Source organism: Kitasatospora sp. NPDC058063 (assembly GCF_042885395.1).
Taxonomy (GTDB): domain Bacteria; phylum Actinomycetota; class Actinomycetes; order Streptomycetales; family Streptomycetaceae; genus Kitasatospora; species Kitasatospora lactacystinica.
This window is the reverse complement of sequence record NZ_JBHVSD010000045.1, coordinates 1-47,386: the sequence shown is the minus strand read 5'-3', so window position 1 is coordinate 47,386 and position 47,386 is coordinate 1. Positions and strand designations below refer to the sequence as shown.

41 protein-coding genes and 1 pseudogene are annotated in these 47,386 nt (G+C 73.1%); 23 read left to right on the top strand and 19 right to left on the bottom strand.

Annotation, left to right across the window (positions count from 1 at the left end; translation table 11 throughout):
- Positions 1-326: 326 nt before the first annotated feature.
- Complete coding sequence (locus tag ACFVUY_RS41550; RefSeq protein ID WP_387737144.1) at positions 327-986, top strand: hypothetical protein; 660 nt, start codon at positions 327-329, stop codon at positions 984-986.
- Here ACFVUY_RS41550 and ACFVUY_RS41545 read toward each other — a convergent pair.
- The gene (locus tag ACFVUY_RS41545) at positions 957-1,631 is read right to left on the bottom strand and encodes a hemolysin III family protein (RefSeq protein ID WP_387694190.1); all 675 of its coding nucleotides are present in this window, start codon (positions 1,629-1,631) and stop codon (positions 957-959) included. The genes ACFVUY_RS41550 and ACFVUY_RS41545 overlap by 30 nt on opposite strands.
- 284 nt (positions 1,632-1,915) lie before the next feature.
- On the opposite strand from ACFVUY_RS41545, the gene ACFVUY_RS41540 reads away from it, so the two are divergent.
- Positions 1,916-3,742, top strand: coding sequence for a phosphoenolpyruvate carboxykinase (GTP) (locus ACFVUY_RS41540; RefSeq protein ID WP_359899489.1), 1,827 nt, complete (start codon positions 1,916-1,918; stop codon positions 3,740-3,742).
- A gap of 160 nt (positions 3,743-3,902) precedes the next feature.
- On the opposite strand, the gene ACFVUY_RS41535 is transcribed toward ACFVUY_RS41540, so the two are convergent.
- Positions 3,903-5,117, bottom strand: coding sequence for a pyridoxal phosphate-dependent aminotransferase (locus tag ACFVUY_RS41535; protein WP_380553471.1), 1,215 nt, complete (start codon positions 5,115-5,117; stop codon positions 3,903-3,905).
- Between the two features lie 295 nt (positions 5,118-5,412).
- Here ACFVUY_RS41535 and ACFVUY_RS41530 point away from each other — a divergent pair, with 295 nt between their 5' ends.
- Entirely contained in the window at positions 5,413-6,129 is a 717-nt protein-coding gene (locus ACFVUY_RS41530) for a prepilin peptidase (RefSeq protein ID WP_387737143.1), read from the top strand.
- A gap of 176 nt (positions 6,130-6,305) precedes the next feature.
- Here the strand turns inward: ACFVUY_RS41530 and ACFVUY_RS41525 are convergent, their stop codons facing one another.
- A complete protein-coding gene (locus ACFVUY_RS41525; protein WP_387737142.1) occupies positions 6,306-7,907 on the bottom strand; it encodes a chitinase in 1,602 nt (533 codons plus the stop codon).
- A 399-nt stretch (positions 7,908-8,306) separates the two neighbouring features.
- Between ACFVUY_RS41525 and ACFVUY_RS41520 the strand changes: the two genes are divergently transcribed.
- The 4 genes from ACFVUY_RS41520 (at position 8,307) to ACFVUY_RS41505 (ending at position 13,913) form a co-directional block, all read left to right on the top strand.
- Complete coding sequence (locus tag ACFVUY_RS41520) at positions 8,307-9,101, top strand: isoprenyl transferase (RefSeq protein ID WP_181970663.1); 795 nt, start codon at positions 8,307-8,309, stop codon at positions 9,099-9,101.
- Positions 9,102-9,339: 238 nt separating this feature from the next.
- On the top strand, positions 9,340-10,671 hold the full coding sequence (locus tag ACFVUY_RS41515; RefSeq protein WP_359899497.1) for a PhoH family protein: 1,332 nt from the start codon (positions 9,340-9,342) through the stop codon (positions 10,669-10,671).
- A gap of 428 nt (positions 10,672-11,099) precedes the next feature.
- Positions 11,100-11,858 carry a transglycosylase SLT domain-containing protein gene (locus ACFVUY_RS41510; protein ID WP_380359217.1) on the top strand — a complete coding sequence of 253 codons (759 nt, stop codon included), beginning with the start codon at positions 11,100-11,102 and terminating at the stop codon, positions 11,856-11,858.
- Between the two features lie 513 nt (positions 11,859-12,371).
- Positions 12,372-13,913, top strand: a complete 1,542-nt coding sequence (locus ACFVUY_RS41505) for an AI-2E family transporter (protein WP_387737141.1) — start codon at positions 12,372-12,374, stop codon at positions 13,911-13,913.
- A gap of 91 nt (positions 13,914-14,004) precedes the next feature.
- Here the strand turns inward: ACFVUY_RS41505 and ACFVUY_RS41500 are convergent, their stop codons facing one another.
- Together ACFVUY_RS41500 and ACFVUY_RS41495 are read right to left on the bottom strand one after the other, a co-directional pair.
- Entirely contained in the window at positions 14,005-14,547 is a 543-nt protein-coding gene (locus ACFVUY_RS41500; RefSeq protein WP_359899503.1) for an alkyl hydroperoxide reductase, read from the bottom strand.
- Between the two features lie 3 nt (positions 14,548-14,550).
- Positions 14,551-15,102 (bottom strand): peroxiredoxin, encoded by a 552-nt coding sequence (locus tag ACFVUY_RS41495; protein WP_359899505.1) that lies wholly within the window; start codon positions 15,100-15,102, stop codon positions 14,551-14,553.
- A 190-nt stretch (positions 15,103-15,292) separates the two neighbouring features.
- On the opposite strand from ACFVUY_RS41495, the gene ACFVUY_RS41490 reads away from it, so the two are divergent.
- Positions 15,293-16,243, top strand: coding sequence for a LysR substrate-binding domain-containing protein (locus tag ACFVUY_RS41490; RefSeq protein ID WP_387694194.1), 951 nt, complete (start codon positions 15,293-15,295; stop codon positions 16,241-16,243).
- Between the two features lie 223 nt (positions 16,244-16,466).
- On the opposite strand, the gene ACFVUY_RS41485 is transcribed toward ACFVUY_RS41490, so the two are convergent.
- Positions 16,467-17,129, bottom strand: a complete 663-nt coding sequence (locus ACFVUY_RS41485; protein WP_387694195.1) for a TetR/AcrR family transcriptional regulator — start codon at positions 17,127-17,129, stop codon at positions 16,467-16,469.
- Positions 17,130-17,253: 124 nt separating this feature from the next.
- On the opposite strand from ACFVUY_RS41485, the gene ACFVUY_RS41480 reads away from it, so the two are divergent.
- Complete coding sequence (locus tag ACFVUY_RS41480) at positions 17,254-19,473, top strand: MMPL family transporter (RefSeq protein ID WP_387694196.1); 2,220 nt, start codon at positions 17,254-17,256, stop codon at positions 19,471-19,473.
- A gap of 90 nt (positions 19,474-19,563) precedes the next feature.
- Here ACFVUY_RS41480 and ACFVUY_RS41475 read toward each other — a convergent pair whose 3' ends face one another.
- The 3 genes from ACFVUY_RS41475 to ACFVUY_RS41465 all read right to left on the bottom strand — a co-directional run bounded on the left by ACFVUY_RS41475 (position 19,564) and on the right by ACFVUY_RS41465 (position 25,719).
- A complete protein-coding gene (locus tag ACFVUY_RS41475; RefSeq protein ID WP_387737140.1) occupies positions 19,564-21,435 on the bottom strand; it encodes a SpoIIE family protein phosphatase in 1,872 nt (623 codons plus the stop codon).
- Between the two features lie 83 nt (positions 21,436-21,518).
- Entirely contained in the window at positions 21,519-22,190 is a 672-nt protein-coding gene (locus ACFVUY_RS41470) for a class I SAM-dependent methyltransferase (protein WP_387737147.1), read from the bottom strand.
- A gap of 574 nt (positions 22,191-22,764) precedes the next feature.
- Positions 22,765-25,719 carry a BTAD domain-containing putative transcriptional regulator gene (locus tag ACFVUY_RS41465; RefSeq protein WP_387694198.1) on the bottom strand — a complete coding sequence of 985 codons (2,955 nt, stop codon included), beginning with the start codon at positions 25,717-25,719 and terminating at the stop codon, positions 22,765-22,767.
- Between the two features lie 213 nt (positions 25,720-25,932).
- On the opposite strand from ACFVUY_RS41465, the gene ACFVUY_RS41460 reads away from it, so the two are divergent.
- Positions 25,933-26,217 carry a hypothetical protein gene (locus tag ACFVUY_RS41460; RefSeq protein WP_387694199.1) on the top strand — a complete coding sequence of 95 codons (285 nt, stop codon included), beginning with the start codon at positions 25,933-25,935 and terminating at the stop codon, positions 26,215-26,217.
- A 183-nt stretch (positions 26,218-26,400) separates the two neighbouring features.
- Here the strand turns inward: ACFVUY_RS41460 and ACFVUY_RS41455 are convergent, their stop codons facing one another.
- Complete coding sequence (locus ACFVUY_RS41455) at positions 26,401-26,634, bottom strand: hypothetical protein (protein WP_387737139.1); 234 nt, start codon at positions 26,632-26,634, stop codon at positions 26,401-26,403.
- A gap of 179 nt (positions 26,635-26,813) precedes the next feature.
- On the opposite strand from ACFVUY_RS41455, the gene ACFVUY_RS41450 reads away from it, so the two are divergent.
- Entirely contained in the window at positions 26,814-27,572 is a 759-nt protein-coding gene (locus tag ACFVUY_RS41450) for a GntR family transcriptional regulator (RefSeq protein WP_387694200.1), read from the top strand.
- Between the two features lie 104 nt (positions 27,573-27,676).
- Here the strand turns inward: ACFVUY_RS41450 and ACFVUY_RS41445 are convergent, their stop codons facing one another.
- Positions 27,677-29,344 carry a fumarate hydratase gene (locus tag ACFVUY_RS41445; RefSeq protein WP_387694201.1) on the bottom strand — a complete coding sequence of 556 codons (1,668 nt, stop codon included), beginning with the start codon at positions 29,342-29,344 and terminating at the stop codon, positions 27,677-27,679.
- 207 nt (positions 29,345-29,551) lie between these two features.
- Here ACFVUY_RS41445 and ACFVUY_RS41440 point away from each other — a divergent pair, with 207 nt between their 5' ends.
- Together ACFVUY_RS41440 and ACFVUY_RS41435 are read left to right on the top strand one after the other, a co-directional pair.
- Positions 29,552-30,256 (top strand): DUF1707 domain-containing protein, encoded by a 705-nt coding sequence (locus tag ACFVUY_RS41440; RefSeq protein WP_387737146.1) that lies wholly within the window; start codon positions 29,552-29,554, stop codon positions 30,254-30,256.
- 316 nt (positions 30,257-30,572) lie between these two features.
- Positions 30,573-30,950 (top strand): WhiB family transcriptional regulator, encoded by a 378-nt coding sequence (locus tag ACFVUY_RS41435; RefSeq protein ID WP_387737145.1) that lies wholly within the window; start codon positions 30,573-30,575, stop codon positions 30,948-30,950.
- Between the two features lie 87 nt (positions 30,951-31,037).
- On the opposite strand, the gene glpX is transcribed toward ACFVUY_RS41435, so the two are convergent.
- The gene (glpX, locus tag ACFVUY_RS41430) at positions 31,038-32,078 is read right to left on the bottom strand and encodes a class II fructose-bisphosphatase (protein WP_030055344.1); all 1,041 of its coding nucleotides are present in this window, start codon (positions 32,076-32,078) and stop codon (positions 31,038-31,040) included.
- 215 nt (positions 32,079-32,293) lie between these two features.
- Between glpX and ACFVUY_RS41425 the strand changes: the two genes are divergently transcribed.
- On the top strand, positions 32,294-32,830 hold the full coding sequence (locus ACFVUY_RS41425; RefSeq protein ID WP_359899524.1) for a DUF4245 domain-containing protein: 537 nt from the start codon (positions 32,294-32,296) through the stop codon (positions 32,828-32,830).
- A gap of 86 nt (positions 32,831-32,916) precedes the next feature.
- On the opposite strand, the gene ACFVUY_RS41420 is transcribed toward ACFVUY_RS41425, so the two are convergent.
- The 4 genes from ACFVUY_RS41420 to ACFVUY_RS41405 form a co-directional block, all read right to left on the bottom strand.
- Positions 32,917-33,519 carry a malonic semialdehyde reductase gene (locus ACFVUY_RS41420; RefSeq protein ID WP_387694202.1) on the bottom strand — a complete coding sequence of 201 codons (603 nt, stop codon included), beginning with the start codon at positions 33,517-33,519 and terminating at the stop codon, positions 32,917-32,919.
- 111 nt (positions 33,520-33,630) lie between these two features.
- The gene (locus ACFVUY_RS41415; protein WP_387694203.1) at positions 33,631-33,885 is read right to left on the bottom strand and encodes an exodeoxyribonuclease VII small subunit; all 255 of its coding nucleotides are present in this window, start codon (positions 33,883-33,885) and stop codon (positions 33,631-33,633) included.
- Positions 33,886-33,945: 60 nt separating this feature from the next.
- A complete protein-coding gene (gene xseA / locus ACFVUY_RS41410; protein ID WP_387694204.1) occupies positions 33,946-35,157 on the bottom strand; it encodes an exodeoxyribonuclease VII large subunit in 1,212 nt (403 codons plus the stop codon).
- Positions 35,158-35,167: 10 nt separating this feature from the next.
- Positions 35,168-36,550 (bottom strand): APC family permease, encoded by a 1,383-nt coding sequence (locus ACFVUY_RS41405; protein ID WP_387737138.1) that lies wholly within the window; start codon positions 36,548-36,550, stop codon positions 35,168-35,170.
- A gap of 120 nt (positions 36,551-36,670) precedes the next feature.
- Here ACFVUY_RS41405 and ACFVUY_RS41400 point away from each other — a divergent pair, with 120 nt between their 5' ends.
- Positions 36,671-37,645, top strand: coding sequence for a 4-hydroxy-3-methylbut-2-enyl diphosphate reductase (locus tag ACFVUY_RS41400; RefSeq protein WP_359899533.1), 975 nt, complete (start codon positions 36,671-36,673; stop codon positions 37,643-37,645).
- Positions 37,646-37,840: 195 nt separating this feature from the next.
- Positions 37,841-38,587, top strand: a complete 747-nt coding sequence (gene ppgK / locus ACFVUY_RS41395) for a polyphosphate--glucose phosphotransferase (RefSeq protein WP_387737137.1) — start codon at positions 37,841-37,843, stop codon at positions 38,585-38,587.
- A 46-nt stretch (positions 38,588-38,633) separates the two neighbouring features.
- On the opposite strand, the gene ACFVUY_RS41390 is transcribed toward ppgK, so the two are convergent.
- On the bottom strand, positions 38,634-39,272 hold the full coding sequence (locus tag ACFVUY_RS41390; protein WP_387737136.1) for a DUF6542 domain-containing protein: 639 nt from the start codon (positions 39,270-39,272) through the stop codon (positions 38,634-38,636).
- Positions 39,273-39,588: 316 nt separating this feature from the next.
- On the opposite strand from ACFVUY_RS41390, the gene ychF reads away from it, so the two are divergent.
- The 3 genes from ychF (at position 39,589) to ACFVUY_RS41375 (ending at position 41,371) form a co-directional block, all read left to right on the top strand.
- Positions 39,589-40,662 carry a redox-regulated ATPase YchF gene (gene ychF / locus ACFVUY_RS41385; protein WP_387694208.1) on the top strand — a complete coding sequence of 358 codons (1,074 nt, stop codon included), beginning with the start codon at positions 39,589-39,591 and terminating at the stop codon, positions 40,660-40,662.
- A 176-nt stretch (positions 40,663-40,838) separates the two neighbouring features.
- Positions 40,839-41,120 carry a type II toxin-antitoxin system Phd/YefM family antitoxin gene (locus tag ACFVUY_RS41380; RefSeq protein WP_387737135.1) on the top strand — a complete coding sequence of 94 codons (282 nt, stop codon included), beginning with the start codon at positions 40,839-40,841 and terminating at the stop codon, positions 41,118-41,120.
- A complete protein-coding gene (locus ACFVUY_RS41375; RefSeq protein ID WP_387737134.1) occupies positions 41,117-41,371 on the top strand; it encodes a Txe/YoeB family addiction module toxin in 255 nt (84 codons plus the stop codon). The genes ACFVUY_RS41380 and ACFVUY_RS41375 overlap by 4 nt, the downstream gene beginning before the upstream one ends.
- A gap of 172 nt (positions 41,372-41,543) precedes the next feature.
- Here the strand turns inward: ACFVUY_RS41375 and ACFVUY_RS41370 are convergent, their stop codons facing one another.
- Both ACFVUY_RS41370 and ACFVUY_RS41365 read right to left on the bottom strand, forming a co-directional pair.
- Positions 41,544-42,206 (bottom strand): HAD-IA family hydrolase, encoded by a 663-nt coding sequence (locus tag ACFVUY_RS41370; protein ID WP_387737133.1) that lies wholly within the window; start codon positions 42,204-42,206, stop codon positions 41,544-41,546.
- Positions 42,207-42,282: 76 nt separating this feature from the next.
- Positions 42,283-43,424 (bottom strand): annotated as a pseudogene (locus ACFVUY_RS41365) (dihydrofolate reductase family protein).
- A 164-nt stretch (positions 43,425-43,588) separates the two neighbouring features.
- On the opposite strand from ACFVUY_RS41365, the gene ACFVUY_RS41360 reads away from it, so the two are divergent.
- The 4 genes from ACFVUY_RS41360 (at position 43,589) to ACFVUY_RS41345 (ending at position 47,126) form a co-directional block, all read left to right on the top strand.
- Positions 43,589-44,407, top strand: a complete 819-nt coding sequence (locus tag ACFVUY_RS41360) for a methyltransferase domain-containing protein (RefSeq protein WP_387694210.1) — start codon at positions 43,589-43,591, stop codon at positions 44,405-44,407.
- 381 nt (positions 44,408-44,788) lie between these two features.
- The gene (locus ACFVUY_RS41355) at positions 44,789-46,225 is read left to right on the top strand and encodes a DUF4190 domain-containing protein (RefSeq protein WP_387737132.1); all 1,437 of its coding nucleotides are present in this window, start codon (positions 44,789-44,791) and stop codon (positions 46,223-46,225) included.
- 190 nt (positions 46,226-46,415) lie between these two features.
- The gene (locus ACFVUY_RS41350; protein ID WP_387737131.1) at positions 46,416-46,607 is read left to right on the top strand and encodes an SPOR domain-containing protein; all 192 of its coding nucleotides are present in this window, start codon (positions 46,416-46,418) and stop codon (positions 46,605-46,607) included.
- Positions 46,608-46,625: 18 nt separating this feature from the next.
- A complete protein-coding gene (locus ACFVUY_RS41345) occupies positions 46,626-47,126 on the top strand; it encodes an NUDIX domain-containing protein (protein ID WP_387737130.1) in 501 nt (166 codons plus the stop codon).
- Positions 47,127-47,386 lie beyond the last annotated feature (260 nt).

The following is a 47,386-nucleotide window of genomic DNA, read 5'->3' as shown; positions in this document are numbered from 1 at the left end:
GCCGCCGACCGTCCGGTCGGCGGCCGGTTCGGCGCCCTGCGTGCTGCCGTGGGTGCGTCCCGTGCGTCCCGTGCGTCCGGTGTGTCCGGCGCGTCCGACGGAGGCGAACCGCGGCTACGCTCCGTGATGTGTCCTGGAAGTGCTGCTTCCGCACGAGGAATTGACGCAACGTTGATCTGTCGTTCGCCGCCCCGGGGCAGTTGGCCATGACTGTCGGTAGATACCATGTGGCAATCGGTCAGTGCTGGCCGACGCGTGCCGAGAGCGGAGAAGAGGTGGGGCGGCGGGAGCCGACCACGAGCCCGGCACCGGGAAAGGGGACCGAAGTGGCCGACGCGGACGACAAGCAGATGAGCACCCAGGTGTGGGGTTCGGCGGTGGTGGTGGGCTCTGCGCTGGCCGTGGTCGCGGCCTATCTGATCAACGGCGCCCTGCTGGTCCTGGCGGTCGCCGGGGTCGAGACCCTGCTGCTCATGGTGTACGTCGCCCGCCGCTGGCGCGCGATGCACGGGGATCGGGCCCCGGTCCGGCACCGCCCGCGCCGCGGCATCCCGGACGCCGCGCACTGCGAGCGCTGCCGCCGGGCCCGCGAGGCGCTCGACGCCCGGCAGGCGCGGGCCCGCTCGGCCGGTGCGCCGGGGCGGTCCGGGTCCGCGGCGCTCCCGACGGCGGCCGGGTCGCCGCGCGAGCCGTACCGGGAGTCGCGCGAGCCCCGCCGGGAGTCGCACGGGGAGCAGCACCACGCCCGCGGGGAGCAGTACTACGGGCACGGCGAGCACCACCACGCGCACGGGCTGCTGCAGGATCCGGGCCCGCAGTCGGAGTCCGGCGCCGTCGACCACTCGGCCGTCCCGCGCCGCCCGCAGCTCCGGGCCCCGTACGAGCGGCCCTGGACGGCGGAACGGGCGGCCGGCCGGTCCGTGGACCGTTCGACCGCCCGTCGGGGTGCGCCGGGATCAGCCGGCCGTGCTGTACGCCACCAGTGAGACACCGATGTACTGGACGATGAACGCCCCCAGGGTGAAGGCGTGGAACACCTCGTGGAACCCGAACCAGCGCGGTGAGGGGTTGGGCCGCTTGAGCCCGTACACCACGCCGCCGATGCTGTAGAGCACTCCGCCGACGATCATCAGCACCAGGACGGCGACCCCGCCGGTGTGCAGGAAGTCCGGCAGGTAGAAGGCGGCGGCCCAGCCCAGCGCGAGGTACACCGGTGTGTACAGCCAGCGCGGCGCGCCGACCCAGAACACCCGGAACGCGATCCCGGCCAGTGCGCCGCCCCAGACCGCCCAGAGCAGCAGTTGCTGGTCGGCGCCCTTGAGCAGCAGCATCGTGAACGGCGTGTAGGTGCCCGCGATGATCAGGAAGATGTTGGCGTGGTCCAGCCGGCGCAGCACGGCGTCCCCGCGCGGGCCCCAGTCGAAGCGGTGGTACACCGCGCTGACCCCGAACAGCAGCCAGGCGCTGACCGAGTAGATCGCGCAGGCGATCCTGGCGGGCGTGGAGTCGGCCAGGCAGATCAGCACGATCCCGGCGGCCACCGTGGCGGGGAACATCCCGGCGTGCAGCCAGCCGCGCCACTTCGGCTTGCTCTCTATGAGTGCACTCTCCGCGAGCGCAGCAGCAGTCATGCGCAGCATGCTACCCGTTACCTACGGATCCGTAGGTTACTGGCGCGTAGGAAGTGGCGATCGTCACTGTTGGACGTTTTGGAGTAATAGGAGTGTGGCGCCGCACACTCCGTCGCGGGTGAGGCCGCTCTGTTACTGGTCAGTAATCATACTGGCTGGAGTAAAAGGTGCGTCAATTTCGACGCTTCGCCGCGTTCCGGCCTTGAGTCCGGAGCTACGCTGCAAGCACCCTCAGACCCCCGCGACGCCGTCTCCTCGCCGAGATGGCGTGAAACGGAGCGATCGTGTCGTACGAGATCTCTGCTCTCAGCGCATCCGCGCCCACCCGCCACAAGCAGCTGCTCGCTTGGGTGAGCGAGATCGCCGAGCTCACCCAGCCGGACCGCATCGAGTGGTGCGACGGTTCCGACGAGGAGTACCACCGCCTCGCGGACCTGCTGGTGGCGCAGGGCACCTTCAAGAAGCTCAACGAGGAGAAGCGCCCCAACTCCTACTACGCCGCCTCGGACCCCACGGACGTGGCGCGCGTGGAGGACCGCACCTTCATCTGCTCCGAGCAGGAGAAGGACGCCGGACCGACCAACAACTGGAAGGCCCCCGCCGAGATGCGGGAGCTCTTCCAGGGCGAGCAGGGACTCTTCCGCGGCGCGATGAAGGGCCGCACGATGTACGTCGTGCCCTTCTCGATGGGCCCGGTCGGCTCCCCGCTGGCCGCGTACGGCGTCGAGATCACCGACTCCGCCTACGTCGCCGTCTCCATGCGCGTGATGACCCGCATGGGCCAGGCCGTGCTGGACCAGCTCGGCGAGGACGGCGACTTCGTCAAGGCCGTGCACACCGTCGGCGCCCCGCTCGCCGAGGGCCAGGCGGACGTGCCGTGGCCGTGCAACAGCACCAAGTACATCTCGCACTTCCCGGAGACCAAGGAGATCTGGTCCTTCGGTTCGGGCTACGGCGGCAACGCCCTGCTCGGCAAGAAGTGCTACGCGCTGCGCATCGCCTCGACCATGGCCCGCGACGAGGGCTGGCTGGCCGAGCACATGCTCATCCTGAAGCTCACCCCGCCGAACGGCGAGGCCAAGTACGTGGCCGCCGCGTTCCCCTCGGCGTGCGGCAAGACCAACCTGGCCATGCTCCAGCCGACGGTCCCGGGCTGGAAGGTCGAGACGATCGGCGACGACATCGCCTGGATGCGCTTCGGCGCCGACGGCCGCCTCTACGCCATCAACCCCGAGGCCGGCTTCTTCGGCGTCGCCCCCGGCACCGGCGTGGACACCAACGCCAACGCCATCGACACCCTCTGGGGCAACACCGTCTTCACCAACGTCGCCCTCACCGACGACGGCGATGTGTGGTGGGAGGGCCTCACCGAGGAGCCCCCGGCGCACCTGACCGACTGGCGCGGCAACGACTGGACCCCCGAGTCCGGCACCCCGGCCGCCCACCCGAACGCCCGCTTCGCCGTCCCGGCCGCGCAGTGCCCGACCATCGCCCCGGAGTGGGAGGACCAGGCGGGCGTGCCGATCTCGGCGATCCTGTTCGGCGGCCGCCGCGCCACCGCCGTCCCGCTGGTGACCGAGTCCTTCGACTGGCAGCACGGCGTCTTCCTCGGCGCCAACATCGCCTCCGAGAAGACCGCCGCCGCCGAGGGCACCGTCGGCGAGCTGCGCCGCGACCCGTTCGCGATGCTGCCGTTCTGCGGCTACAACATGGGTGACTACTTCGCCCACTGGCTGAAGGTCGGCGCCCGGGCGGACGCCGCCAAGCTGCCGAAGATCTACTACGTCAACTGGTTCCGCAAGGACGCCGGGGGCAAGTTCGTCTGGCCCGGCTACGGCGAGAACAGCCGCGTGCTCAAGTGGATCGTCGAGCGCCTGGAGGGGACCGGCGAGGGCGTCGAGACCCCGATCGGCGTGCTGCCGACCGTCGAGGGCTTCGACCTCGGCGACCTGGACCTGTCCAAGGAGGACCTCGACCTGCTCTTCACCGTGGACGCCGACCTCTGGCGCCAGGAGGCCGCTCTCGTGCCGGCCCACCTGGAGACCTTCGGCGACCACACCCCGAAGGAGCTGTGGGACGAGTACCGGAACCTCGTCGCGCGCCTCGGCTGAGCCTGAGCCTCAGCCGGGAGAGAGGCGGGCGCGCGGCACGAACCGCGCGCCCCGCCGAGCGGCAGGACGGCCGGAGTTCCGCCGGGCGATTTTCCCCCGACCAAGGAGATCGCCCGGACCGGGACTCCGGCCGTAGTGTTTTTCCCGGGTGCTTCGCGGCCTACGGCTGGACGTAACCCCCGAGGAAGTCGCCGATCCGGGTCACCGCGTCGGTGATCTCCTCCGCCCGGGGCAGGGTGACCAGCCGGAAGTGGTCCGGCTCCGGCCAGTTGAAGCCGGTGCCCTGGACCAGCAGGATCCGCTGGGAGCGCAGCAGGTCCAGCACCATCCGGGCGTCGTCCTTGATTTTGTGGACCTTGGGGTCCAGCCGGGGGAAGGCGTACAGCGCGCCCTTGGGCTTGACGCAGCTGACCCCCGGGATCTGGTTCAGCAGTTCGTACGCGGCGTCCCGCGAGGCGTGCAGCCGGCCGCCGGGCAGCACCAGGTCGCGGATCGACTGCCGTCCGCCGAGCGCGGCGGCCACCGCGTGCTGGGCGGGCATGTTGGCGCACAGCCGCATCGAGGCGAGCACGGTGAGGCCCTCGATGTAGCTGCGGGCCCGGCGCCGGTCGCCGGACAGCACCATCCAGCCGGAGCGGAAGCCGGCGACCCGGTACGCCTTGGACAGTCCGTTGAAGGTGACGCAGAAGAGGTCCGGGGCCAGGGTGGCCAGCGGGACGTGCTCGGCGTCGTCGTAGAGGATCTTGTCGTAGATCTCGTCCGCGTAGACCACCAGGTCGTGCCGGCGGGCGATCTCCGCGATGCCCTCCAGCACCTCGCGCGGGTAGACCGCGCCGGTCGGGTTGTTCGGGTTGATCACCACGATGGCCCTGGTCCGGTCGGTGACCCTGGCCTCGATGTCGGCGAGGTCCGGGTACCACTCGGACTGCTCGTCGCAGCGGTAGTGCACCGCGGTGCCGCCGGCCAGTGAGACCGAGGCGGTCCACAGCGGGTAGTCCGGGGCCGGGACGAGCACCTCGTCGCCGTCGTCCAGCAGCGCGGTCATGGCCAGCTGGATCAGCTCGGAGACGCCGTTGCCGAGGAAGACGTCGTCGACGGAGAGGCCGTGCAGCCCGCGGTCCTCGTAGTGCATGACCACCGCGCGGCGGGCGGAGAGCAGGCCCTTGGAGTCGCCGTAGCCGTGCGCGTTGGCGAGGTTGCGCAGGACGTCCTGGAGGATCTCCGGGGGCGCCTCGAAACCGAAGGTGGCCGGGTTGCCGGTGTTGAGCTTGAGGATGCGGTGGCCCTGTTCCTCCAGCCGCATCGCCTCGTCGAGCACCGGGCCGCGGATGTCGTAGCAGACATTGGCGAGCTTGCTGGACTGGATGACCTGCATGTCCGCCTACTTTAGGGGTACGGAGGGGCCGTGCGGCCGGTCTCCGCGGGGGTGCTTTCGGGGGCCCGAACGGCCCCCTTGGATCGGCAGGCGGGGGTGGCGGACGGCCTTCCGAACCAGTAGTCGAATGTCCGGAATGCTCGTGTATGCGAGGAGCGCTGTCGCGCTTTCGTGCGGAACGAGACGGACGGCACACCGCCCGGCGCGGGAGGATGGGGCCGGTCGCGCCGATGGTGTCGGTCGCGCCGATGGTGTCGGTCGTGTCGGTCGCGTCGGTCGAAGAGGGGGTGCGCCGGTGGTCCCGGTCGTGGTGGCGGCGGTGCTGGTCGGTCTCCTGGCGGCTCCACCGCTGCGCGGGCTGATCGCCCGGTTCGCGGTGCCGGAGGGCGAGCCCTGGTGCGAGGACTGCCCGGCCTGCGGGCGCCGGGCGCGCCTGCTGCCGCCGACCGGGCGCTGCCGGGGCTGCCGGGAGCGGCTGGGCGCCGGCCCCTGGACGGTGGAGGCGGTCGCGGTGGCGGTCGCCGTCGCGGTGGCGTACGCGGCGGACCGGCTGGTGGTAGTGACCCTGGCGATGGGCTGGGCGGCGGCGCTCGGCGTGGCGCTCGGTTTCGTCGACGCGCGGGTGCGCCGACTGCCGTACCGGCTGACCCTGCCACTGCTCGGCGGGGTGACGGCGCTGCTGCTGGCGGCGGTGCCGACCGCGGGGCCCGGGGTGGCGCTGCGCTGCCTGCTGGTCGCGCTCGCGGTCGGGGGTGTGCTCGAACTGGCCGTCTGGCTGGGCGCGTTGGGCCCGGGGGACTCCCCGCTCGGGCTCGCCCTGGGCGGGCTGCTCGGTTGGTACGGCTGGTCGGTGGCGCTCGGCGGGCTGTTCGCCGCGATGGTGCTCGCCGGGCTGTGGGGCACCCTGCGGGCCGCCGCCGCGCTGGTCCGCCGCCGCCCGGTGCGCGGACTGGATCTCCCGGTCGGCCCGTTCCTGCTGCTCGGCGCGCTCACCGCGGTCCTGGCGCGGTGAGCACGTGCCGCCGGGGCATTGAAACGCGTTGAAGGGGAGGGGAACGGAAGGGCCCGCCGCACCGGTCGGTGCGACGGGCCCCGCCGCCGACGCGCAGGCCCCACCCTCAAGGAGCGGCGCGCCGGGGGAGTGGAGTTCGGGTGGCCGCGGCCCGTGGCAGCCGCGGCCGGGTGCCGTTACGGCATCTTGTGGACGAACGGGCCGACCGCGTTGGAGAACGCGTTGCCGTTGTTGACGTCCCAGTTGGTCGACCAGGTCATCGCGCCGCGGATGGTCGGCCACTTGGCCGGCGGCACGAAGCTGCCGCAGTTGTTACCGGTGGCCAGGCAGTCCAGCGCGTTGTTCACCACGGCCGGCGCGACGTAGCCGCCGCCCGCGGCCCGGGTGGAGGCCGGGACGCCGATGCCCACCTGGTCCGGCCGCAGGCCGCCCTGGATCTGGGTGCAGACCTGCGAGGTGATGAAGTCGATGGTGCCCTGGTTGTAGACCTTGCCGTCGCAGCCGTTCATGCCGCCCGAGTTGTAGAACTGGGTGTTGACGACGGTGAGGATGTCCTTGGTCTTCAGCGCCAGCTGGAAGTAGGCGCCGGAGGTGTTGTACATCCCGATGGTCTCGGGGGCCATGGTCAGGACGAAGCCGGGGCCGACCTTGGCCTGCAGGGAGTGCAGCGCGTCGCCGAGCGGGCCGGCCTGGACACCGTTCTCCAGGTCGACGTCGATGCCGTCGAAGCCGTAGTCCTTGATGATCGCGTAGGCGCTGTTGACGAAGTTGGCGCCGGCGGTGGCGTCCCCGACGGTGATCGCGCCGTTCTGGCCGCCGATGGAGAGGACGACCTTCTTGCCGGCCGCCTGCTTGGCCTTGATGTCGGCGCGGAACTGGGCGTCGGTGTAGCCGCCGAGCGCCTTGGACAGGCCCGGGTCCAGGGTGAAGCTGATCGCGCCGGTCCTGGTCGGCACGGCGTCGGCGAAGGACACCGCGATGATGTCGTACGCGCTCTGGACGTCGCTCAGCCGCTGCACGGTCGAGTTGTTGTCGAAGTTCTGCCAGTAGCCGGTGACCACGTGGGCGGGCAGGCCGGTGACCGGCGGGGTGGTGCTGGTCGGCGTGGCGGTGGGGGTCGCCGTCGCGGTCTGGGTGGGCGTCGGGGTCGCGGTCCGGGTGGGCGTCGCGGTGGCCGTGGGGGAGGCGGTGGCCGTGGGCGTCGCGGTGGGGGTGGGGGTCGCCGTCGGCGACGGGGTGCCGGTGCCGCCGGGGCCGATCAGCGCGACGTCGTCGGCCAGGTAGGCGCTCTGGCCGTACCAGCCGTGCAGGTAGACGGTGACGCTGGTGGCGTTCGCCCCGGTGGTGAAGGTGCTGGACAGCTGGTTCCAGCTGTTCTGGTTCGACCAGGCGGACGGGTCGGTGCCGCCGGTGCCGCGCGCACCGAGGTAGACGTACGGGCCCTGGACCCACGCGCTCAGGGTGTAGCTGGTGTTGGGCAGCACGCTGATGGTCTGGGTGCACTCGGCGGTGTCACCGGCGCCCGGGGTCGCCTGGAGCGCGCCGGTGCCGGAGTGGACCGGGGAGGAGACCGTGGTCGCGGCGCCGGTGCAGGTCCAGCCCCCGAGCCCGCCGTCGAAGCCGCCGTTGTCGACCAGGTTGCCGACCGCCGCGCTGGCGCCGCCGGCGAAGAGGGCGAGGCCGCCGCCGGCCAGGGCGAGGGCGGTGGCACCGGCCGCGACGGCCGGGAGGGGGCTGCGCCGGCGCTTGTGCGAGGGCTGGTTCAGCGTACGGGCCATGGGGCGACGCTCCTGGGGGAGGAGCGGCCGCCGCGGTGGGGGGCGCGGCGGCCGCGTGTGGGGGAGGGGAGGTCCGAAGTGAGCCTGCGGGGCGGAGCCGGAGGATCGTTCCGTCCCGGATCAAAAGCTGGACTAGACCATTGCTGGTCGTCAAGCATCGGAAGAACGGCTTACGGTTCCGTTAAGGATTCGGAGACCGTTCCGTGTCCGCGCCCCGGGAGCCCCTCAGCGACCCCGCGGCCCGCCCGGACGACCCCCGACACGCCCGTCGGGACAGACTTCGTACAGGACCGTGACCAGACCGCTACCTGCGGCTTTACTGTGCACCTGCGCGCCGGAGTAGGCTGCGCCCGGGGCGGAGACGCACCAGTTGCAACGAGCACGGAGGGGCCGGGAAAGATGGGTCTGCGCGATGTCGCCGAACGGACGCCGGGGCTGCGCACCCTGCTCGGCGGGATGTACGGGCTCTACGGTCGACGGGTCGAGGTCCACCTCGCGAGCACCCCGCGCCACATCGGCGTGATCCTGGACGGCAACCGCCGCTGGGCCAAGGCGGCCGGCGGCTCCACCGCGTACGGCCACCAGCGCGGCGCCGACAAGATCAGCGAGTTCCTCGGCTGGTGCGACGAGACCCACGTCAAGGTCGTCACCCTCTGGATGCTCTCCACCGACAACCTGGACCGCCCGGCCGACGAGCTCGTCCCGCTGCTCGGCATCATCGAGGACGCCGTCACCGGCCTGGCCGCCGCCCGCCGCTGGCGGGTCAACCCGGTCGGCGCGCTGGACCTGCTGCCGCAGCACACCGCCGACGTGCTCAAGCGGGCCGCCGACCAGACCGCCGACATCGACGGCATAACGGTCAACGTCGCGGTCGGCTACGGCGGTCGGCACGAGATCGCCGACGCCGTCCGCTCGCTGCTCCAGGAGCAGGCCGGGCGCGGCACCTCGATCGAGGAACTGGCGGAGGTCCTGACCGTCGAGCACATCGCCGAGCACCTGTACACCCGCAACCAGCCCGACCCGGACCTGATCATCCGCACCTCGGGCGAGCAGCGGCTGTCCGGCTTCCTGCTCTGGCAGAGCGCGCACAGCGAGTTCTACTTCTGCGAGGCGTACTGGCCGGCCTTCCGCAAGGTCGACTTCCTGCGTGCGCTGCGGGCGTACGAGCAGCGCCACCGGCGGCTGGGGCTGTAACCCCGGCACGGTGGCCCCGGCCACCGGCCCGTCCGGAGGAAATGACCGCCGTAGGCCTGGCCTACCCGGTGCCGGCGCGAGGCCAAACGTTCACCGGCAATGATCCGTCAGTTCTCCGGGGGCGCGAATGCACCGCTCCCCGCCTGGGAATACTCCAGTCAGTCCGGTCCCGAGGCCACCGGGGCAGCGGGGGCCGGCATGCCGCGGATGACGCAGGGTCATCCGCTCTGGAGGCCTAGTGGTCAGTTCGAAGAGCCGCCGGACACCAGACCGGCGCACGTACGTTCTCGACACGAGCGTGCTCCTGGCGGACCCGCTCGCCATGACCCGCTTCGAGGAGCACGAGGTCGTCCTCCCGGTGGTGGTCGTCACCGAGCTGGAGGCCAAGCGACACCACCCGGAGCTGGGCTACTTCGCCCGCCAGGCGCTGCGGCTGCTCGACGACTACCGGATCCGCCACGGCCGGCTCGACGAGCCGATCCCGGTCGGCGAGCTCGGTGGCACCATCCGGGTCGAGCTCAACCACTCCGACGTGTCGATACTGCCGGCCGGCTACCGGGCCGGCGGTGAGGCGGACACCCGGATCCTCGCGGTCGCCCGCAACCTCCAGGCCGAGGGCTACGACGTGACCGTCGTGTCCAAGGACCTGCCGCTGCGGATCAAGGCCAGCTCGGTGGGCCTGCTCGCCGAGGAGTACCGGGCCGAGCTGGCGATCACCTCGGGCTGGACGGGCATGTCCGAGCTGCACGTCCCGGCGGACCAGGTGGACGCGCTGTTCTCGGCCGGCCACGACGCGGGGGTGGACGTCGACGGCGCCACCGAGCTGCCCGTCCACACCGGACTGGTGCTGACCTCGGAGCGCGGCCGGGCGCTCGGCCGGGTCACCGGCGACGGCCGGGTGCGGCTGGTGCGCGGGGAGCGCGAGGCGTTCGGGCTGCGCGGGCGCAGCGCCGAGCAGCGGGTGGCGCTGGACCTGCTGCTCGACCCGGAGATCGGGATCGTGTCGATGGGCGGCCGGGCCGGCACTGGGAAGTCGGCGCTGGCGCTGTGCGCGGGGCTGGAAGCGGTGCTGGAGCGGAGGCAGCACCGCAAGGTGATGGTCTTCCGGCCGCTGTACGCGGTCGGCGGCCAGGAGCTGGGCTACCTGCCCGGTTCCGAGGCGGAGAAGATGGGCCCCTGGGCGCAGGCGGTCTTCGACACCCTCTCCGCCGTCACCACCCCGGACGTGATCGAGGAGGTCATCTCCCGCGGGATGCTGGAGGTGCTGCCGCTGACCCACATCCGGGGGCGCTCGCTGCACGACGCCTTCGTGATCGTGGACGAGGCGCAGTCGCTGGAGCGGAACGTCCTGCTGACGGTGCTGTCCCGGATCGGCCAGGGCTCGCGGGTGGTGCTCACCCACGACGTGGCGCAGCGGGACAACCTCCGGGTGGGCCGCTACGACGGCGTGGTGGCGGTGGTGGAGAAGCTGAAGGGTCATCCGCTCTTCGCCCACATCACGCTCACCCGCTCGGAGCGTTCGCCGATCGCGGCGCTGGTCACGGAGATGCTGGAGGACATCCACCCGTGATCCGCCCCTGATCGGGGCATAGTGGGACAATATGGTCAACTCATGACCTGGAGCCCGCTCCTGACGGAGCGGGCTCCGCCCGTTTCATCACATCGAGTGCTTTCCGTCCGGGAAACCGCCGTACGGTGAATGTGACATGCGCCACGCGAAGGGGAATTGCGTCGACCGTGCCCGGTGCGGCATGGTGAGGGTTCTGTCAGGCCCCGCGTACGGCGCGGCAGGGCTTCCGGACTCCGGGAGTCAGGCCCGGGAAGGTTCGCCAACTCCGGTCGGTGGACACACAATTGAAAACCGTTGAGCCGTACGCCGCCCGATTTCAACGCCCGGTCACCTCGGCCGGACGCCGGGCCAGCACCTCCCGTGACCAGAGCACTGTGCGGAGGTCCGTGCCAAGGGGCATCTTGCGCCCGTACGGTCACGCGTGGGCGATGCTGGAAGGAAACCATGTGACTCGGATCTCGGTCCGGGGAGTTGCTGTGGCCTCCGCCACCGCCGTCACCGCTGTCGGTGCCGTCGTGGGTATGGCCTCGGGCAGCGAGGGCAAGACCACGCAGACGGTTGACGTCGCCGGCGCGACCCTGCTTGCCGAAGTCCCCTCTGGCGCCCAGGCGCAGACCATCAGTGACAACATCGGCCAGCAGGCATCCGCCCAGCAGGCCTCCGCCGACGCCGCCGCCAAGGCCGCCGCGGAGCAGAAGGCCGCCGAGGAGGCCGCGCGCCAGCAGGCCGCCGCGGACGCCCAGGCGAAGGCCGATGCCCAGGCCAAGGCCGACGCGGAGAAGGCCGCCAAGGCCGCGGACGACAAGCGCAAGGCCGACGAGGCCGCCGCGAACCGGTCCAAGTCCCGTTCCGCGATGACCGCGGTCGAGGACAGCGCTCCGCCCGTCTCGGTCAGCCCCGGCTCGGTCCAGGACCTGGCCCGGCAGATCGTCGGCAACGACGCGCAGTTCCAGTGCTTCAGCCAGATCGTGAAGCGCGAGAGCGGCTGGGACTACACCGCGACCAACAAGAGCTCCGGCGCGTACGGTCTGGTCCAGGCGCTGCCCGGCACCAAGATGGCCTCGGCCGGTGCCGACTGGCGCACCAACCCGGCCACCCAGATCAAGTGGGGCGTCGGCTACATGAACTCCCGCTACGGCAGCCCCTGTGGCGCGTGGTCGTTCTGGCAGGCCCACAACTGGTACTAGGACCGGCTGCCGCCCCGGCGGCGCGGTTCCCGCGGCCCCCGGCCGTTCGCCCTCCCCGGGCGAGCGGCCGGGGGCCGCGGCGTTCTCGGACACGGGTGTCGCCAGGGCGTTGGCCCGAGGGGTGCGGGGTGCGAGCCCGGTTGCGGACCGCGCCGCCCGGGCTGCGCTGACCAGTGCGCCCTCGGGCGGTGCGGTCCCGGTTGCGGACGCGGGGCGCGGAAAGGGGTCCTGGTTGCTTCCCGCACCGGCCGGTCCGCCGGCAGTTGGCCGCGGGGCGACCTCGGTGGCCGGGCTCCGGGGTCTCGTCCCGACTCCTCCCCAGCGGACCGCATCCGAAACCGGATGGAACCTTGCGTTTTGTCCGGTTCGTCGGCATGGGAGGTTCGAGTCGAACGGGCCCGCGGCCGGACTGGCCGCGCCCTCGCCGGGTAGCGTCATCCCTGACGGCCGCGGCGGGACCCGCGGCGTACCGCCGGGCACGGCGGGTTCGGCAGTGGAGCGGTGGTAGCGAGGATGGCGCGGGGCGGAAAGGCCTTCAAGGCCGTGGCCAAGGGCATGGCCGTGGTGGCGAGCGCGGCCGCCGTGATCGAACGGCGCCGGCGGGCCGCGATGGCGGCCGATCCGCACGAGCCGGCCCTTCCGGGGCCGGCCGCCGGGAACGTTCCGGCGCTCGTGGACGGGCACGTCCCGGCACTTGTCCCGGCACTCGCCGAGGTGCCCGGACCGGTCCCGGTCCCGCGGGCCGACCCGGCCCCGGCGGCCGAGGCGGTCCCGCCGTCCGCCGCGGCGGCCCCGGTCACCGCGCCCGCGCCGGTCGCGCACACCGGGTTCGGGCGGGAGTACCACCCCGGCCGCCCGGCCACCCCCGCCGAGGCGGTGCCGTGGGGGCTGCGGGTGGCCGCGGAGTCGACCTGGCGGCTGCTGCTGCTCGGAGCCGCGCTCTACGTCGTCTTCTACGTGGTCGACATGCTGCGGCTGGTCGCCTTCTCGGTGCTGGCGTCGCTGCTGATCACCGCGCTGCTGGAGCCCTCGGTCTCCTGGCTGCGCCGGCGCGGGGTGCCGCGCTCGCTGGCGGCGGGCGGGGTGTTCCTCAGCGGTCTCGCCGGGATCGGACTGGTCGGCTGGTTCGTGGTCTGGCAGGTGTCGACCAACCTCTCGGACGTCACCACCCAGGTGAAGACCGGCGTCAACCAGATGCGGGACTGGCTGGTCACCGGGCCGCTGCACCTGACCCAGCAGCAGATCACCGACTTCGCCAACCAGATCACCAAGGCCATCACCACCAACACCGATCAGCTCACCTCGGCCTCGATCACCGGCGCGCAGATCGCCGTCGAGGTGCTGACCGCACTGCTGATGACCTTCTTCACCACCTTCTTCTTCCTCTACGACGGGGCGAAGATCTGGAACTGGGCGCTGCGCGGGCTGCCGCGGCACTCCCGCTTCGCGATGGCCGGGGCCGGCCCGAAGGCGTGGGCGACGCTCACCGCCTATGTGCGCGGCACGGTCTGCGTGGCCTTCATCGACGCGCTCTGCATCGGCATCGGCGTCGATCTGCTGGGCGTGCCGCTGGCCCTGCCGCTGGCCGTGATCATCTTCCTGGGCGCCTTCGTCCCGCTGGTCGGCGCACTGGTCACCGGCACCGTCGCGGTGCTGATCGCGCTGGTCACCCAGGGGCCGTGGACGGCGCTGATGGTGCTGGTGGTGCTGGTGGTGGTGATGCAGGTGGAGAGTCACATCCTCCAGCCGCTGATCCTCGGCCGGGCCGTGAGGGTCCACCCGCTCGGCGTGGTGCTCGGCGTCGCGGCCGGCGGCATCATCGGGGGCATCGGCGGCGCGGTGGTCGCCGTCCCGCTGATCGCCGTCACCAACACCGTGGTCACCCACCTGCGCCGGCGCAACGAGGCCGGCCAGGCCGTCTTCACCGCGCTCGAAGCCGCCCGCGAGGCCGCCGAACGGACGGCCGGACAGGCCGCCGGGCGCAGCTCCGAGCGCACCGGCGAGCGCACCGCGGCCACCGGTTCCGCCGCGCCGGCCGCACCCGCCGCCGACTGACCCTCCGCCGTGCCGGACTTCCGGTGCGGAGAACGACGACGGGCCCTCCCGGACATGGTGTCCGGGAGGGCCCGTCGTCGTGCCGGGTGCGTCAGGCGGTGACGGCGGCGAGGGCGGCCTCGGAGTCGAGGACGCCGGCCACGGCCTGGAGGACGGCGGCGATCTTCATCGAGGCCTGGACGACCTCGCGCTCGACGCCGGCCTTGCGCAGCACGGCCTCGTGCGAGTCGAGGCACTGGCCGCAGCCGTTGATGGCGGAGACCGCGAAGCACCAGAGCTCGAAGTCGACCTTCTCGACGCCCGGGGTGCCGATGATGTTCATCCGCAGACCGGCCCGCATCGTGCTGTACTCCTTGTCGGAGAGCAGGTGCAGCGTCCGGTAGTAGACGTTGTTCATCCCCATGATCGCGGCCGCGCCCTTGGCGGCGTTGTACGCCTCCGGGGACAGGTTGGCCTTGGCCTCGGGCTCCAGCTCACGCAGCAGGCCGGGGCTGCGGGTGGCCATCGCGCAGGACAGCACGGTGCCCCAGAGCTGCTGGGCGGGGAGGTCGGAGTTGCCGATGACCGAGCCCAGGTTGAGCTTGAGGTCCTTGGCGTAGTCCGGGAGGGCGGCCTTCAGGTCGTCGAGAGCCATGGGTCAGCCCGCCAGCAGGGCCTGGGCGTCGAGGGTGTCCTCGCCCTTGTTCCAGTTGCACGGGCACAGCTCGTCGGTCTGCAGGGCGTCCAGCACCCGCAGGACCTCCTTGGGGTTACGGCCGACGGAGCCGGCGGTGACCATGACGAACTGGATCTCGTTGTTCGGGTCGACGATGAAGACGGCGCGCTGGGCGGTGCCGTCCTCGCCCTCGACGCCGCAGGCGCGCATCAGGTCGTGCTTGATGTCGGCCAGCATCGGGAAGGGCAGGTCGCGCAGGTCCTTGTGGTCCTTGCGCCAGGCGTGGTGCACGAACTCGGAGTCGCCGGAGACGCCGAGAACCTGGGCGTCGCGGTCGGCGAACTCGTCGTTCAGCTTGCCGAACGCGGCGATCTCGGTCGGGCAGACGAAGGTGAAGTCCATCGGCCAGAAGAAGACGATCTTCCACTTGCCCTCGTAGGACTTGTGGTTGATATCGGCGAAGGCGCTCGCGGCGTCCAGGTCGACACAGGCCTTGAGGTCGAACTCGGGGAACTTGTCACCGATCGTGAGCACGTTCGCTTCTCCTGAAGTGAGATGAGGGGAGCTTGTCCGGAATCCGGACACCACTCACAGTTCCACATCGTGGACTGATCAGGGAAATAGCTACACTGGATGTGTCTGATCGGAGATTGTTATCAGTACTGAATCCCCCACGTCGCGGCCGGGTTCCCGCCGCAGCGGCGGCACCAAGGGCGACCCGACTGTGGCGAGCGCCACAGCCCGGAGCCCGCGCACCCCGACCGTCGCCCAGTTGCGCGCCTTCGTCGCGGTGGCCGAGCACCGGCACTTCCGGGAGGCCGCCGCCGCCACCGGGACCAGCCAGCCCGCGCTGTCCGGGGCGGTCGCGGCGCTGGAGGAGTCGCTGGGCGCGCAGCTGGTCGAGCGTACGACGCGCAAGGTGATCGTCACCCCACTGGGGGAGCGTGTGCACCAGCACGCGCGCCGGGTGCTCGCCTCGCTGCAGGCCCTCACCGAGGAGGTCGAGGCCGCCCGCCGTCCGTTCACCGGGCCGCTGCACCTGGGCGTCATCCCGACCGTCGCGCCCTATCTGCTGCCCACCGTGCTGCGGCTGGTCCGCGACGGCTTCCCGGACCTGGAACTGCACGTCCACGAGGAGCGCACCCCCTCGCTGCTGGAGGGCCTGGCCGCCGGGCGGCTGGACGTCCTGCTGCTCGCGCTGCCGGCCGGCGGGGCCTCGCCGACCAAGGACATCCCGCTGTTCGACGAGGACTTCGTCCTGCTCACCCCGCCCGGCCACCCGCTCGCCGGGCGGATCGACGTCCCGCGCGACGTGCTGCTCGACCTGGACGTGCTGCTCCTGGAGGAGGGCCACTGCCTGCGCGACCAGGCGCTGGACATCTGCCGCGAGGTCGGCGCCGACCCGGCGGGCTCGACCACCCGCGCGGCCGGCCTGTCCACCCTGGTCCAGCTGGTCGCCGGCGGCCTCGGGGTGACCCTGCTGCCCGCCACCGCGCTGGACGTCGAGGCCGGGCGCACCGACCGGCTGGCCGCCGTCCGCTTCGCCGCACCGCAGCCCGGCCGCAGGATCGGGCTGGCCGTCCGGCCGGGCTCGGCCCGCAACGCCGAGTACGAGCGCTTCGCGGCCGCGCTGCGCGAGGTGCTGGTCGAGCTGCCGGTCCGGATCGTGTCCTAGGGCCTGTCTTCAAACCCCCGCCTGCGGGGCGGCGGGACGACGGGGGTTTGAAGACAGGCCCTAGGCCCTCTCTTTCGGATCACGTCGGACCAGTGGGCGTCGTTGGAGTGCGTGCATCGGCGGTGCGGAGGAGGGAGTCCATGCGGAGCATCGGCGACCGACGACAAGCCGGCGAGGTGCGTGCTCCGGCGGCGACCGCCTGGCGTGATCCGAAAGAGAGGGTCTAGCCCAGGGTGTCCCGGCCTCCGTGCCGGCCCGGCTCGGGGCGGGCGGCCGGGGTGCCCAGGCAGAGTCCGACCGTCGTCGCGACGAGGAGCTCCAGCGCCTCCAGGGTGTCCTGGTCGGGCCGGTCGCCGGGCCGGCGCAGGGTGAGGTGGCGGGCCGTCAGGCCGTCGAAGCCGCCGAGGAAGTGGACGGCGATCCGGCGGGCGGGCAGCGCCAGGCTCAGGCCGTGGGCGGCCGCGAGGGCGTCGAGCATCTCGGTGGCGGTGCCCTCGATGTCGTGCTGGAGCCCGAGCATGATCTCCTGCATGTCCGGGTCGCGCATGGCCAGCGCCCCGAACTCGCTCAGCAGCACGCAGCGTCCGTGCTCGCCGGTGGCGGCCTCCCAGAGCGCGAGCACCAGGGTGCGGACCTGCTCGCCGAACGCGCCGTCGCCGGGGGAGGCGGCGCGCACCTCGCCGACGAAGTCGGACTTCAGCTGCTGGACGACCGCTCGGTAGAGGTCCTTCTTGGTGCCGAAGGTGTAGTGCACCGTCGCCTGCGCCACGCCCAGCTCGGCCGCGATCGCGCGGGTGCTGCCGGCGGCGATTCCCTCCCTGGTCATCAGGTCGATCGCGGCCTGGACCAGTTGCGGTCGGCGTTCGGAGGCGGGGACGTGGGCCATCCAGTCAGGGTAGCGCCACGGGCGGGCAACTGTGTCGTGCGATCTTGTCGTCCAACTTTGTCACCCGACAAAGTTCGGTCTACGGTGGGACGCGACCTGCCCTGACCGACCCGAGGGACCGCCGATGGCCACGTACCTGTACCGACTGGGCCGATACTGCTTCCGGCGGCGACGGGCCGTCGCCGCCGTCTGGATCGCCCTGCTCCTCGCCGTCGGCGGGGTCGCGGGCGCCTTCGCCGGCAAGACCACCGACGAGTTCAAGGTCCCGGGCACCGAGGCGCAGGCCACCCTGGACCGGATCAAGGACACCTTCCCGGCGCAGGGCCACGGCTCCGCGCAGGTCGTCTTCGCCGCCGGCGCGCCCGGCGGCATCGGGACGCCCGAGGCGGTCAGGGCGGTCGGCGAGTCCGTCGCCCGGATCGCCCAGGTGCCGGGCGTGGCCGCGGTGCCGGACCCGTACGCCACCGGCGCGCTCTCGCCGGACGGGAAGGTCGCGCTCGCGCTGGTCTCCTTCGACCACAAGCTCGCCGACGTCACCGACCAGCAGCGCGACGCGGTGAAGGCCGCCGCCGAGCCGGCCCGCGCGGCCGGGCTGGACGTGGCCTTCGGCGGCGACGCGTACAACACGATGGCCCGGATCGAGGGCGGCAGCGAGGCGATCGGCCTGGTGGTGGCCGGGCTGGTGCTGGTGGTCACCCTCGGCACGCTGGTCGCCGCCGGGCTGCCGCTGCTGACCGCGCTGGTCGGCGTCGGCGTGACGATGGCCGGCCTGCTGGCGCTCACCGGCTCCTTCGAGATCATCACCACCGCGCCGGTGCTGGCCCTGATGGTCGGCCTCGCGGTCGGCATCGACTACGCGCTGTTCATCCTCTTCCGGTACCGCCGCCACCTGGACGAGGGCCTGGAGCCGGAGGAGGCCGCCGCCCGGGCCACCGCGACCGCCGGCAGCGCCGTCGTCTTCGCCGGCCTGACCGTGGTCGTCGCGCTCGCCGGACTCGCCGTCGCGGGCGTGCCCTTCCTCACCGTGATGGGTCTGGCCGCCTCCGGGGCCGTCGTGGTGGCCGTCCTGGTCGCGATCACGCTGCTGCCCGCCGTGCTGGGCTTCACCGGCCGGGCCATCGACCGGCTGCCGATCTGGAAGCGGGCCCTGACCGCCAACGGCCGCACCACCATGGGCGAGCGCTGGGGCCGCTTCGTGGTCCGCCGCCCGCTGCCCGTCCTGCTGGTCGCCCTGGCCGGGCTGGGCGCCCTGGCGGTGCCCGCCGCGAGCCTGAACCTCGGTCTGCCGAGCGGGGGTTCGCAGGCCGCCGGGACGGACGCGCGCAAGGCGTACGACCTGGTCGGCGAGAGCTTCGGGCCGGGCTTCAACGCTCCGCTGGTGGTCGTGGTGGACGCCCACGGCGCGCCGCAGCCCGAGCAGGCGGTGCGGGAGGTGGCCGCGAAGCTCCAGACCCTCAAGGGCGTCGGGACGCTGCTGCCGCCGACCGTCGACCAGGAGAGCCGCACCGCGCTGGTGACCGTCATCCCGCAGACCGGTCCGGACCACGCGGACACCGAGGCGCTGGTCAACGAGATCCGCGACCGGAAGGCGGAGTTGAAGGCGGAGACCGGCGCGGACATCGCCGTCACCGGCACCACGGCCGCCAACATCGACGTCTCCACCAAGCTCGGCCAGGCGCTGCCGCCCTTCCTCGCGGTGATCGTCGGGATCGCGGTGGTGCTGCTGGCGCTGGCGTTCCGCTCGGTGCTCGTCCCGCTCAAGGCGGTGGCCGGCTTCCTGCTCAGCGTCACCGCCTCGCTCGGCGCGGTGGTCGCGGTCTACCAGTGGGGCTGGCTGGACGGGCTGATCGACGTGCCCAAGGTCGGGCCGGTGGTGAGCTTCGTGCCGATCCTGCTGATCGGCGTGCTGTTCGGGCTGGCGATGGACTACGAGCTGTTCCTGGTCTCCGGGATGAAGGAGCAGCACGTCCACGGCGCGGCGCCGCGCGAGGCCGTGGTGGCCGGGGTGCGGAACGGGGCCCGGGTGGTCACGGCGGCCGCGCTGATCATGGTGGCGGTGTTCGGCTCGTTCGTCTTCGGCCACGACCCGGTCGTCCAGCCGATCGGCTTCGCCCTCGCGGTGGGCGTGCTGGTGGACGCCTTCGTGGTGCGGATGGCGCTGGTGCCGGCCGCGATGGCGCTGTTCGGCAAGGCCGCCTGGTGGTTCCCGAAGCGGCTGGAGAAGGTCGTGCCGCGGGTGGACATGGAGGGCGAGCAGCTGATGGCCCGGCTCGCCCGACGGCCGGCCGGGGACGGGACGCGGGAGCCGGCCGAGCAGCCGGCCGTGGAGCCGACCCGGATCTGACGGCCCCGGCCCCGGAAGCCCCGGCGCCCGGTGGGATCCGTTCCCGCCGGGCGCCCCCGCGTTCGCGCCCCCGCGTTGGAGGGGGCGCGGTCACATCCCCGCGGGCAGCCGCTGCTCGAACCAGACCACCTTGCCGGTGCCCAGCCTGGTCGCACCCCAGCGGTCCGCGCACCGGGCCACTATCTGCAGCCCGCGCCCGCGTTCGTCCTCCGGCCCGGTGCGGCGCGGGCGCGGCAGCAGCGGGCTGTCGTCGCCGACCTCGCAGCGCAGCCGGGCGGTGCGCACCAGACTCAGGGTGACCGGCCGGGTCGCGTGCTGGACGGCGTTGGTGACCAGCTCGCTGACCATCAGCTCGGTCGCCTCGCTCAGCTCGTCCAGCCCCCAGCGGCGCAGCGTGTGCGCGGCCAGTCGGCGGGCCCGACCCGGAGTCTCGTTGCGCGGCTGGAGGTACCAGTGCGCGACGTCCCCGGCCGGGATGCCGTCGAAGCAGGCACCGAGCAGGGCGATGTCGTCGCCGCGGTCGCCGGGCGGCAGGATCCGCAGCGCCTCCTGGCACAGCTGCTCCGGGGACTGCCAGCGGGCGGCGGCGATCCGGGCGCGCAGCATCTCCAGGCCGTCGCTGATCGGGCGGGTGCGGGTCTCCACCAGGCCGTCGGTGAACAGCAGCAGGGCCGAGCCGGGCGGTGCGGGCAGTTCGACGGAGTTGAAGTCCACCCCGCCGACGCCGATCGGTGCTCCGGAGTCCAGTTCGACCAGTTCGGCGATGCCGTCCGGGCGGACCAGCACCGGTGGGACGTGTCCGGCGTTGGCCATCACCACCCGGTTGGCGATCGGGTCGTACACCGCGTAGACGCAGGTGGCCAGGTGCTGTTCCCGGCCGAGCCGCTGGGCCTGTTCGTCCAGGTGGTAGAGCACCTCGTGGGGCGGCAGGTCGAGGGCGGCCAGGGTCTGGGCGCTGGTGCGCAGCTGGCCCATGATGGCGGCCGAGGTGAGCGAGTGGCCCATCACGTCGCCGACGATCAGGGCGACCCGGTTGCCGGGCAGCGGGACGGCGTCGTACCAGTCCCCGCCGACCTGTGCGCCGCGCTCGCCGGGCAGGTAGCGCTGGGCGATCCGGACGCCGTGCGACTGCGGCAGGCGCAGCGGCAGCATGCTGCGCTGGAGTTCGTTGGCGATCTCCCACTCGCGGGCGTAGCGCAGTGCGGTGTCCACGGCCAGCCCGGCCTGGGTGGCGAGGTGCGCCGCGGTCGCGGTGTCCGCGGCGTCGAAGACCGGGCGGCCGGTGCGTTCGGGAGGGCGGCGGATCAGTATCAGCAGCCCGAGCACGGCCTTGCGCCCGCGCAGCGGCAGGGCGAGGACGGAGGTCCCGGCGGCCAGCCGGGCCACCCCGCGGGTGCCGTACAGCTCGCGCAGCAGCGTCTCGGCGCGTTCGGCGGCGGGGGTGCCGAGGACGGCGGCCTCGGCGGGGCGGCGGCTCAGCAGGGCGTGGGCGAGCGCCCCGCCGCGGGTCACCGGGGTGGCCGGGCCGCCGTCGGCGGTCGAGCGGGCGCCGTAGCGGGAGCGGCGCCGGTCGTCCAGGCCGCTCGGGCGGCCGCGGCGGCCGATCCGGGTGCCGGTGCTGTGGTGTATCCGCAGCTCCTCCGGGAAGCCGGGTTCGCGTTCGACGTTGGGCAGCGGGTCGCGCAGGTGGACGACGGCGGCGTCGGCGAGCGTCGGGACCAGCACCCGGCCGATGTTGCGCAGCGTCGCGGCGAGGTCGAGGGCGCTGTTGATCCGCCGGGTCGCCGAGTCGAGGTACGCCAGGCGGTCCGCCATCTCGGTGCGTTCCGGCCGTGCGCCCGCCCGTCGTACCGGGGCTGCCGGCAGGGCCGTCGCCGGGGCCGGTGTCGCGGCCGGGACCTGGCGGCGCTGGCCCGGGACGGCGGGCGGCTGCTCCGCCTCGGTCTTGAGCTGGTCGCGCACGGCTGCCTGTCCTGGATTCGGTGTGGTCGGTGAGCTGTTCTGTTGCACCGGCCGCGGGTGCGGCCGGGCCTGTCCCGGTTCGATCAGCCGACGCGTCGACAGCGCAGGAACAGCTGTTCCTCCGGCGGCAGCGAGGTACTGGCCGGCGCGTACGGATGCCCCGAGCACTCCTCGACGGCGAAGCCGGCCGTGACCAGAACCCGCTCCAGATCCTCCCTCAGATACCCACTGATCCGCAGCTCTCTGCCAAGGAACGGAAGCGGAACGTGATCCAGGTCCGCCTCGACCATACCGAGCGCCAGCAGTCCGCCCGGCCGCAGGAGTTCGCGCAGCTGCCGCAGCACGGTCGGGATCTCGTCCTGCGGCAGCAGGATCAGCGAGAAGAACGCGGTGACGGCGGCGAAGCGGCCCCGGCCGTCCGGCCCCAGTTCGGGGGCGTTCCAGACCCGGTCCGCACGCTCGGTGGCCAGATCGTACAGGTCGATCCGATGGAACACCGGCGCGAAAACGCCTGGGAAGGTGGTCCGCCGGGCCAGCGTGAGCATGCCGTCGGAGAGGTCCGCGCCGGTCACCCGCAGACCGTCGGCGACCAGCTGGCGGACGGTCGGTTCGCCGGTGCCGCAGCCCACGTCCAGCACCCGGGCGCCGGGTTCGAGCTCGGCGAGCAGCCGCCGGCCGCAGGCCAGCTGTCCGTCCTTGGCGGGGAACGCCTCGCCGTACTCCGTGCCGATGGTGTCGAAGGCGACCGCCTGCAGTGCCCGGGCCGCCCGCCGCCGCCGTACCTCGGGTTCGTCGTCGCCGGCGTCCTCGTCGACGGGGAACGGGTCCGATATCTGTCCGGTCGTCACGTTGCGAGGCACCCTTCCACCCGTGGCCTCCGGTGGCTCCTCCGCGGCCCCGCGGGCCGCTGCCGGTGGCGGTACGTCACGCTCTGCGCACCACGCGGACGGACTGCACCCCGATGCGTTTCCGAGCAGACACTCGTGTGCGTACTGGCATCTGAGAATATGCGTGATCACTGTGCCGTGGGGTCCCTTTCCGGCCAACTCGCCGCGCTTGGGTGGTTGTGGCCGGGGTTGCGGAAGCACGGGGGTGCGGGCGGGGTTGTGCGCGCGGCCGCGCACGCCGGACAGCGCGCCAGGGGAACGTCGATGACCTGCGGTTTTGCCGATCCGCAGGCTGACTATCGGACGTTTATCGAACGTCAATCGGTCCGGTGCACAGTGGAGTCCAGCGCCGGGGAAGCGTTGAGGGCGCTCCCGCAGCCGGGGGGCTGCGGGGGCGCCGACGCGCGGAACGGGGGAGGTTCTCCGCGGGGGAGCGGAAGCCTTACGGCGCGGGGGGAGAGAGGGGCTCGGTGTGCTGCTGGGAGATGAGGTCCGCCACGGGGGAGGCCTCAGGCACACCGAGCCGCGTGAAGATCGCATGGGCCTCCTGGAGGCAGGCGAGTCCGCGAGCCGGCTGGGCGAGCGCCAACAGGGCCTCGCCCAGTGCGGCGTTCGCCAGGCCCTGGCAGTACGCGGAGCCCAGCTCCTGGCCGATCGCCAGCGACTCGCCGGCCGCCGAGGCCGCCTCGGCGGGCTGCTCGGCGACCAACAGGGCCGAGGCGAGCCTGGCCAGGGTGTAGCCCTCCCACAGGGGGTTCTGCTGCGACTGGTAGAGCCGGTGCGCCTCCCGCAGGTGCGGAACGGCGTCGCCGCCGGAGAGCACCACACCCAGCTGGTAGAGGGTCTGGGCGAGCAGCGGGCCGTTCTTGGACTCCCGGGCGGCGGCGACACCGTCACCGGCGGACCGGACCGCCGTCTCGGTCATCCCGAGCCGGTGCTGTGCCCGGGCCATGTTGCTGACGATGCGGGCCTCGGCGGTCGGCGCGCCCACCGCCTGGCTGGTGGCCCGGGCCTGTTCCATGAACGGCAGGGCCTCGGCCGGGCGGTTGCCCAGGCTCAGGATCACTCCCAGGATGTTGGCGGTGGCCAGCAGCTGGACGGTCGGGACGTCCGGTGACTGGTGGTCCAGACTGCGGCGCAGCGAGTGCTCGGCGCCCTGGAAGTCACTGGTGACGTAGTTCAGTGCCCCGAGGACGAAGTGCACCCGGGCGAGTGCGGCGGAGTCGTCGCGGAGCTCCGCCTCGCGTCCGAGGGCTTCCAGGACCGGCCGTACCTGGGGGCCGTGGGTCGGGTCCGGATCGAGGCCGTACAGCAGGATCAACAGGTCGATCGCCGCGTGCTGCGAGGAGCGGGGCCCGTTCGCCGCCGCCGCCGTGGAGTTGAGCAGGAGGGCGCTCTCGCTCCGGAGCCAGGACTGGGCGGAACCGCTGGTCGGCAGGCCGATCCCGGGCGAGGACGGCGTGGTGAGCAGCTCGGGCTCGGGGTCGTCCGGTTCGAGGGTCCGGGCCGCGTTGCGGACGGTCGGGATCAGCAGGTCGAGCAGCCGCAGGACGGCCCGTTCCTGCTCCCCGCCGTCGCCCGACCGGTCGTTCTGCCGCTGGGCGTAGAGGCGGAGCAGATCGTGGTAGCGGTAGCGGCCGGGGGTGAAGCACTCCAGCATGTTCGCTTCCACCAGGGCCTCGACGAGCTCCTCGGCGGTGTCCTCGTCCACGCCGAGGAGTGCCGCGGCGGCCGCGAGCGGGATGTCGGGGGAGTCGATCAGCGCGAGCAGTCGAAAGGCGCGGGCCTCGGCCGTGGACAGCTGTCCGTAGCCGAGCCCGATGGTGGTCTCCACGGCGAGGTTGCCGAGTTGGAGCTCGTCCAGGCGGTGACGTTGGTCGGCTAACCGACGGGCCAGGTCGGAGACGCTCCACCGCGGCCGGCTGGCCAGCCGGGCGGCGGCGATGCGGACCGCCAGCGGCAGGAAGCCGCACGCGGTGACCACCGCCATGGCCGCCTCCGGCTCCGCGGCGACCCGCTGCTCCCCGACGATGGCCGAGAACAGTGCCAGGGCCTCCCGCGGAGTCAGCTCCTCGACGTCGAACAGCTGCGCGCCGGGGATGCCGGCGAGCCGGGAACGGCTGGTGGCGAGCACCGCGCAGCCGGAGACGCCCGGGATCAGCGGCCGGATCTGGTCGGCGTCCCGTGCGTTGTCCAGCAGGATGAGCATCCGCCGGTTGGCGAGCAGCGAGCGGTAGAGCGCCGCGCGCTGCTCCATCGACTCCGGGTTCTCGGTGACACCGAGGGCGTGGAGGAAGTCGCCGAGGACGACGACCGGGTCGGCCGGCGAGGCGCCGGCGCCGCGCAGGTCGACGTACAGCTGTCCGTCCGGGAACTCGGCCCGGACCCGGTGGGCGACGTGGACCGCGAGGGTGGTCTTCCCGACGCCGCCGATGCCGGCCAGCGAAGTGACCACCACGGCCTGGCCGGTGGCGTTCATCAGGACCGTCGAGAGGTCGCTCACCAGCTCGGTGCGGCCGCTGAAGTCCAGGACATCGGCCGGGAGTTGGGCCGGTGCCGGGGCGGTGGGCCGGTCCTTCGCCGCCGCTTCGGGCACGGCCGGGAGGGCGAGCGCGGGGTCGGCCGCGAGGATGCGGGTGTGCATCGTGGACAGGCCGACGCCCGGTTCCACCCCGAGTTCCTCGATGAGCAGTTTGCGGGTGTCGGTGTAGACGCCGAGGGCCTCGGCCTGGCGGCCGCAGCGGTACAGCGCCAGCATCAGGAGTTCGCGCAGCCGTTCGCGCAGCGGATGTTCCGTCGTCAGGTTGTTGAGCTCTCCGACGATTTCCGCGTGCTGCCCGATGGTGAGGGCGGCGGCGCACAGGTCCTCGGCGGCGGCCACCTGGCGCTCGGCCAGTCGGAGCCGCTGGGTGTCGGCGTAGGGGCCGGGGATGCCGGTGAGCGGGCGGCCGCTGAACAGGCCCAGTGCCTCGGTGAGCAGCCGGTGCGCGTCCTGCTTGTCGCCGTTCGTCCGGGCGGCCGCGGCCTCGGCGCAGAGCCGTTCGAAGACCGTCAGGTCGAGGGCCTCGCCCGGGATGCGCAGGGCGTAGCCGTCGGCGACCGAGACCAGTAGTTCGGCGGGTGCGCGGACCTCGCGGCGCGGCTCGATGACCGAGCGCAGCCGGGAGACGTAGGTCCGCAGGGCGGCGACCGCCTGGGCCGGGGGGCGATCGCCCCACAGGGCGTCGACCAGGTCCTGGGTGGTGACCGGGCGGCCGGCGTGCAGCAGGAGGGCGCTCAGGACCGCCTGTTGCTGGGGGGAGCCGAGGGAGACGGGCTTCCCGTCGAGCCAGGCCTGGACCGGGCCGAGGACCTGGAAGCGCAGCGCGGGCGAGGGCGGCGTCTCCTGAAACTCCATGAAGTCCCCCGATGGCCTGTGGTGTCGATTTCGTGAAAGGGCGCTCGGCGGTCCGCCGCGGTGCTTCAGCTTAGGCGGACGCCCGACTCTGCCGGACGGTCCCGCAAGTCGCACGATGTTTATCGGACATTTAATCAACCCTACGATACTGTGCCCGCGCCCGCGCCAAGCCGGTCGGGCCGACGACATTTGATGACCGAAAGGCGGCCGCCAATGGCCAACGACCAGAGCGAGACCCCGGTGCCGTCGACGCCCGAGAACCAGGCGCAGACCCCGGCCCCGGACTCCGCTGTGGAGGCCGGCCAGGCTGTCGAGGGCGCGGTCGCCGCGACCTCGAACCCGACCGAGTACACCGAGCCGAGTGCCGACCGGAAGAACGCGATCGAGAACGGGATCTTCGGCGACGAGGCCGACCACCTGCTGGAGCCGGCCAAGCCGGACACCGGCAAGCCGGGCGAGAAGTACGAGCCGGAGAGCATCGTCTTCGGCCACGCGTGAGCCGTGCCGGTCGAGTGCCCCCGTCGCCCCCGTCCGGGCGCGGGGGCACCGGTGGTTATGGGCACGCCAATTCCCCATAGGTGTCAACCGGGTGGCCGAAACATGCCCGCGGTGCACTCATGGTGACCGGCGATATCCGTAACGTGCCCGACGGCGGGTGCGGGACGTTCCGGAATTCCGGATTCACCCGGGGGTATTGCGGGGGTCGGAATGCCGCCGTTTGCCCGCGTTCTGCCGAAATTGCCGAGGAAGATCGTATTCGGCTGAATCGCCCGCCCCGGGGGCGGGGGCGACCTGGTGGGGGTCGGCCGTCCATTCCCGGCCGCCGGGCTCGGGGCGCAGGTAGTGCTCGCCGCCGATGGTGTCCATGTAGATGCCGGTGCGTCCGGTCCTCCGGTCGAGGACGAGTTCACCCACGTGGGGCCGGTAGGCCGGGGTGTTTCGCTGTCGGGTGCTCACCGTGCTGCTCCTCGCTCTGGTCGGCGACTGGCCAGCATCTCTAGAGAAGCTAATATCTCTAGAGATGTCAACGGTCGTATCTCCTTACCGGCGACCGCGGGCACGCCTACGATTTGTCCGAGGCAGAGGGAGCGGCGATGACCGGCAGCAATGGCGACAAGCAGCCCAAGTACCAGCGGATCGCCGAAGCGCTGAAAGCGGCCATCGACAGCGGCCGGTACCGCGCGGGCGACCGCCTGCCCGGCGAGAACGACCTCATGGACGAGTACGGCGTGGCCCGGATGACCGCCCGCCAGGCGCTGGGCGTGCTGCAGAGCGAGGGCATCGCCGAGGCGCGCCGCGGCGCCGGGGTGTTCGTCCGGGACTTCCGGCCGCTGCGCCGGCGCGGCATCCAGCGGCTGGCGCAGGGGCAGTGGGGGTCCGGCCGGTCGATATGGTCGGCGGACATCGACAACCGCAGCCTGGTGGTCGACCAGGTGTCCGTCACCGAGCAGGGCGCGCCCGAGCACGTGGCCCGGATGCTCGGGGCCGCCCCGGGCGCCCCGATGTGCGTGCGGCACCGCCGCTTCGTCCTCGACGGCAAGCCGGTGCTGCTGTCGACCTCCTACCTGCCCGCCGTCCTGGTCGCGGGCACCGCGATCACCCGCGAGGACACCGGCCCCGGCGGCACCTACGCCCGGCTCGCCGAGATCGGCGCCAAGCCCGTGCACTTCCGCGAGGAGGTCCGCTCCCGGATGCCCGGCGCCGAGGAGGCCGCCCGCCTGGAGCTGTCCGCCGGCACCCCCGTCATCCTGATCTGCCGCACCGCCTTCGCCGACGAGGGTCAGGTCGTCGAGCTCAACGAGATGATCCTGGACGCCGCCTCCTACGTCCTGGAGTACGACTTCGACGCCTGAGCGCCGGACGGGGCCCACCGGCCGCGGCCGGCTGCCGTCCGCCGCGCGGGAACACCGCCGCCCCGGCCGCAGGGGCGACCGGGGCGGGGCGGGGGCGTGCGGGACTACTCCTTGGAGCGGACGCGCAGGTTGGTGATCAGCGGGCCCTCGGTGGTCTCGCGGAAGAAGTCGTTGCCCTTGTCGTCGACGACGATGAAGGCCGGGAAGTCCTCGACCTCGATGCGCCAGACCGCCTCCATGCCGAGCTCGGCGTACTCCAGCACCTCGACCTTCTTGATGCAGTCCTGGGCGAGGCGGGCGGCCGGGCCGCCGATCGAGCCGAGGTAGAAGCCGCCGTGCGCGGCGCAGGCGTCGGTGACCTGCTTGCTGCGGTTGCCCTTGGCGAGCATGACCATCGAGCCGCCGGCGGCCTGGAACTGGTCGACGTAGGAGTCCATCCGGCCGGCCGTGGTCGGGCCGAAGGAGCCGGAGGCGTAGCCCTCGGGGGTCTTGGCCGGGCCCGCGTAGTAGACCGGGTGGTCCTGGAGGTACTTGGGCATGCCCTCGCCGGCGTCCAGGCGCTCCTTGATCTTGGCGTGGGCGATGTCGCGGGCGACGACCAGGGTGCCGGTGAGCGAGAGCCGGGTCTTCACCGGGTACTTGGACAGCTCGGCGCGGATCGCGGACATCGGCTGGTCGAGGTCGACGCGCACCACGTCGTCGTCCAGGTGCTCGTCGGTGGTGTCCGGCAGGTACTTCGCCGGGTCGGTCTCCAGCTGCTCCAGGAACACGCCCTCGGCGGTGATCTTGCCGAGCGCCTGGCGGTCGGCGGAGCAGGAGACGGCCATCGCGACCGGGAGCGAGGCACCGTGCCGCGGCAGGCGCACCACGCGCACGTCGTGGCAGAAGTACTTGCCGCCGAACTGGGCGCCGATGCCGATCTTCTGGGTCAGCTCGGTGACCTTGGCCTCCAGCTCCAGGTCACGGAAGCCGTGGCCGGTCCTGGCGTCGCCCGAGGTCGGCAGGTTGTCCAGGTAGTGCGCCGAGGCGTACTTGGCGGTCTTCAGCGCGAACTCGGCGCTGGTGCCGCCGATCACGATGGCCAGGTGGTACGGCGGGCAGGCCGCGGTGCCCAGCGAGCGGATCTTCTGCTCCAGGAACGAGAGCATGCTCGCCTCGTTCAGGATGGCCTTGGTCTCCTGGTACAGGTACGACTTGTTGGCGGAGCCGCCGCCCTTGGCCATGAACAGGAACTTGTACGCGTCGCCGTCGGTGGCGTACAGCTCGATCTGGGCCGGCAGGTTGTTGCCGGTGTTCTTCTCGTCCCACATGGTCACCGGGGCCATCTGGGAGTAGCGCAGGTTGAGCCTGGTGTACGCGTCGTAGACGCCCCGCGCGATGGCGGACTCGTCGCCGCCCTCGGTGAGCACGTTCTGGCCGCGCTTGCCCATGACGATCGCGGTGCCGGTGTCCTGGCACATCGGGAGGATGCCGCCGGCCGAGATGTTGACGTTCTTCAGCAGGTCGAGCGCCACGAAGCGGTCGTTGGGGCTGGCCTCCGGGTCGTCCAGGATGCGGCGCAGCTGGGCGAGGTGGGCGGGGCGCAGGTAGTGCGAGATGTCGTGCATCGCCTCGGCCGTCAGCAGCCGCAGCGCCTCGGGCTCGACCTGGAGGAAGGTGCGGCCGCCGGCCTCGAAGGTGGAGACACCCTCGGAGGTGATCTTGCGGTAGGGGGTCGGGTCAGCGCCCAGGGGGAGCAGGTCGCTGTACTCGAAGTCTGGCGTGGGAGCCATGGGGGCGGTCCTTAGCTGTCCAGTTGGTCCGGCTGCGTCGGCGAAGCATCATCCAGGGTAGGACCCGGTGGAAGTCGGCATGCGGACAGGGCAGCCTTGCGTGACCGGGCTCACTCGCGCAGGAGTGCGAGCGACTAGGCTGACCCCGTGGACAACTCGCCGTCGCACGACGATTCGGGGCAGCCGCCGGTGCCGGCGCCCGTACCGATGACCAAGCCCGAACCCAAGCCGGAACTCAAGCCCGAGACCAGGGCGGAGGCCGCGCCGCGGCCGCACGCGCCGGTCGCGGAGGCGGACCTGCGGGTCTCCGACGCCGACCGCGAGAAGGTCGCGGAACTGCTGCGGGACGCCTACGCCGAGGGCCGCCTGGACGCCGACGAGCACGCGGAGCGGATCGAGGCCGCGTACGCCGCGAAGACCTTCGGCGACCTCGTGCCGCTGACCCGGGACCTGCCGGCCCGCCCGCTGTCCTTCGAGAAGCAGCCGCTGAGCGCCCCGCAGGGCCCGCCGCCGCAGCCGCCCGCGCGCCAGGAGTCGCCGACGGTGGTGGCGGTCTTCGGCGGTGCGGCCCGCAAGGGCCGTTGGCGGGTGGGCTCGCACCTGAGCGCCTTCGCCGCGTTCGGCGGGGTGGAGATCGACCTGACCGACGCCGTGTTCGAGTCCCCCGAGGTGGAGATCACGGTGACGGCGATCTTCGGCGGGGTCCAGGTCAGGGTCCCGGAGAACGTGAGCCTGCAGGGATCCGGCATCGGCATCTTCGGCGGCTTCGACGTCCGGGAGACGACCGCGGCGGACCCGTACGCTCCGGTTGTCCGGATCAAGGGCCTTGCGCTGTTCGGTGGTTGCGAGGCGAAGCCGCGCCGCGGCAAGAAGCTGAAGGAATGGGTGCGGCGCCAACTCGGCACCGACTGACCGCCGTTGACCTGCACAGTGCCCGATCGGGGATCAACTCCCGGTCGGGCGCTCGGCGTTGTGGCCGGTGCTCTGCGTAGTCGATTGCGTGCAGTGTGCATGAATCGCGGCCGGGCGGGGTAGTTCCTTCCGCACATCGCTTCTTGGACGGCTGCGCACCGGAGGCGGCCGAGCGGCCGTGCCCGGGCTGGACAGCGGGGGCTCGCGGCCGGCGGGGGAGCGAGGGGTCCCCGTGTCCGAGAGCCTCGTCAGGAGTACGGCCGTGCTGCATCCGATCGAGTCCCGCACCACCTCGCCAGTCGCCGCTGCGCAGGTCCTGGAGCGCCGTTCCGGCGTCCGTCCGCAGCCGCAGCCGCAGGGCGGCCCGGCGGGTTCCCCCGCGGGCGAGGACAACCCCTGGCACACCGGCGCCGCGTGTCGGCGGGACGAGGTGGGGCTGTTCTTCGCGCCCTCCAAGGAGCCGACGGCGGCGCGGCTGTCGCGCGAGGAGCAGGCCAAGCAGGTGTGCGCCCGCTGCCCGGTGCTGCTGGAGTGCCGCGAGCACGCGCTGGCCCAGCCGGAGCCGTACGGGGTCTGGGGCGGGCTGACGGCCGCCGAGCGGCGGGTGGTGCTGGCCCGGCGGCGGCGCCGGGACACGGAGCTGCGCGAGGCGGCCCTGGTGACGGCGGCCGCGCGGCGCCGGATAGCCGGGTGACGACGGGCCCGGGAGGGGGACGGCGACGCACCGCGGCCCCGGCGGAGGGGGATTCCGCCGGGGCCGCGAAGCGCGCTCGGGTGGGGCTCAGTTGGCGCGGTCGAAGTCGATCGCGCTGTACGCCCGCAGCTTCGAGAGCTTGTGGGTGGAGTTGATCTCGCGGATGGTGCCGCTCTTGGAGCGCATCACCAGCGAGCTGGTGGTGGCGGTCTCCGAGCGGTAGTGCACGCCGCGCAGCAGCTCGCCGTCGGTGATGCCGGTGGCGACGAAGAACACGTTCTCGCCGCTGACCAGGTCGTCCGTGGTGAGGACCCGGTCCAGGTCGTGGCCGGCGTCCAGGGCCTTCTGCCGCTCGGCGTCGTCCTTGGGCCACAGCCGGCCCTGGATCACGCCGCCCATGCACTTCATCGCGCAGGCCGCGATGATGCCCTCCGGGGTGCCGCCGATGCCCATCAGCAGGTCGACGCCGGTGCCCTCGCGGGCGGCCATGATCGCGCCGGCCACGTCGCCGTCCGAGATGAACTTGATCCGGGCGCCCGCTTCGCGGATCTCCCGGACCAGGCCGTCGTGGCGCGGGCGGTCGAGCACGACGACGGTGACGTCCTCGACGGCGCTGCCCTTGGCCTTGGCGACCCGGCGGATGTTGACCGCCGCCGGGGCGGTGATGTCGACGAACTCGGCGGCCTCCGGGCCGGCCACCAGCTTGTCCATGTAGAACACGGCGCTGGGGTCGAACATGGTGCCGCGGTCGGCGACGGCCAGTACGGCCACCGCGTTGTTCATGCCCTTGGCGGTCAGCGTGGTGCCGTCGACCGGGTCGACCGCGACGTCGCACTCGGCGCCGGTGCCGTCGCCGACCCGCTCGCCGTTGTAGAGCATCGGGGCTTCGTCCTTCTCGCCCTCGCCGATGACGACGACGCCGTTCATCGACACGGTCGAGACGAGGGTGCGCATCGCCTTCACGGCGGCACCGTCCGCGCCGTTCTTGTCGCCACGTCCGACCCACCGGCCGGCGGCCATCGCGGCCGCCTCGGTGACCCGGACGAGTTCGAGCGCGAGGTTCCGGTCCGGAGCCTCGGGCGCGACCTCCAGGGCACTGGGAAGGTGGTGCGGGTACTGCGTGGTCATCGTCGTTACCTCTCTGTACGCGACGGCCAGTGAGCGCCCGACTACTGCCAGGTCGAACGCCGTGGTGAGGGTATTGCGATCGTATCTGCCCACGAGATGACTGTCTGTGGCGCAGGTCGCTGCTCTGTGGCGGAAACCACCGATTCGCCCGGTATCACCCGTCCGTGGACACCCCTGGTGACCGCCTGGGGATGTGGATGAGTCACCATGTGGGGGTGGCAGCAGACAGCAAGGGCATGAGGGGCCGGCAGACCGTACGGGACATGGTCCTGTCGATGCTGGCCGTCGGTTTCGTCGTCGGGATCGGGTACCTGTTCCTCCCGCACGGATCCGGCGGCGACCCGGTGCGCGTGGTCGGGTACCGGGTGGAGGCGGCCTCCGCCAAGCGCGCCGCGCCGTACCCGCTGCTCTCCCCGGAGGGGCTGTCGGACAAGTGGCGGGCCACCTCGGTCGGTTACCGGCCGGCCGACCAGAACAACGGCAAGGGCAACGCCTGGCACCTGGGCTTCGTGACCCCCTCGGGCCGGTACGCGGCGATCGAGCAGAGCGACGTGCCGCGCGACTCCCTGCTGGCCGACCACGTCAAGGGCGCCGCGTCGGACGGCACTTCCGAGGTGGCCGGCCGCACCTGGGACCGGGTGCAGGGCGAGAAGGACCGCGCGCTGGCCGTCCAGACCGGCCCCGGGACCACCCTGCTCACCGGCACCGCCTCCTACGAGGAGCTGGCCGAGCTGGCGCAGGCGCTCAAGTAGCCCCGCTTCCGCCCGCCTTCCGGGCACGCCGAAGGGCCCCGCGCCGGACGAACCGGTGCGGGGCCCTTCGGTGTGCGCGGAGCGGATCAGGCCGTGGTGACGACCTCGTCGTAGGCCAGGCGCGGCGAACGCGGGAACCAGGCGTCCTCGCCCGGGCGGCCGATGTTGACCACGGCCAGCACCGAGTGCTCGCCGTCGCCGAAGAACTCCTTGTTGATGCCCTCGGCGTCGTAGCCGGTCATCGGGCCGGCGGCCAGGCCGGCGGCGCGCACGCCGATGATGAAGTAGGCGGCCTGCAGGGCGCCGTTCATCGTGGCGGACTGCTCGCGGACGGTGCGCTCCGAGAAGAACATGTCCTTGGCCTGGGGGAAGTGCGGGAGCTGGGTCGGCAGCTCCTCGTGGAACTCGTTGTCCACGGCCAGGATGGCGACCAGCGGGGCGGCGGCGGTCTTGGCCTTGTTGCCGTCCGCCATCTGCCGGACGAGGCGCTCGCGGCCCTCGGCCGAGCGGACCAGGACGACGCGCAGCGGCTGCTGGTTGAAGGCGGTCGGGCCGTACTTGACCAGCTCGTAGATGGCCTGGACCTGCTCGTCGGAGACCTGCTCGTCGGTGAAGGTGTTGGCGGTGCGGGCCTCGCGGAACAGGAGGTCCTGAGCGGCAGCGTCGAGTACCAGGGCGTCGGTGGTCATGCTTCTGCACCTCATGCGGAAAAGGGGTTCGTCGGGGTGATCGGCCGTGGCCGTTCACTTCCTCCAACATAGGTGAAGATTCAACGATTCCCCAAGCGGATGTGATCCGCCTCACTCCCCGCCGGGGGTCGCGCCCTCCTCGGCGGCCAGCGCGGCGTCCAGCCGGGCCCGGGCGCCGTCCAGCCAGCGCTGGCACACCTTCGCCAGCTGCTCGCCGCGCTCCCACAGGGCCAGCGACTCCTCCAGCGAGGTCCCGCCGGTCTCCAGCTGCCGGACGACGTCCAGCAGCGCGTCCCGGGCGTGCTCGTAGCCCAGCGCGTCGTCCGGGTTCGGCGCCGCGTCCTGCTGCTCCTGCTGCTCTGCCATGGGTGCCAGCGTAGGGGCTCGGGCCGACACTCCCCAGCCCCGGCCCGCGGTGGCGGGCGACTACCCGGGAGTCGCGGTGACGTCGAAGCCGCCGCCCGCCACCCGCGCGCGCAGCCCCTCGCCGGGCGCGACCTGCGCCGGGTCGGTCACCACCGTGCCGTCCGTGCGCTGGAGCACCGCGTAGCCGCGCTCCAGGGTGGCCGCAGGGGAGAGCGCCACCACCCGGGCCAGGGTGTGCCCGAGGTCGCTCTGCGCGTGGTCCAGCCGGTGCCGCAGGGTGCGCCGGGCCCGCTCCAGCAGGCCGTCCACCTCCTGCCCCCGACCGTCCAGCATCCGGTGCGGGGCGGCCAGCGACGGGCGGCTGCGCACCCCGTCCAGCCCGTGCTGCTCGCGCTCGACCCGGGACAGCACCTGCCGGCGGGCGCGGTCGCGCAGCTGGCGGACCTTGGCCAGCTCCTCACCGACGTCCGGAACCACCCGTTTGGCCGCGTCGGTCGGGGTGGAGGCGCGCAGGTCGGCCACGAAGTCCAGCAGCGGCTGGTCCGGCTCGTGCCCGATCGCGCTCACCACCGGCGTACGGGCGGCCGCGACCAGCCGCACCAGGCCCTCGTCCGAGAACGGCAGCAGGTCCTCCACGCTGCCGCCGCCGCGGGCCACGACGATCACGTCCACCTCGGGGTGCTCGTCCAGCTCCCGCACGGCCGCGCTCACCCGCTCCACCGCGCTGACCCCCTGCACCGGGACGTTGCGCACCTCGAAGCGCACGGCCGGCCAGCGCCGCCGGGCGTTCTCCAGGACGTCCCGCTCGGCCGCCGAGCCGCGCCCGGTGACCAGCCCGACGCACTGCGGCAGGAACGGCAGCGGCTTCTTGCGCTCCGCCGCGAACAGGCCCTCCCCGGCGAGCCGCCGCTTCAGCTGCTCCAGCCGGGCCAGCAGCTCGCCGAGGCCCACCGGGCGGATCTCCGAGGCGCGCAGGGACAGCTGCCCGCGCGCCGCGTACCACTCCGGCTTGGCGTGCACGACGACCCGCGCGCCCTCCTGCACCACGTCCGCGACCTGGTCGAACACCGAGCGGAAGCAGGTCACCGTGAGCGACACGTCGGCCTGCGGGTCGCGCAGGGTCAGGAACACCACGCCCGCGCCGGGGCGGCGGCTGAGCTGGGTGATCTGCCCCTCCACCCAGACCGCGCCGAGCCGGTCGATCCAGCCGCCGATCAGCGCGGAGACCTTGCCGACCGGGAGCGGCGCTTCGGGGGAGCTGGTGTTGGCCATGCGTACGAGGCTAGCGGCGTCCGCCGACACGGCCGAGGCCGCCGCGGGTGCCGCCCCGGCCGGTGGAGCCCTGGACGGCGAGCACCACCAGGCCGACCACCAGCCAGACCAGCCCGACGAGCTGCGCGGTGCCCGAGGCCTCGTACACGACCGCCACGATCACCGCGATCCCCAGCACCGGCACGACCACGTGCGGGAGCCACCGCCGCGAGCCGTGCCGCACCGCGTACCAGCCGATCACCGAGGCGTGCAGCAGCGCGAAGGCGGTCAGCGCGCCCACGTTCACCACCGAGGTGAGCCGGTCCAGGCCGTCGTCCCGGTTGGCCGCCCAGACCGCCGCCGCCATCGTGATCACCGCGGCCGCCAGCAGCGCCCGGCGCGGCACCGCGCTGGCCGGGTCGACCGAACCGAGCGCCCGCGGCAGCCGGCCGTCCCGGGCCATCGCGAAGAGCAGCCGCCCGGCCGCGGCCTGCCCGGCCAGGGCCGCGAAGGCCGCGCCGATCGCCTTGCTGGCCGCCACCAGGACGTGCAGCCAGTGCCCGACGCCGCTCTCCACGGTCTCGTAGAAGGCCGAGCCCTGAGCCGCCGGGTCGGCGGCCAGCTGCTGCGGTCCGGTCGGCTCCAGCAGGGCCGCCAGGTAGGTCTGGGCGACGAACAGCACCCCGGCCAGCGCCAGGCACCAGAGCACCGCCCGGGCCACCGCCGCCGAGGCGCCGACCGCCTCCTCCACGAAGGTGGCGATCGCGTCGAAGCCCAGGTAGGAGAGCACCGCGACGGACACCGCCGAGATCACCGCGGTCAGCGAGAAGTCCCCGACGGCGGTGAACGGGGTGTCCCAGCCGCGCCGGGCGCCGTCCTGGGCCAGCGCCACCACGGCGGCGGCCATGAACACCACCAGCACCGCGATCTCCATCGCGAGCACCGCGAAGCCGATCGCCGCCGCCGTCCGCACCCCGGCCAGGTTGAGCGCGGTGGTCACCACCACCGCGAGCGCCGTCCAGACCCAGCGCGAGACGTCCGGCACCAGGGAGTTCAGCGCGATCCCGGAGAACAGGTAGGCCACCGCGGGGATCAGCAGGTAGTCGAGCATCGCCATCCACCCGGCGATGAAGCCCGGGCCCTCGCCCAGCCCGGCCCGCGCGTAGGCGAACACCGAGCCGGTCTGCGGTACGGCGCGCACCATCTGGGCGTACGAGGAGGCGGTGAAGGCCATCGCCACCGTCGCGGCGAGGTACACGGTGGCGACGGCTCCGTGGCTCTTGGCGTCCAGCACGCCGAACACGCCGACCGGGGCCATCGGGGCGATGAACAGCAGTCCGTAGACCATCAGATCGCGCACGCCCAGGCTGCGGCGCAGGCCGCTCGGCGTCGCCTGCTCGCTCACAGAGCTCATGGACACCATATTTGGGTGCTGTTGACCGGGTCTGCACGGAAAGTGTCCGCCATTGGTGGGGCGGCCCGGCGGGAGGCCGGGAGGACGAGCGCGGGTCGCGGCCGCCCGTACGATGGAGCCATGTCCAAGACCGCGCAGCGCCGTGTCCTGCTCGCCGCCCCCCGGGGCTACTGCGCGGGAGTCGACCGCGCCGTGATCGCCGTGGAGAAGGCCCTGGAGCAGTACGGGGCGCCCATCTACGTCCGCAAGCAGATCGTCCACAACAAGTACGTGGTGCAGACCCTGGAGAAGAAGGGCGCGATCTTCGTCGACGAGACGGAGGAGGTGCCGGAGGGCTCGATCGTCGTCTTCTCCGCGCACGGCGTCGCCCCGTCCGTCCACGACGAGGCGCGGGCCGGGAAGCTCGCCACCGTCGACGCGACCTGCCCGCTGGTCACCAAGGTGCACAAGGAGGCCGTCCGCTTCGCCGACGAGGGCTTCGACATCCTGCTGGTGGGCCACGAGGGCCACGAGGAGGTCATCGGCACCATGGGCGAGGCCCCGGACCGGATCCACCTGGTGGACGGTGCCGAGGACGTCGCCAACGTGCAGGTCCGCGACGAGTCCAAGGTCGTCTGGCTGTCCCAGACCACCCTGTCCGTGGACGAGACCATGGCCACCGTCGGCGAGCTGAAGAACCGCTTCCCGCAGCTGGTCAGCCCGCCCAGCGACGACATCTGCTACGCCACCCAGAACCGCCAGGTCGCGGTCAAGCAGCTGGCCCCGGAGACCGACCTGCTGATCGTGGTCGGCTCCAAGAACTCCTCCAACTCCGTGCGCCTGGTCGAGGTCGGCCTGGAGTACGGCGCCAAGGCCGCCCACCTGGTGGACTTCGCCGAGGAGATCCGCGAGGAGTGGCTGGAGGGCGTCACCACGGTCGGCCTGACCAGCGGCGCCTCGGTGCCGGAGATCCTGGTCGACGGCGTGCTGGAGTTCCTGGCCGCGCGCGGTTACGACACGGTCGAGACGGTCAAGACCGCCGAGGAGCACCTGGTCTTCTCGCTGCCCAAGGAACTGCGCCGCGACCTGCGCGCCGAGGCGGCGGGCAAGCTCTGACCCCACCCGGAAGGGCCGGTACCCCGCACGGGGTGCCGGCCCTTCCGCCGTGCGGCCCTGCGCCGCCCGGCTCGATGTGGTGCGGCTTCCTGCTGTGCGGGCCCCGGCGCACTCTCGTAGTTTTGTGCACAGGCTGTGGACAATCCACCGGCCGCGAACCGGCCCGGTCCGCGGCCGACGGCGGAGGGTGACGTGATGACGGCGGTATTCGGCGTGGACATCGGCGGCTCGGGGATCAAGGGCGCGCCCGTCGACCTCGCCCGGGGCACGCTCGCCGAGGAGCGCCACAAGGTGCTCACCCCGCAGCCGTCCGCCCCCGGGGCCGTGGTCGACGCCGTCTGCGAGGTGGTCCGCCACTTCGGCCACCAGGGCCCGGTCGGGCTGACCTTCCCCGGCGTGGTCGTCGACGGCCGCACCAGGACGGCGGCCAATGTCGACAAGGGCTGGATCGGCCTGGACGCGGCGGGCCTCTTCCGCGAGGCGCTGGGCATGCCCGCGACCGTCCTGAACGACGCGGACGCGGCCGGGCTGGCCGAGCTGACCCACGGCGCCGGACGGGCCGAGCCGGGCGTCGTCCTGGTGCTCACCTTCGGCACCGGCATCGGCAGCGCCCTGTTCGTGGACGGCACGCTGGTGCCCAACACCGAGCTGGGCCACCTGGAGCTGCGCGGCAAGGACGCCGAGCGCCGGGCCTCCTCGGCGGCCAAGGAGCGGCACGGGCTGAACTGGGAGCAGTGGGCCGGGCGGGTCGACGAGTACCTGGACCTGGTGGAGGGACTGTTCTCGCCGCGGCTGATCGTGATCGGCGGTGGGGTGAGCCGCAAGCACGAGAAGTTCCTGCCGCTGCTGAAGGACCGCGAGGCACGGGTGGTGCCGGCGGAGCTGCGCAACGACGCGGGCATCGTCGGCGCCGCCATGGCGGCGGCCCGGGCGGAGGGCTGACGGGCGGGCCCCCGGCCCCGGCACCTGGCGACCGGTGGGGAGGGGCTCAGCGGGCGCGGTGGATCCGGCGCTGGGCGACGAACCGGGCGAGCACGATCAGCGTGGCCAGCCCGGTGCCGGAGAACAGCCAGCCGGCCCGCAGCGCCAGCCCGGTCGCCAGCGAGACCACCTGGGCGGTGACGCCGGGGGAGCTCACCGGTTCGAGCAGCAGCAGCGCGAGCGCGAAGGCGATCGGCCCGCTGATCGGCGCGGCCAGCAGATCGGCGTAGCGCACCCGGACGGCCAGCTGGAAGCAGACCACCAGGTAGCCGAGGCCGAACAGCCAGCCCAGGTCGTCGAAGAGCAGCCGGTCCAGGCCCGCCACCGCGAGCGCCGCCAGGACGGCGACCACCCCGGTGCCGACGGCCGTCAGCCGGGCCGGCCGGCCGGTGCGCCGCCGCCCGTACAGCTGGTCGTCGCCGCGCCCGCGCCCGCGCAGCGGCAGGCGCAGGCGCAGCCGGGGGCCGGCCGGGCGGGCGGCGGCGGACGGTCCGGCCGCCGGGCGCGGCCGGGAGGCGGGGCCGGGCCCGGAGGGGGCCGCGGCGGTCTCGGGAGCCCGGCCTGGACCGGGGACGGCGGGGGCGTTCGTGCGGGTCGGGGGACGGCGTCTGGGCCCTGGCGGCTGGGTACGGATGCTCTGCTCCACCCGTCCAACGTACGGTCCGATCATCGCCACACTGTGTAATGGACCGTTCAGGTCCCGGCCCGTGTCTTCGGACGGAGCAGTGATGTGATCGTCACTCAGGTCGCCTGACCTGCCCCGTCGGCTCGGCGCACCACGGTCACCGGATCCGCGCACGGGCCTCCTCGCCGGGGACGGCATGACCGATCTCACCTTCGAACGGCCCGTCCGCGTCCGGTGGGACGACGAGCTGTGAGGCGGGGCGGGGGCTGCCCGTAGACTTGGGGGTCGGCCCGTACGGTGCCGACCCAACTCCTCCAAGCCCCCGGGACTGCGCTTCATGTCGCTCACGATCGGAATCGTCGGCCTGCCGAACGTCGGCAAGTCGACCCTGTTCAACGCCCTGACCAAGAACGACGTGCTGGCGGCCAACTACCCGTTCGCCACCATCGAGCCGAACGTCGGCGTGGTGGGCGTCCCGGACGAGCGGCTGGCCAAGCTCGCCGAGATCTTCGGCTCCCAGCGCATCCTCCCGGCCACCGTCGACTTCGTCGACATCGCCGGCATCGTGCGCGGCGCCAGCGAGGGCGAGGGCCTGGGCAACAAGTTCCTCGCCAACATCCGCGAGTCCGACGCGATCTGCCAGGTCGTGCGCGCCTTCACCGACCCGGACGTGGTGCACGTGGACGGCAAGGTGTCGCCCAAGGACGACATCGAGACCATCCACACCGAGCTGATCCTGGCCGACCTCCAGACCATCGAGAAGGTCCTGCCGCGGCTCCAGAAGGAGGCGCGCCTCAAGAAGGAGACCGCCCCCGTGCTGGCCGCCGCCGAGGCCGCGCAGGCGATCCTGGAGACCGGCAAGACCCTCTTCGAGGCCGGTTTCGACACCGCCCCGATCCGTGAGCTCCACCTGCTGACCGCCAAGCCCTTCCTCTACGTCTTCAACGTGGACGAGGACGAGCTGGCCGACGAGGACTTCAAGGACGCCCAGCGCGAGCTGGTCGCCCCGGCCGAGGCGATCTTCCTGAACGCCAAGATCGAGTCCGAGCTGATCGAGCTGGACGACGCCGAGGCCCTGGAGCTCCTCCAGTCCATGGGCCAGGAGGAGCCCGGCCTCGCCACCCTCGCCCGGGTCGGCTTCGACACCCTCGGCCTGCAGACCTACCTGACGGCCGGCCCCAAGGAAACCCGCGCCTGGACCATCAAGAAGGGCGCCACCGCCCCCGAGGCCGCCGGAGTCATCCACACCGACTTCCAGAAGGGCTTCATCAAGGCCGAGGTGATCTCCTTCGCCGACCTGGTCGAGACCGGCTCCATCGCCGAGGCCCGCTCCAAGGGCAAGGCCCGCATCGAGGGCAAGGAGTACGTCATGCAGGACGGCGACGTGGTGGAGTTCCGCTTCAACGTCTGATCGACCCGCTCCCCGAGCCGACCGGATCCGCCACCTGCGCGGGTCCAACGGGGCCCGCCTCCCCTGAGGCGGGCCCCGTCCGTTTTCCCGTGACGGCCCGGTGCCGAGTTCCTCGGCCTGCCGGACCGCCTCCGGTGGTACGTTATGTGGTACCACTTGCGGAAAGGGGTAGGTCGATGTCAATCACTGCCAGCGAGGCGCGCAAGGCTCTCTTCCCGTTGATCAAGAAGGTCAATGACGATCACGAGGCCATCGAGATCGTCTCCAAGCACGGGAATGCCGTGCTGGTCTCGGCCGAGGACTACGCCGCCCTGCGCGAGGGCTCCTACCTGTTGCGCTCGCCGGTCAACGCCCGCCGTTTGCTCAAGGCCTACGAGAACGCCCTCGGCGGCACAGGGCTTTCCGAGCGGGGGCTCATCGACCCTGATGCGACGGATTCCGAGACGGGCGTCGCGTGAGGCTCGTATTCGAGGAGGGCGGCTGGGAGGACTACACGTCCTGGCTCAAGAGCGACCGCAAGATGCTCGCCCGGATCAACAAGCTCATCGAGGACGTCCTGCGTGACCCGTTCACCGGGATCGGCAAGCCCGAGCCGCTGAAGTACCACTTGCCCGGCGCCTGGTCGCGGCGGATCGACGACGAGCACCGTCTCGTCCACCTGGTCACGGATCGGGAGATTGTCATCCTGGCTGCCCGCTACCACTACTGATCGGCAGGTTCGGGTCGGCGTCACCGTGCGTAGGTTCCGCTTCAATGTCTGATCGACCTGCTCCCCGAGCCGACCGGATTCGCCACCTGTGCGGGTCCAGCGGGGCCCGCCTCCCCTGAGGCGGGCCCCGTTCTCTTTCCCGTACCGGCCCGGTGCTGTGCGGGCCCCGGGGTCAGCCGATGGTGACGGTGAGCAGGCCGTCGGGGGCGGCCGTGACGGTGACGGTGGCGAGCGTGTCGGCGTGGGCGTCCGGGTGGTGGGGGAGGGCGCGCGGGCCGATGCCGATGACGCGGGTGCCGGCGGCCCTGGCGGCGGCGATGCCGGCGCCGGAGTCCTCGAAGGCGAGGCAGTCGGCGGGGGCGAAGCCGACGGCGGCGGCACCCTTGAGGAAGCCCTCGGGGTCGGGCTTGCTGGCGCCGACGGACTCGGCGGTGACCAGGACGGGCGGCAGCGGCAGGTCGGCGGCGGTCATCCGGACCCGGGCGAGCGGCTGGTCGGCGGAGGTGACCAGGGCGTGCGGGAGGCCGGCCAGCGAGGCGAGGAAGGCGGCGGCGCCGGGCACCGGGACGACGCCCTCGGTGTCGGCGCGCTCCTCGGCGAGCATCCGCTCGTTGTCGGCCAGGTTGAGTTCGACCGGGCGTTCGGGCAGCAGGGCGGCCATGGTCGCGTGGCCCTGGCGGCCGTGCGCGACGGCGAGCACCTCGGCGGGGTCCAGGCCGTGCCGCTCGGCCCAGCGGCTCCAGCAGCGCTCGACCACGGCGTCGGAGTTGACCAGGGTGCCGTCCATGTCCAGGAGGAGGGCGCGGGCGGTCAGCCGGACGGGAGTAGCGGGCATGGGGCGGCTCCTCGGGGGGTGCGACGACAGCAGAGCCGGAGAATGCGAGCTCTTTGTTTCTCGATGATACAAAAGATCACCCGAGCAGGTGGGCGTTGACCGCGCGGGCCTCCGCGGCCAGCTCCGGCAGCTCCACCACCTCGATGCCGGCCGCCGTCAGCAGTGCGGTGCCCTGGCAGTCGGTGACGAACAGGTCCGGCTCGCGCCAGGCGACCACCACTCGCGGCACGCCCGCCGCGACGAGCAGCCGGGCGCACGGCATCGGCCGCGAGGCGCGCTGCCCGCAGGGCTCCAGCGAGCTGTAGACGGTCGCCCCGCGCAGCCGGGGATCGCCCGCCGGAAGCTTGGCCAGCGCCGCCTCCTCCGCGTGGTCGTGCGGGTCGGTCTCCCGGCTGTAGCCCTCCGCCAGCACCGTGCCGTCGGCGCCGACGATCACCGCGCCGACCGAGAAGGCCGTCCCGGACGGCGGGCAGCGGCGGGAGAGCTCGACGGCCCGGCGCAGGTGGTCGAGGTCGGTGGACGCGGACGGGGTCACGGCGCGGGCTCCTTCGGGGCGTACCTGAGCAGGACGACGTCGCCCACGGTACGTGCCTCCAGCAGCCGCATCCGCCGGGCCGGCCCGCCCGGGAACGCGGAGGGGCGGACGAACCGGGGCGCCTCGGCCTGGCCGACCAGCAGCGGGGCGACGGCCAGCTGGAGTTCGTCCGCCAGCCCCTGGGCCAGGAACTGGGTGTGCACGCCCCCGCCGCCCTCGACCATCAGCCGGCGAACCCCGCGGGCGCCCAGGTCGTCCAGCACCGCGCCGAGGTCCACCGCGTCGCCGAGTGCGACCACCTCGGCCAGCCCGTCCAGCCGGGGGCGCAGCACCGCCGCCCCGGCGTCCGTGGTGTAGGCGAGGCGGGCGCCGCCGGTGTGCCAGAAGCGCAGCCCGGCGTCGAGCGCTCCGCTCGCACTGAGCGTCACCTTCAGCGGGTACTCGGGCCGGCCGGCCGCCAGCCGGGCGGCCCGGCGGGCGGGGTCGTTGACCAGCAGTCGGGGGTTGTCGGCGCGCAGGGTGTTGCCGCCGACCAGGATCGCGTCGGCGGCGGCGCGCTCCTCGTCGACCCGGTCGAAGTCGGCGGCGTTGGAGAGCAGCAGCCGGTCGGGGGAGGCGTCGTCGAGGTGGCCGTCGAGCGAGACGGCGGCGCTCAGCAGGACGTAGGGGCGCGGGCCGGGCATGGGAGGGGACCGTTCTGTCGGGGGCGCCTCCACGGTACGGCGGCCGGGTGCGGCCCGGGCCCGCGGTGACCGGTATTCGAGACGGATCTTCTCGGTATGCGGGACGACGGGTAGCGTCGGGGGAGCCGCGGAGCCCCGCGGCCGACCGCATCCAGGGGGACCTCATGACCGGACCGCAGCCCGCCGCCGTCTACACCCACGGCCACCAGGAGGCCGTGCTGCGCTCGCACCGCTCCCGCACCGCCGCCGACTCGGCCGGCTACCTGCTGCCCGAACTGCGGCCCGGGCAGGCCCTGCTGGACGTCGGCTGCGGGCCCGGCACGATCACCGCGGACCTGGCCGAACTGGTCGGCCCGCAGGGGCGGGTGGTCGCGGTGGACGCCTCCGCCGAGGTGCTGGAGCAGGCCGCCGGGCACATCGCCGGCCGGGGCCTGTCCAACGTCGCCCTCGCCTGCGCCGACGTGCACCGACTGCCGTACCCGGACGGCGAGTTCGACGTGGTGCACGCCCACCAGGTGCTGCAGCACGTGGCCGACCCGGTGGCCGCGCTGCGCGAGCTGCGGCGGGTGGCGGCGCCGGGCGGGGTGGTCGCGGTCCGCGACGTCGACTACGCCTCGATGACCTGGTTCCCGGAGGTGCCCGCGCTGGACCGGTGGCTGGAGCTGTACCGGCGGACCGCCCGCGCCAACGGCGGCGAGCCGGACGCCGGCCGGCGGCTGCTGTCCTGGGCCCGCGCGGCCGGCTTCACCGAGGTCACCGCGAGCGCCGGCACCTGGACGTACGCGACGCCCGAGCAGCGCGCCTGGTGGGGCGGGCTGTGGGCGGACCGGGTGACGGGCACCGCGCTGGGCCGGACGGCGGTCGAGCGGGGCTTCGCGGACCAGGACGAGCTGGGCCGGATCGCGGACGGCTGGCGGGAGTGGAGCGCCGCGGGGGACGGCTGGTTCTCGATGCTCCACGGCGAGATCCTGGCCCGCGGCTGAGCCGACGCGGCTGAGCCGACGCGGGGCGGGCCGGGCGGTCCGGGCAGGGCGGGCAGGCGTTCGGAAAGATCGGGTAAAGTCGCGCGACCGTTCAGATCGGGCCCGTTCGGGTCCGAGCCATGGTGCCGAGTGCCGGGCCGATGCCCGTTCCGGTGGGTTGGGGGAGTCCACGTGTCCAAGCCTGAGTCCGAGCCGCCCGTTCCGGGGCCGGAGTCGCCCGCGGCCACGGGGGCCGACACGGACACGGACACCCGTCCGGGGGCGGGCGCGGAGGCCGGCGCGGGCGCGGACGCCGGCGCGGGGACGGACACCGGTACGGGGACAGGCACGGACCCGGACCCGGACCCGGCGCAAGCGCCGACGGCCGGTCAGGATCCCCGGGTGGACTTCCGCAAGGACACCGCGGGGCCCGCGGGGCCCGCGAGCCCGGTCGAGCCCGAGCAGGACCAGGCCCGGCCCGCCGCGGCCGAGCAGGACCGGGCCGGGTCGGAGCCCGCCCCGCCCGCCGTCGACCCCTGGGCCCCGCCCGCCGCCGCCGACCCCTGGGCCGCGCCCGACCTCTCCGCCGGCCCGCCCGCGGGTCCGTCCGTCGCCCCGGCCCCGCAGGCCGTCCCGCCGTCGGCCGCCCCGCCCCAGCCGCCGTACCCGCTGCCCGCCGGTGGCTGGGCCTCCGTCACTCCCCCCGCCGGGTCGGGCTTCCCGCCCGGCCACCCGTACGCCCAGGCCCCCGGTCCGGGGCAGGCCGCCCCCGGGCCCGGGTTCCTCCCCGGCCCCGGCCCCGGGCCCGCCCCCACCAACGGCTTCGCCGTCGGCTCCCTGGTCACCGGCCTGCTCCTGGTGTCCCCGGTGGCCCTGGTCTTCGGCATCCTCGCGCTGGTGCAGATCAACCGCCGCAAGGAGCGCGGCTCCGGCATGGCGGTGACCGGCCTGGTGCTCGGCACGATCGGCACAGTCCTGCTGGCCCTCGCGCTCGGCGCGGCCGACTTCAGCTCGGCGCGGGCCGGCCGCTTCGGCCAGGCCCCGAAGGCGCCGGCCGGCTCGGTGCACTGGTCCGAGCTCAAGGCCGGCGACTGCTACGACTCCCCCCAGGGCGGTTCGACGACGCAGGGAAACGGCGACGAGACGGTGTACTGGGTGCACCGGGTGGCCTGCACCGAGCCGCACCACGGCGAGGTGGCGGGCACCGCCGAGCTCCCGAGCGGCAACGGCCTCTACCCGGGCGAGAGCGCGGCCCGCGAGTCGGCCGGCCGGCTGTGCCGCGCGGTGCTGAACGGCTACGCGCTCGACCAGTGGACCGTCCCGGACGGCATGGACGACGTCTACCTCTACCCGACGGCGAGGAACTGGGCGTCCGGCTCACGGTACGTCACCTGTGCCTACGAGGACCGCGAGGACCGGCACCGGGGAACGGTCCGCACCGACCGGAGCCGCCTGACCGCGCCCCAGCTGGCCTACCTGGAGGCCGCCCGGAGCTTCAACGACGTCTACCTGGACCCGCCGGACGCGGACGTGGCCGAGGCCGAGGCCGACCACCGGGCGTGGGCCCGCCGGATGGCCGTGGCCTCGCGGACCCAGGCGGCGGTGCTGGGCGGGCCGTCGGTGCCGTGGCCGGCCGACGTCCAGCCGAAGATCGCCAAGCTGGTCGAGGCCAAGTCGCAGGCGGCCGCCGCCTGGGACGCCGCGGCCTCCGGCGGCGACCTGGCGGGCGACCTCCGCCGGGCCAGGGCGACGGAGGCCAGGATGGCGCCGACGATCCTGGACATCCGCCGCGGGCTGGGCCTGTCCACCGGTGAGCAGGCGCCCGACCTGCGGGTCTGAGGCGCTCGCGCCCCTGGTTACCGGCCGTTGACCGGGCCCGTACCTGCCGGTAACCCACCGGCCGTACCGTCGTGGGCGCGTCCCCGGCCCGACCCCCACGCGAGCCGGGGACGGGCCCGCCCCACATGAGTGGAAACGGGTCCGGCCCGGAGCGGGACGCCCGGCGGGAGGCCCCGGGTACCCTCCCGCCATGGGCACCTACCGGGTCATGCGGCAGGACGACAACGGCAATCGCTTCCTGGTCGCCAAGGGTCTCGACCGGGCCGAGGCCCGGCGGCTGGCCGCCGGCTTCGAGGCCCGCGGCCACAAGCAGATGTACTGGGTCGAGGCGGACGGGGAGGCCCGGCCGGAAGCGGCGGACGGGACGGTCCGCAACGCCTGAACCCGTAGGGTCGGCCGCATGGACGCCACGACGGACACCCCCGAGACCCCCGACCCCCGCGCGACCCCGGCCGCTCCCCGGATCGTGGTCGGCGGCGCGCTGGTTCGCGGCGGCCGGGTGCTCGCCGCCCGGCGCAGCGCGCCCGAGTCGGTGGCCGGCCGGTGGGAGTTCCCCGGCGGGAAGGCCGAGCCCGGGGAGACGGAGGCGCAGGCGCTGGAGCGCGAGCTGCTGGAGGAGCTCGGCGTCCGGGCGCGCGCGCTGACCCGGCTGCCGGGCGCGTGGGCCGTGCGCCCCGGCCTGGAGCTGCGCTTCTGGGCCGCCGAATTGCTGGCGGGCGAGCCGCGCGCGCTGGAGGACCACGACGCGCTGCGCTGGCTGGGCCCGGACGAGCTGGACGCCGTGGACTGGATCGACCACGACCGTGACGTGCTGCCGCACGTCGCCCGGCTGCTCACGGAGGGCGGGACGGCGGGGGCGGGCGGCGTCCCGGCCGGGGGCGACGCGCCGTCCGCCGGGTAGGTCAATCGGACAAGACGACCCAGGGGCCGGGATAGCCTGGAGGCTGCTGGGTATGTCACTTTTCGGCACTATTCGTCACCATCGGTGAGCCGTCCCCAGCCGGCGACGCCGATCCCGACCAGAGCCGGAGGCCCCGTCGGTGTCGACTACCGGGAACGGCGCCGGGGGAGAGCGGCGGGCAGGCTCCGCGGGGAGCGCCGCCGCCCGCGCCCGACTGCGCCGCGCCGCCCGTCCGGCCGCTCCCCGGCCACCGGCCGGCC

What these genes read in the sequence shown, in the direction of transcription:
- ychF (WP_387694208.1), top strand. Translation starts at nt 39,589, where the DNA reads ATGTCGCTCACGATCGGAATCGTCGGCCTGCCGAACGTCGGCAAGTCG.
- ACFVUY_RS41370 (WP_387737133.1), bottom strand. Translation starts at nt 42,206, where the DNA reads ATGCCCGCTACTCCCGTCCGGCTGACCGCCCGCGCCCTCCTCCTGGAC.
- ACFVUY_RS41460 (WP_387694199.1), top strand. Translation starts at nt 25,933, where the DNA reads ATGGCCAACGACCAGAGCGAGACCCCGGTGCCGTCGACGCCCGAGAAC.
- ACFVUY_RS41525 (WP_387737142.1), bottom strand. Translation starts at nt 7,907, where the DNA reads ATGGCCCGTACGCTGAACCAGCCCTCGCACAAGCGCCGGCGCAGCCCC.
- ACFVUY_RS41420 (WP_387694202.1), bottom strand. Translation starts at nt 33,519, where the DNA reads ATGACCACCGACGCCCTGGTACTCGACGCTGCCGCTCAGGACCTCCTG.
- ACFVUY_RS41415 (WP_387694203.1), bottom strand. Translation starts at nt 33,885, where the DNA reads ATGGCAGAGCAGCAGGAGCAGCAGGACGCGGCGCCGAACCCGGACGAC.
- ppgK (WP_387737137.1), top strand. Translation starts at nt 37,841, where the DNA reads ATGACGGCGGTATTCGGCGTGGACATCGGCGGCTCGGGGATCAAGGGC.
- ACFVUY_RS41465 (WP_387694198.1), bottom strand. Translation starts at nt 25,719, where the DNA reads ATGGAGTTTCAGGAGACGCCGCCCTCGCCCGCGCTGCGCTTCCAGGTC.
- ACFVUY_RS41505 (WP_387737141.1), top strand. Translation starts at nt 12,372, where the DNA reads ATGGCGCGGGGCGGAAAGGCCTTCAAGGCCGTGGCCAAGGGCATGGCC.
- ACFVUY_RS41520 (WP_181970663.1), top strand. Translation starts at nt 8,307, where the DNA reads ATGGGTCTGCGCGATGTCGCCGAACGGACGCCGGGGCTGCGCACCCTG.
- xseA (WP_387694204.1), bottom strand. Translation starts at nt 35,157, where the DNA reads ATGGCCAACACCAGCTCCCCCGAAGCGCCGCTCCCGGTCGGCAAGGTC.
- ACFVUY_RS41360 (WP_387694210.1), top strand. Translation starts at nt 43,589, where the DNA reads ATGACCGGACCGCAGCCCGCCGCCGTCTACACCCACGGCCACCAGGAG.
- ACFVUY_RS41450 (WP_387694200.1), top strand. Translation starts at nt 26,814, where the DNA reads ATGACCGGCAGCAATGGCGACAAGCAGCCCAAGTACCAGCGGATCGCC.
- ACFVUY_RS41535 (WP_380553471.1), bottom strand. Translation starts at nt 5,117, where the DNA reads ATGCAGGTCATCCAGTCCAGCAAGCTCGCCAATGTCTGCTACGACATC.
- ACFVUY_RS41400 (WP_359899533.1), top strand. Translation starts at nt 36,671, where the DNA reads ATGTCCAAGACCGCGCAGCGCCGTGTCCTGCTCGCCGCCCCCCGGGGC.
- ACFVUY_RS41545 (WP_387694190.1), bottom strand. Translation starts at nt 1,631, where the DNA reads ATGACTGCTGCTGCGCTCGCGGAGAGTGCACTCATAGAGAGCAAGCCG.
- ACFVUY_RS41350 (WP_387737131.1), top strand. Translation starts at nt 46,416, where the DNA reads ATGGGCACCTACCGGGTCATGCGGCAGGACGACAACGGCAATCGCTTC.
- ACFVUY_RS41500 (WP_359899503.1), bottom strand. Translation starts at nt 14,547, where the DNA reads ATGGCTCTCGACGACCTGAAGGCCGCCCTCCCGGACTACGCCAAGGAC.
- glpX (WP_030055344.1), bottom strand. Translation starts at nt 32,078, where the DNA reads ATGACCACGCAGTACCCGCACCACCTTCCCAGTGCCCTGGAGGTCGCG.
- ACFVUY_RS41380 (WP_387737135.1), top strand. Translation starts at nt 40,839, where the DNA reads ATGTCAATCACTGCCAGCGAGGCGCGCAAGGCTCTCTTCCCGTTGATC.
- ACFVUY_RS41405 (WP_387737138.1), bottom strand. Translation starts at nt 36,550, where the DNA reads ATGAGCTCTGTGAGCGAGCAGGCGACGCCGAGCGGCCTGCGCCGCAGC.
- ACFVUY_RS41345 (WP_387737130.1), top strand. Translation starts at nt 46,626, where the DNA reads ATGGACGCCACGACGGACACCCCCGAGACCCCCGACCCCCGCGCGACC.
- ACFVUY_RS41485 (WP_387694195.1), bottom strand. Translation starts at nt 17,129, where the DNA reads ATGGCCCACGTCCCCGCCTCCGAACGCCGACCGCAACTGGTCCAGGCC.
- ACFVUY_RS41445 (WP_387694201.1), bottom strand. Translation starts at nt 29,344, where the DNA reads ATGGCTCCCACGCCAGACTTCGAGTACAGCGACCTGCTCCCCCTGGGC.
- ACFVUY_RS41510 (WP_380359217.1), top strand. Translation starts at nt 11,100, where the DNA reads ATGCTGGAAGGAAACCATGTGACTCGGATCTCGGTCCGGGGAGTTGCT.
- ACFVUY_RS41480 (WP_387694196.1), top strand. Translation starts at nt 17,254, where the DNA reads ATGGCCACGTACCTGTACCGACTGGGCCGATACTGCTTCCGGCGGCGA.
- ACFVUY_RS41440 (WP_387737146.1), top strand. Translation starts at nt 29,552, where the DNA reads ATGACCAAGCCCGAACCCAAGCCGGAACTCAAGCCCGAGACCAGGGCG.